General features: G+C 61.9%; 43 protein-coding genes, 1 tRNA gene and 2 pseudogenes (1 of these 46 only partly in view). 25 read left to right on the top strand and 21 right to left on the bottom strand.

The window, feature by feature from the left end:
* The first annotated feature begins 225 nt into the window (after positions 1 to 225).
* From LB566_RS24830 to LB566_RS24815, 4 genes are all read left to right on the top strand, one after another.
* Positions 226 to 1,323: a polyamine ABC transporter substrate-binding protein gene (locus LB566_RS24830; protein WP_140552858.1), complete on the top strand. Its 1,098-nt coding sequence runs from the start codon at positions 226 to 228 to the stop codon at positions 1,321 to 1,323.
* Positions 1,324 to 1,402: 79 nt separating this feature from the next.
* A complete protein-coding gene (locus LB566_RS24825) occupies positions 1,403 to 2,545 on the top strand; it encodes an ABC transporter ATP-binding protein (protein WP_224628239.1) in 1,143 nt (380 codons plus the stop codon).
* An 8-nt stretch (positions 2,546 to 2,553) separates the two neighbouring features.
* Positions 2,554 to 3,519 carry an ABC transporter permease subunit gene (locus LB566_RS24820; RefSeq protein WP_140498523.1) on the top strand — a complete coding sequence of 322 codons (966 nt, stop codon included), beginning with the start codon at positions 2,554 to 2,556 and terminating at the stop codon, positions 3,517 to 3,519.
* Complete coding sequence (locus LB566_RS24815; protein WP_224628236.1) at positions 3,516 to 4,334, top strand: ABC transporter permease; 819 nt, start codon at positions 3,516 to 3,518, stop codon at positions 4,332 to 4,334. The genes LB566_RS24820 and LB566_RS24815 overlap by 4 nt, the downstream gene beginning before the upstream one ends.
* A 149-nt stretch (positions 4,335 to 4,483) precedes the next feature.
* On the opposite strand, the gene LB566_RS24810 is transcribed toward LB566_RS24815, so the two are convergent.
* On the bottom strand, positions 4,484 to 6,337 hold the full coding sequence (locus LB566_RS24810; protein ID WP_224628234.1) for an AsmA-like C-terminal region-containing protein: 1,854 nt from the start codon (positions 6,335 to 6,337) through the stop codon (positions 4,484 to 4,486).
* Between the two features lie 257 nt (positions 6,338 to 6,594).
* Here LB566_RS24810 and LB566_RS24805 point away from each other — a divergent pair, with 257 nt between their 5' ends.
* On the top strand, positions 6,595 to 8,565 hold the full coding sequence (locus LB566_RS24805) for an acetoacetate--CoA ligase (protein WP_224628232.1): 1,971 nt from the start codon (positions 6,595 to 6,597) through the stop codon (positions 8,563 to 8,565).
* A 271-nt stretch (positions 8,566 to 8,836) separates the two neighbouring features.
* Here the strand turns inward: LB566_RS24805 and LB566_RS24800 are convergent, their stop codons facing one another.
* Positions 8,837 to 12,622: a histidine kinase dimerization/phospho-acceptor domain-containing protein gene (locus LB566_RS24800; protein ID WP_224628230.1), complete on the bottom strand. Its 3,786-nt coding sequence runs from the start codon at positions 12,620 to 12,622 to the stop codon at positions 8,837 to 8,839.
* Positions 12,623 to 12,872: 250 nt separating this feature from the next.
* Between LB566_RS24800 and LB566_RS24795 the strand changes: the two genes are divergently transcribed.
* The 4 genes from LB566_RS24795 (at position 12,873) to LB566_RS24780 (ending at position 16,547) form a co-directional block, all read left to right on the top strand.
* On the top strand, positions 12,873 to 13,331 hold the full coding sequence (locus tag LB566_RS24795) for a phasin (RefSeq protein WP_224628228.1): 459 nt from the start codon (positions 12,873 to 12,875) through the stop codon (positions 13,329 to 13,331).
* A 340-nt stretch (positions 13,332 to 13,671) separates the two neighbouring features.
* Positions 13,672 to 13,748 (top strand) — tRNA-His (locus LB566_RS24790).
* Positions 13,749 to 14,248: 500 nt separating this feature from the next.
* Complete coding sequence (locus LB566_RS24785) at positions 14,249 to 16,216, top strand: AI-2E family transporter (protein WP_411910505.1); 1,968 nt, start codon at positions 14,249 to 14,251, stop codon at positions 16,214 to 16,216.
* Positions 16,217 to 16,262: 46 nt separating this feature from the next.
* Positions 16,263 to 16,547 carry a hypothetical protein gene (locus tag LB566_RS24780; protein ID WP_140552850.1) on the top strand — a complete coding sequence of 95 codons (285 nt, stop codon included), beginning with the start codon at positions 16,263 to 16,265 and terminating at the stop codon, positions 16,545 to 16,547.
* Between the two features lie 3 nt (positions 16,548 to 16,550).
* Here LB566_RS24780 and LB566_RS24775 read toward each other — a convergent pair whose 3' ends face one another.
* The 8 genes from LB566_RS24775 to LB566_RS24740 form a co-directional block, all read right to left on the bottom strand.
* Entirely contained in the window at positions 16,551 to 17,231 is a 681-nt protein-coding gene (locus LB566_RS24775) for an HAD family hydrolase (protein WP_224628225.1), read from the bottom strand.
* A gap of 26 nt (positions 17,232 to 17,257) precedes the next feature.
* A complete protein-coding gene (locus tag LB566_RS24770) occupies positions 17,258 to 18,043 on the bottom strand; it encodes an inositol monophosphatase family protein (protein WP_224628207.1) in 786 nt (261 codons plus the stop codon).
* Positions 18,040 to 18,873, bottom strand: a complete 834-nt coding sequence (locus LB566_RS24765) for a phosphodiesterase (protein WP_224628205.1) — start codon at positions 18,871 to 18,873, stop codon at positions 18,040 to 18,042. The genes LB566_RS24770 and LB566_RS24765 overlap by 4 nt, the downstream gene beginning before the upstream one ends.
* Positions 18,874 to 18,984: 111 nt before the next feature.
* Complete coding sequence (locus tag LB566_RS24760; protein ID WP_224628204.1) at positions 18,985 to 20,259, bottom strand: ABC transporter substrate-binding protein; 1,275 nt, start codon at positions 20,257 to 20,259, stop codon at positions 18,985 to 18,987.
* Positions 20,260 to 20,379: 120 nt separating this feature from the next.
* Positions 20,380 to 21,240, bottom strand: coding sequence for a carbohydrate ABC transporter permease (locus LB566_RS24755; RefSeq protein ID WP_224628336.1), 861 nt, complete (start codon positions 21,238 to 21,240; stop codon positions 20,380 to 20,382).
* Between the two features lie 29 nt (positions 21,241 to 21,269).
* Positions 21,270 to 22,184 (bottom strand): carbohydrate ABC transporter permease, encoded by a 915-nt coding sequence (locus LB566_RS24750; RefSeq protein WP_411910508.1) that lies wholly within the window; start codon positions 22,182 to 22,184, stop codon positions 21,270 to 21,272.
* Positions 22,185 to 22,186: 2 nt separating this feature from the next.
* Positions 22,187 to 23,392 (bottom strand): ABC transporter ATP-binding protein, encoded by a 1,206-nt coding sequence (locus tag LB566_RS24745; RefSeq protein WP_224628196.1) that lies wholly within the window; start codon positions 23,390 to 23,392, stop codon positions 22,187 to 22,189.
* 39 nt (positions 23,393 to 23,431) lie between these two features.
* On the bottom strand, positions 23,432 to 24,250 hold the full coding sequence (locus LB566_RS24740; RefSeq protein WP_224628193.1) for a metallophosphoesterase family protein: 819 nt from the start codon (positions 24,248 to 24,250) through the stop codon (positions 23,432 to 23,434).
* Between the two features lie 338 nt (positions 24,251 to 24,588).
* Between LB566_RS24740 and LB566_RS24735 the strand changes: the two are divergent.
* Positions 24,589 to 24,825, top strand: a pseudogene (locus tag LB566_RS24735) (glycerol-3-phosphate dehydrogenase); the annotation flags it as partial.
* 408 nt (positions 24,826 to 25,233) lie between these two features.
* Here the strand turns inward: LB566_RS24735 and LB566_RS24730 are convergent.
* A complete protein-coding gene (locus LB566_RS24730; RefSeq protein ID WP_224628191.1) occupies positions 25,234 to 25,428 on the bottom strand; it encodes an alpha/beta fold hydrolase in 195 nt (64 codons plus the stop codon).
* A 12-nt stretch (positions 25,429 to 25,440) separates the two neighbouring features.
* Here LB566_RS24730 and LB566_RS30410 point away from each other — a divergent pair, with 12 nt between their 5' ends.
* Positions 25,441 to 25,572, top strand: a complete 132-nt coding sequence (locus LB566_RS30410; protein ID WP_263498349.1) for a hypothetical protein — start codon at positions 25,441 to 25,443, stop codon at positions 25,570 to 25,572.
* A 288-nt stretch (positions 25,573 to 25,860) separates the two neighbouring features.
* Here the strand turns inward: LB566_RS30410 and LB566_RS24725 are convergent, their stop codons facing one another.
* Together LB566_RS24725 and LB566_RS24720 are read right to left on the bottom strand one after the other, a co-directional pair.
* Positions 25,861 to 27,570: an alkaline phosphatase D family protein gene (locus LB566_RS24725; protein ID WP_224628179.1), complete on the bottom strand. Its 1,710-nt coding sequence runs from the start codon at positions 27,568 to 27,570 to the stop codon at positions 25,861 to 25,863.
* Positions 27,567 to 31,694, bottom strand: a complete 4,128-nt coding sequence (locus tag LB566_RS24720) for a GMC family oxidoreductase N-terminal domain-containing protein (RefSeq protein ID WP_224628334.1) — start codon at positions 31,692 to 31,694, stop codon at positions 27,567 to 27,569. The genes LB566_RS24725 and LB566_RS24720 overlap by 4 nt, the downstream gene beginning before the upstream one ends.
* Before the next feature lie 422 nt (positions 31,695 to 32,116).
* On the opposite strand from LB566_RS24720, the gene LB566_RS24715 reads away from it, so the two are divergent.
* Together LB566_RS24715 and LB566_RS24710 are read left to right on the top strand one after the other, a co-directional pair.
* Complete coding sequence (locus LB566_RS24715; protein WP_224628176.1) at positions 32,117 to 35,869, top strand: ATP-binding protein; 3,753 nt, start codon at positions 32,117 to 32,119, stop codon at positions 35,867 to 35,869.
* A 46-nt stretch (positions 35,870 to 35,915) separates the two neighbouring features.
* Entirely contained in the window at positions 35,916 to 36,602 is a 687-nt protein-coding gene (locus LB566_RS24710; protein WP_140552821.1) for a Crp/Fnr family transcriptional regulator, read from the top strand.
* Positions 36,603 to 36,868: 266 nt separating this feature from the next.
* On the opposite strand, the gene LB566_RS24705 is transcribed toward LB566_RS24710, so the two are convergent.
* A complete protein-coding gene (locus LB566_RS24705) occupies positions 36,869 to 37,141 on the bottom strand; it encodes a hypothetical protein (RefSeq protein ID WP_140552820.1) in 273 nt (90 codons plus the stop codon).
* 226 nt (positions 37,142 to 37,367) lie between these two features.
* Complete coding sequence (locus tag LB566_RS24700; protein ID WP_140552819.1) at positions 37,368 to 38,105, bottom strand: Crp/Fnr family transcriptional regulator; 738 nt, start codon at positions 38,103 to 38,105, stop codon at positions 37,368 to 37,370.
* A gap of 223 nt (positions 38,106 to 38,328) precedes the next feature.
* Here LB566_RS24700 and LB566_RS24695 point away from each other — a divergent pair, with 223 nt between their 5' ends.
* The 6 genes and pseudogenes from LB566_RS24695 (at position 38,329) to LB566_RS24670 (ending at position 44,192) form a co-directional block, all read left to right on the top strand.
* Positions 38,329 to 39,681, top strand: a complete 1,353-nt coding sequence (locus tag LB566_RS24695) for a substrate-binding protein (protein ID WP_140552818.1) — start codon at positions 38,329 to 38,331, stop codon at positions 39,679 to 39,681.
* Positions 39,682 to 39,866: 185 nt separating this feature from the next.
* On the top strand, positions 39,867 to 40,742 hold the full coding sequence (locus LB566_RS24690; RefSeq protein ID WP_140498479.1) for a branched-chain amino acid ABC transporter permease: 876 nt from the start codon (positions 39,867 to 39,869) through the stop codon (positions 40,740 to 40,742).
* Between the two features lie 12 nt (positions 40,743 to 40,754).
* On the top strand, positions 40,755 to 42,590 hold the full coding sequence (locus LB566_RS24685; RefSeq protein ID WP_140552817.1) for an ABC transporter permease subunit: 1,836 nt from the start codon (positions 40,755 to 40,757) through the stop codon (positions 42,588 to 42,590).
* Positions 42,587 to 43,285, top strand: coding sequence for an ABC transporter ATP-binding protein (locus LB566_RS24680; RefSeq protein ID WP_224628174.1), 699 nt, complete (start codon positions 42,587 to 42,589; stop codon positions 43,283 to 43,285). The genes LB566_RS24685 and LB566_RS24680 overlap by 4 nt, the downstream gene beginning before the upstream one ends.
* 1 nt (position 43,286) lies before the next feature.
* A pseudogene (locus tag LB566_RS24675) lies at positions 43,287 to 43,433 on the top strand (oxidoreductase); the annotation flags it as partial.
* 306 nt (positions 43,434 to 43,739) lie between these two features.
* The gene (locus LB566_RS24670; protein ID WP_224628165.1) at positions 43,740 to 44,192 is read left to right on the top strand and encodes a VOC family protein; all 453 of its coding nucleotides are present in this window, start codon (positions 43,740 to 43,742) and stop codon (positions 44,190 to 44,192) included.
* A 175-nt stretch (positions 44,193 to 44,367) separates the two neighbouring features.
* On the opposite strand, the gene LB566_RS24665 is transcribed toward LB566_RS24670, so the two are convergent.
* Positions 44,368 to 45,624: an ROK family transcriptional regulator gene (locus tag LB566_RS24665; RefSeq protein WP_224628156.1), complete on the bottom strand. Its 1,257-nt coding sequence runs from the start codon at positions 45,622 to 45,624 to the stop codon at positions 44,368 to 44,370.
* Between the two features lie 110 nt (positions 45,625 to 45,734).
* On the opposite strand from LB566_RS24665, the gene LB566_RS24660 reads away from it, so the two are divergent.
* The 5 genes from LB566_RS24660 (at position 45,735) to LB566_RS24640 (ending at position 51,415) form a co-directional block, all read left to right on the top strand.
* A complete protein-coding gene (locus LB566_RS24660; protein ID WP_224628146.1) occupies positions 45,735 to 46,787 on the top strand; it encodes an N-acetylglucosamine-6-phosphate deacetylase in 1,053 nt (350 codons plus the stop codon).
* Positions 46,784 to 47,977: an ABC transporter substrate-binding protein gene (locus tag LB566_RS24655; RefSeq protein WP_224628145.1), complete on the top strand. Its 1,194-nt coding sequence runs from the start codon at positions 46,784 to 46,786 to the stop codon at positions 47,975 to 47,977. The genes LB566_RS24660 and LB566_RS24655 overlap by 4 nt, the downstream gene beginning before the upstream one ends.
* 210 nt (positions 47,978 to 48,187) lie before the next feature.
* Complete coding sequence (locus tag LB566_RS24650; RefSeq protein WP_224628143.1) at positions 48,188 to 49,372, top strand: ABC transporter substrate-binding protein; 1,185 nt, start codon at positions 48,188 to 48,190, stop codon at positions 49,370 to 49,372.
* 7 nt (positions 49,373 to 49,379) lie between these two features.
* Entirely contained in the window at positions 49,380 to 50,402 is a 1,023-nt protein-coding gene (locus LB566_RS24645) for a Gfo/Idh/MocA family protein (RefSeq protein WP_140552810.1), read from the top strand.
* Positions 50,399 to 51,415 carry a Gfo/Idh/MocA family protein gene (locus tag LB566_RS24640; RefSeq protein ID WP_224628139.1) on the top strand — a complete coding sequence of 339 codons (1,017 nt, stop codon included), beginning with the start codon at positions 50,399 to 50,401 and terminating at the stop codon, positions 51,413 to 51,415. The genes LB566_RS24645 and LB566_RS24640 overlap by 4 nt, the downstream gene beginning before the upstream one ends.
* 86 nt (positions 51,416 to 51,501) lie before the next feature.
* Here LB566_RS24640 and LB566_RS24635 read toward each other — a convergent pair whose 3' ends face one another.
* From LB566_RS24635 to uxaC, 5 genes are all read right to left on the bottom strand, one after another.
* Positions 51,502 to 52,347, bottom strand: coding sequence for an ABC transporter permease (locus LB566_RS24635; protein WP_140552808.1), 846 nt, complete (start codon positions 52,345 to 52,347; stop codon positions 51,502 to 51,504).
* Between the two features lies 1 nt (position 52,348).
* The gene (locus LB566_RS24630; protein WP_224628137.1) at positions 52,349 to 53,245 is read right to left on the bottom strand and encodes an ABC transporter permease; all 897 of its coding nucleotides are present in this window, start codon (positions 53,243 to 53,245) and stop codon (positions 52,349 to 52,351) included.
* Positions 53,246 to 53,254: 9 nt separating this feature from the next.
* Positions 53,255 to 54,322: an ABC transporter ATP-binding protein gene (locus LB566_RS24625; protein ID WP_224628135.1), complete on the bottom strand. Its 1,068-nt coding sequence runs from the start codon at positions 54,320 to 54,322 to the stop codon at positions 53,255 to 53,257.
* Positions 54,323 to 54,399: 77 nt separating this feature from the next.
* The gene (locus LB566_RS24620) at positions 54,400 to 55,578 is read right to left on the bottom strand and encodes an extracellular solute-binding protein (protein WP_224628133.1); all 1,179 of its coding nucleotides are present in this window, start codon (positions 55,576 to 55,578) and stop codon (positions 54,400 to 54,402) included.
* Positions 55,579 to 55,915: 337 nt separating this feature from the next.
* Positions 55,916 to 57,316, bottom strand: a complete 1,401-nt coding sequence (uxaC, locus tag LB566_RS24615) for a glucuronate isomerase (protein ID WP_224628131.1) — start codon at positions 57,314 to 57,316, stop codon at positions 55,916 to 55,918.
* Between the two features lie 159 nt (positions 57,317 to 57,475).
* Between uxaC and LB566_RS24610 the strand changes: the two genes are divergently transcribed.
* Positions 57,476 to 57,671: the beginning of a GntR family transcriptional regulator gene (locus LB566_RS24610; RefSeq protein WP_411910504.1), read on the top strand. Its footprint extends 548 nt past the window's final position; 196 of the gene's 744 nt are visible here — the first part of the coding sequence; it begins with the start codon at positions 57,476 to 57,478; the stop codon falls past the right edge of the window.

Raw genomic sequence — 57,671 nt, 5'->3', positions numbered from 1 at the left:
CGGATCACATTCCAGTATTTCTGCCTGCGCGGGGGCGAAAGCTTCTGACGATGCGGCGACTCCTTCCAGCCCAGGACAGTGGCGCGCGAGCATCGCTCGCGACAGCCGGCGACGCGGCAATTGGCGCTTGTCGCCTCCTGGAATGCTCAATAGTCTAAAGCAAATGCCCGGCCGCGCGGATACCGCGACGCGCCGGCGATGGAACACTCACCAAAGGAGAATAGCATGATCCGCAAAGCGCTCTGGCTTTCGGCGACTTCGGCATTTCTGGCGCTCTTTACGCTCGGCGGCCACGCCGAGGACCGCGTCGTCAATGTCTTCAACTGGTCGGACTATATCGACCCCACGGTCATCGATGATTTCACCAAGCAGACCGGCATCAAGGTGGTCTATGACACGTTCGATTCCAATGAGATCCTGGAAACCAAATTGCTTGCCGGCGGCAGCGGCTATGACGTCGTCGTGCCGAGCGGCAATTTCCTTGCCCGCCAGATCCAGGCCGGCGTGTTCCAGAAGCTCGACAAGTCGAAACTGCCGAACCTTTCCAACATGTGGGACACGGTTTCGGAACGGACCGCGAAATACGATCCCGGCAATGAATATTCGATCAATTACATGTGGGGCACGGTCGGCCTCGGCTACAACGTCAAGAAGGTGCAGGCAGCGCTCGGCACCGACAAGATCGACAGCTGGGACGTGTTCTTCAATCCGGAAAAGCTGGCCAAGCTGAAGGATTGCGGCGTCTATGTCCTGGATTCGCCGACCGACATCTTCCCGACTGCCTTCAAATATCTCGGCATCGATCCTGAGACCACGTCGCCGGACGATTTTGCCAAGGCCGAGGAATTGATGATGAAGATCAGGCCCTACATCAGGAAGTTCCATTCCTCCGAATACATCAACGCTCTGGCCAATGGCGATATCTGCCTGGCGGTTGGCTGGTCGGGCGACGTGTTCCAGGCGCGCAACCGCGCCGAGGAGGCCAAGCAGGGCGTCGAGATCGGCTACGCCGTGCCGAAGGAAGGCGCCGAAATGTGGTTCGACCAGATGGCAATCCCTGCCGATGCGCCGCATGTCGCCGAGGCGCATGAGTTCCTGAACTATATGATGAAGCCGGAGGTGATCGCCAAATCGTCGAACGCCGTGCTCTATGCCAATGGCAACAAGGCTTCCCAGCAGTTCGTCGACAAGGCGCTTCTGGACGATCCGGCTGTCTACCCGGACGCCGCGACCTTGCAGAAGCTCTTTACGATCTCGCCCTACGATCCCAAGACCCAGCGCGTCATCACGCGCACCTGGACGAAGATCGTCACCGGTCAGTAGTTAGTCCAAGGAGGCCCGGCAGCCACCCTGCCGGGTCTCCTTGCTTCGATGGGGCAAAGCAGCAGGACGGAGTGGGCACATGAAATCGCTTGGCAGCATCCGCAGGGATTTCGCGCCTTGGAACGATCCGAACGCCAAGCCATACATCCAGTTCGATAACGTCTCCAAGAAGTTCGGCGACTTCACCGCCGTCAACAATCTCTCGCTGACCATATTCGAGCGCGAGTTCTTCGCCCTGCTCGGCGCCTCCGGTTGCGGAAAATCGACGCTGCTAAGGATGCTCGCCGGCTTCGAGGAGCCGACATCAGGCCGCATCCTGCTCGACGGTCAGGATCTGCGCGGCATCCCGCCTTATCGCCGGCCGGTCAACATGATGTTCCAGTCCTATGCCTTGTTTCCGCATATGACGGTGGAGAACAACATCGCCTTTGGCCTCAAGCAGGAAGGCATGGCCAAGCCGGACGTCGAAAAGCGCGTCGCCGAGATGCTCAAGCTGGTCAAGCTCGAGCAGTTCGCCAAGCGCAAGCCGCACCAGCTCTCCGGCGGCCAGCGCCAGCGTGTCGCGCTCGCCCGTTCGGTCGCCAAGCGGCCGAAGGTGCTGCTGCTCGACGAGCCGCTCGGCGCGCTCGACAAGAAGCTGCGCGAGGAGACGCAGTTCGAACTGATGGATCTTCAGCAGGAACTCGGCCTCACCTTCGTCGTCGTCACCCACGACCAGGAAGAGGCCATGACCATGGCCGACCGCATCGCCATCATGGACAAGGGCGAGGTCATGCAGGTCGCGACGCCGGCGGAAATCTACGAGGCTCCGGCGTCGCGCTTCGTCGCGCATTTCGTCGGCAACGTGAACATGTTCGAGGGCAAGGTTGCCGAACGGACGGACAAGACGGCGCGCATCACCGGGGCGACCGGCGCCCAGATCCTCGTCGAGAATGCCGGCAACGCCGCCGCCGCGGGCGCCGATATCGTCTTCGCGATCAGGCCGGAGAAGATCAAGGTGTCGTCCAAGAAGCCGGCCGACGGCGTCAATGTGCTGGAGGGCGAGGTCTACGATATCGCCTATCTCGGCGACATGACCGTCTACCACGTCCGGCTGGACGACGGGCAGCTCGTGCGGGCAAGCGCCCTGAACGCGGCGCGCATCACCGAAGACCCGCTGACCTGGAACGACCGCGCCTGGGTCTCTTTTCGGCCGGATGCCGGCGTCGTGCTGACGCGGTAGGGGGTGACATGTCCGACATCGCCGCCACCGACGCCGCCCTACCGGCCGCGGCCAAGCCGTTGCTGGCGCGGCTGGGCGCCGGCTTCGTCAACCGTCTCGTCATCTTCATTCCCTATCTCTGGCTGCTGTTCTTCTTTCTCGTCCCCTTCATCATCGTCTTCAAGATCTCGTTGTCGCAGACGGCGATTGCCATGCCGCCCTATACGCCGGTGCTTGATTTCAGCGACGGCGTCTCCGGCTTCTTCGCGGGCTTTCGCGATCTCAACTTCGACAACTATGCCTGGCTGACGCAGGACGCGCTCTATTTCAACGCCTATGTCACCAGTCTGATCATCGCGGCGATCTCGACCGTGCTGACGCTGATCGTCGGCTATCCCATAGCCTACGGCATGGCCCGCGCGCCGGCGACGATCCGGCCGACCTTGCTGATGCTGGTCATCCTGCCGTTCTGGACCTCGTTCCTGATCCGGGTCTATGCCTGGATCGGCATCCTGAAGCCCGAGGGGCTGCTCAACCAGTTGCTCCTGTCGCTGCACCTGATCAACCAGCCGCTGGTCATCCTCAACACCTATACGGCGATTTTCATCGGCATCGTCTACTCCTACCTGCCGTTCATGGTGCTGCCGCTCTATTCGTCGCTGGAAAAAATGGATTATTCGCTGATCGAGGCGGCCAAGGACCTTGGTTGTCCGCCGACCAGCGCGTTCTGGAAGATCACGTTCCCGCTGTCATTGCCCGGCGTCATCGCCGGATGCCTGCTGGTGTTCATTCCGGCGGTCGGCGAATTCGTCATTCCCGATCTGCTTGGCGGGTCGCAGACGCTGATGATCGGCAAGACGTTGTGGAACGAGTTCTTCGCCAATCGCGACTGGCCGGTCTCTTCCGCCGTCGCCGTCATCCTGCTGCTGTTGCTGACGGTTCCGATCATGATCTTCCAGCAGGCCCAGGCGAAGGCGCAGGAGCAGGACAAATGAACACCACCTGGAGCCGCTTCAACATCACTTCGATCGTGCTCGGTTTCGCCTTCCTCTATCTGCCGATCGTGCTGCTCATCGTGTTCTCCTTCAACGAATCCAAGCTGGTCACCGTCTGGGGCGGCTTTTCGACCAAATGGTACGTGTCGCTGTTCCACAATCAGGGCCTCATGGATGCCACCTGGGTGACGGCGCGCGTCGGCGTCATTTCGGCCACGGCGGCGACCGTGCTCGGCACGCTGGCGGCGCTGACGCTGACACGCTACACGCGTTTCCGGGGCAGGGTGCTGTTCTCCGGCATGGTGTTCGCGCCCTTGGTCATGCCCGAAGTCATCACCGGCCTGTCGCTGCTGCTGCTCTTCGTCGCTGTCGGCCTCGACCGGGGCTTCCTCACCGTCACGCTCGCCCATACCACCTTGACGATGTGCTTCGTCGCCGTCGTCGTGCAGTCGCGCCTGGTATCCTTCGACCGCTCGCTGGAGGAGGCGGCGATGGATCTCGGCGCGCCGCCGGTCAAGACATTCTTCCAGGTCACGCTGCCCGTCATCCTGCCCGCGATCGTGTCGGGGTGGATGCTTGCCTTCACGCTCTCGCTCGACGACCTGGTCATCGCCAGCTTCACCTCGGGGCCGGGCGCGACCACGCTGCCGATGAAGATCTACAGCCAGGTTCGTCTCGGCGTGACGCCGGAGATCAACGCCGCGTGCACCATTCTGATCGCGGTCGTCGCGGTCGGCGTCATCGTCGCTTCCCTTGCAAACAAACGTCGCGAGGTCCAGCGCCAACGCGACGAACAGGCCGCGCAACGCGGCTGAGCATGATCCCGAAAAGTGGGCGCCGGTTTTCGGGCGAGATCATGCCCGAACAGGCTGGGCATGATCCCGAAAAGCAAGCACAGGCGTTCGCGGACAAACGGTTCGGTTTGTCCAGAGATCATGCTTGAACAAAGAGGCCGAAAGGCTGCTTATTCGCCCGACACGCCGCGGTTGATTGGCGAAATGAACGGCGTGCTCCATGTCCCGCCAACGAAGAAGGACGATTGCTTGGGGCCTTGCTGGCCGTTTGCCTGCGTGGCGACCTGGTCCGGCTGGATGACACCGCCCGACAGCGCCAGCCCCCGTCCGGCATAGGAGGCGATGCCGGAAAGCCAGATCTTGTACTTCGCCGAATTGGCCTCGGCCTTGTCCAGTCTCGCCACGCCCTTCGAGATGGTTGCCTTCAGTTCGGCGCCATCGATCGGCAGCGTCCCGTCCGAGACGTCATCGAGCGCGAAGAAGCCGCCCTGTTCGGTATGCTTGAGAAAGGCGGGCAGGTTGAACTTGCTGAGCGCGCCTGGCCCGAAGGTCGCCGAAACCGAGCCGTCGGCGGTTTCGAAGATCGAGTCCCAGGTCCTGCCGGGCCCTTTGAGGATGACGGACACGGTCCCCGTGCCGACCGGCACCAGCCGCGTCATCCCGGCCGCCGTGCCGAAAGCGCCGCCATCGATATCGGAAGCCAACAGCCGGATCTCGACCTGGCTGCCCTCGGGCTTGCGGTCGAAACGAAGGCTGCTCTGGATATTGCCGCCAAAGGCAGAGGCGTCGGAAATGTCGAAAACGGACAGGCCGTCCTTGACCTGGGCCGTGGCGGCGACGTCGGCAAGCTGGATGGAGCCTGCCGTGGCGTGCGCCGCCGACAGCCGGAGGTCCAGATTGACCCGGTCGGCGAAATTCGTGTCGGCTTCGCTTGGACCTGCGCCGCTTGCCGGTCCGAGCGGCGTGAAGGCGGACAGGAACGACCTCAAATCGAGCGTGTCGAAGGCGAGCGTGCCGGAGATCACCGGCTGTGTGTCGCCGAGCGACAGGTCCAGGGCACCCATTCCCGGGTTATTGTCGAGGGAGAGTGCGGTGTTTTCGAATTTGACCCGCCCGGCCGTCGCGGTCACCTTGCTCGAGACGCTGACGGAGCCGATCGCGGCGCCCGGCGCGATATCGGCCTGCGACCATTCAAGCACGCGCCGCAGCGAGGGCGCCGAAAACTTGGCCTGGCCGTCGAGATAGGCGTTTTCGGACATGCTGGCCATGCCGTCGAAAGAGAAGGTGGCGGGCGCGGCCTTGAAGGACAGCGTCAGCGGCGCCATGCCGCCGGCAAACAACACCAGCGGCTTCGGCGATGCGGCGTCCACGGCGACGCTTTCGCCGCGCCAGATGCCGGTCGCCGAGAGCGTCGCATTGCTGTTCATAGCCGCCCATGTTGCCTGGCCGCTCAGGCTGCTCAGCACCTCTTCGTCCTTGCCGTTGACGGACGCCACCATGCGACCGTCCCTGAACTCCACCGTGCCGAAAGTGTCGGCCGGCAGCTTGTCAAGATCGGGCTTGGCGGGGTCCGCACCGACCACGCCGCGCGCCACGTCGATGGCGCGTGCGATGCGGCCGCCGGTCGGAGCGGTGGGCAGGAACAGGCCGCGCGCCGTGCGCTGGACCCTGATCGTCGGCCGCACCAGCCGCGCCGTGGAAAACACCACGTCGCCGCGCAGCGCGGCCATGGCCGAGAGGTCGACCTCGACCCGTTCAGCCTCGACGACCGGCGGTGCGTCGACGTCGGTCCACTTGGAAAGCGTCACATCCGTCAGGATCGCCCGGAAGTTCGGCCAGACCTCAATGCGCGGCGAGCCTTCGATGGCGACGCGGAAACCGCTCCAGGCACTTAATTCCCAGGCGATGCGATCGCGCACGATGCGCGTCGAAGCGATGAGCGGCAGGGCGGCGATCGCCAGCGCGATGACGATCACGGCAGCGCCGATCGCCCATGTTCCGCGTCGGATCAAAGATGATGGCATATCGCCCCGTATGCTTTCGTTCCGACAAAGATCGTCCGGCGGGTGTAAACCCGGTCGTCACACGACTGCCAGTCGTCACCACGACTTCCAGTTGTCACCACGACTTCTAGTCGTCACTACGACTTAGGGCCGACGCATTTCAAGTCTTTATGGCCCGGCGATGGCATTTGCGCACATCTGGGCGCCCCGGCCGAACAAAATCTTGCTCTGCTGCGGCGCAATATGCATAAGCGATGGCGATCCTGGGAGGACCCATCATGGCTGCCGAAGTACCACTCTGGACCCCAACGCAGGACCAGATCGACGCTGCGCCGCTGACCGCCTTCATGAAGGCCGCCGCGGCAAAGAGCGGCATGCCCCTGACCTCCTATGCCGACCTTCACCGCTGGTCGGTGGAGGATCGCGAAACGTTCTGGAGCCTGGTCTGGGATTTCTGTGGCATCGTCGGCGACAACGGCAGCGCCGGAGGCGGGCGCGTGCTTGTCGATGGCGAGAAGATGCCGGGAGCGGCCTTCTTTCCCGACGCGACGCTGAATTTCGCCGAGAACCTCCTGAGGAAGACCGGAGCCGGAGAAGCGATCGTGTTTCGCGGCGAGGACAAGGTCGAGCGCCGGCTGTCCTGGAACGAACTGCATGCGCTCACCTCGCGTTTCCAGCAGCTCTTCCTGTCGCTCAAGGTCAAGAAGGGCGACCGTATCGCTGCGATGATGCCCAACATGCCGGAAACGGTCGCCGCCATGCTCGCAACCGCCTCTATCGGCGCGGTGTGGTCGTCCTGCTCCCCCGATTTCGGCGAGCAGGGCGTGCTCGACCGGTTCGGGCAGATCGAACCCGTCGTCTTCATCGTCCCCGATGGTTACTGGTACAACGGCAAGGCCATCGAGGTCGCCGACAAGGTCCGCGCGGTGGCCGCGAAACTGGGCACCGTTCGGAAGGTGGTGGTCGTCGACTATCTCGGCACCTCGGCCGATGTAGCCGATACAATCGACAAGGCCGCGGCGATGGAAGAGGCGCTGTCGCCCTTCGCCGTCAGGCAGGTCGCCTTCGAGCGGCTGCCGTTTTCGCATCCGCTCTACATCCTGTTCTCGTCCGGAACCACCGGTATTCCCAAATGCATCGTCCATTCGGCCGGCGGAACGCTGATCCAGCACCTCAAGGAACACCGCCTGCACGCAGGCTTGCTCGACGGCGACCGCTTCTTCTACTTCACCACCTGCGGCTGGATGATGTGGAACTGGCTGGTGTCGGGCCTCGCTTCGGGCGCGACCCTGCTGCTCTATGACGGCTCGCCCTTCTACCCCAACGGCAATGCGCTGTTCGATTTCGCCGATGCCGAGAAGATGACCTTCTTCGGCACCTCGGCGAAATTCATCGATTCGGTGCGCAAGACCGGCCTCAAGCCGATCCGCAGCCATGACCTGTCCACCGTGCGCGCCATCTCCTCGACCGGTTCGCCGCTCTCGCCCGAGGATTTCCGCTTCGTCTACGACGGGATCAAGAAGAATGTGCATCTGGCATCGGTCTCCGGCGGCACCGACATCGTTTCCTGCTTCGTCCTCGGCGTCCCGACTGAACCGGTATGGACCGGCGAGATCCAGGGACCAGGCCTCGGCCTTGCCGTCGACGTCTGGGACGACGACGGCAAGCCGGTCAGGCAAGAGAAAGGCGAACTGGTCTGCACCAAGGCGTTCCCGGCAATGCCAATCGGCTTCTGGAACGACCCCGAGGGCAAGAAATACCGGGCCGCCTATTTCGAGCGCTTCGACAATGTCTGGTGCCATGGCGACTTCGCCGAGTGGACCGCTCATGGCGGCATGATCATCCACGGCCGCTCCGACGCGACGCTCAATCCGGGTGGGGTGCGCATCGGCACGGCGGAAATCTACAATCAGGTCGAGCAGATGCCGGAAATCCTGGAGGCGCTCTGTATCGGCCAGGATTTCGACAATGACGTACGCGTGGTGCTGTTCGTGCGGCTGGCCGCCGGCCTTCAGCTCGACGAGGATCTGGAGAAGCGCATCCGGGCGAAAATCCGTGTCGGCGCCAGCCCGCGCCACGTGCCGGCCAGGATCGTCGCCGTGTCAGACATTCCGCGCACCAAATCGGGCAAGATCACGGAGCTTGCGGTGCGCGATGTCGTGCATGGCCGCGCTATCAAGAACAAGGAGGCGCTCGCCAATCCCGAGGCGCTCGAGCTGTTCAGAAACCTGCCGCAATTGGCCGAGTGATCGCCCGTCTGGCATGGTTAATCAAATCTGCCGCGCGAATTTACCTAGATTTCACGAGTGGTACACATTCGTAAATTTTTTCGGTACCCGGTAAGGACTTGTTAAGGCCCGGCGTCGATAGTCGCACGTAACTTGAGGGAGAAATCCCGTTCCTCAGCCCCCGGAGGATCTGAATTCGCTCAAGCCCCCGTTGTGACAGCAAATCCCATCTTTCAAGGCGTCCTGTTGGGCGCCTTTTCTTTTTCGGGCGGCTGGATGGACGGGAGCTTGCCTATTCCGCAAGCACACGCGTCGACGGGAACGCGATCTCGACCAGGGTTCCTTCGCCTGGCGTCGAGGTGATGATGAAGCGGGCGCGGTTCGCTTCAACCATCGCCTTGGTCAACGGCAGGCCGAGACCGGTGCCGTCGCCGCGCCCACGCTTCAATGCATTGATCTGTTTGAACGGCTTCAACGCCTGCTCGATCTCGGCTTGGCTCATGCCGATGCCCGTGTCGCGCACGCGCATGACGACATCGCCCGAGGTCTCGTAGGCCGTCGAGACGATCACCTGGCCGCCGGCCTGGGTGTAGCGGATGGCGTTCGACAGGATGTTGAGGGCGATCTGGCGCACGCTGCGCAGGTCCGCTACCACTTCCGGCAGCCGCGACGCGAAGCTGGAGCGGATGATGACGCGCTCGCGGTTGGCCTGCGGCTGCATCATCGCCACGGTCTCGGCCAGCGTGTCGTTGAGCGACACCGCTTCATAGGCCATTTCCTGCTGGCCGGCCTCGATCTTGGAGATGTCGAGAAGATCGTTGACGAGATCGAGCACATGATTGCCCGATCGGTTGATATCGCGCAGATAATCGCGGTAGCGGTCGTTTGCCACCGGCCCGAACTTCTCGTCCACCATCAGTTCGGAAAAGCCGATGATGGCATTGAGCGGCGTACGGATCTCGTGGCTGATGCGGGCGAGGAAATCCGTCTTCTGCGAGGAGGCGCGCTCGGCCACCGCACGCGCCTGGGTCAGGTCCTCTTCGGCCCGCTTCCACTGCGTGATGTCGCGCACCACCGCGCAAAAGCCGCTGTCGTTGGGCAGCCGGCCGATGGTCATGAACAGCGGAATGAAACGGCCCTGCGCCTCTCGGCCGATCACTTCGCGGCCGTCGTTCAGGACGCTCGCCACGCCGGGCTCGGACAGGCCGTCGAGATAGTCGCGCGCCGCGCGCTGGCTTTCGATGGCGAACAGCGAGGCGAACGGCTTGCCGGTCACGTCGTCGCTGTCGAAGCCGAACAGCGCCTCGGCTGGACGGCTTATGGAACGGATCGCGCCGTCACGGCCGATCAGCACGACGCCGTCGGTGGCGGTATCGATGATGGTGCGCATCTCGGCGATGCGCGCCTTGAGCTCGGAAATATCGGGCTGCGCCTGCTCGTCGCCGGCCGGTTGCAGTGCCGCCGGTGCCTCATCCTCGCCCGAACGGCGCACCACCAGCATCAGCGCCTTGCCGTCGCGCCACGGAACCGAGCGCAGGATAGCCTCGATCGGAAATTCCTGCCCCCCATGCGTCTTCAGCCGCAACGCCCGGTCGGCGCCCTCGGCGGCGCCGTCATGGCCATAGGGATCGGCAAACAGCGCGCCCAGCCCGCCGGCATCCGCCAGTTCATCGAGCGTCTCATAGCCTGTCAGCACGAGAAATTCCTCGTTGGCGTAATGAAGTTCATCCCCGGAATGGATGAGCAGCGGCACGGGCAGCTTGCTCAGGAGCGTGGTGTCGGGAGCCTTGCTCTCGTCTCCGACCGCAAAGGCCGACGGCACGAACCCTTCGAGCTTGAGCGGAGGCACTTTGAGGCGTGGCCGCTCGACCGGAGCCTCCACCGCGTCGCTTGTGCCGGTGGCCCCCTCGGCGGTTGCGGCCTGCTCATCGGATGCGGACGCTTCCTCGTCCCCGACCCAGTCCTCACTGTCCTCGGCATCGCGAAAATCGGCTGATGTCATGCTCTCGTCGTCGGCAATGTCATCATTCGCGCCGGCGACGGCCGGTTCGCCTGCCGCCGCGACGGGCTCTTCGCTCTCCCGTTCCGTCTGCGCCGCCGGTTCGGAAATCGGGGTCTCGCCATCGTTGTCGGCGACCGGCGCTGGTTCCTCGCTCCGCTCGGCATAGTCGAGCAGCGAACCCGTCACCCCGGCTGCCCTGTCGGCGGGCTCCTCATCAGCCGTTTTGTCCGGCCGTTCGCCGTCAAGCCGGGCGAGATCGTCTGCGTCCTCGGCATCGACATCGGTTTCTGAGGGCTCGGCCGATGCGGCTTCATCCTTTGGCGCAAGGTTTTTGCGGGCGTCCGCTGGTTTCCTGGACGGCTCCGCCGGCGTTGCCGCCTCCGGTTGCCCGGCATTGTCCGGAGCCGGTTTTTCGGCCTCCGGCTCGGCCGGGTTGCTTTCCTTCTTCAGCCGCTCGCCGATCTCGCGGAAAGCGCTGCGTTCCAGGGTCGAGAGACCCTTGTCGTTGGCCGGCTGGCGATGTTCGGCAAGCCGGATCACCTTGTCGGCAAAGCGGCGTTCGGGCTTCGGCACGATGGTCAGCGCCGGCACCTCGCCCCGGAACGGATCCGATGGCTTCGGCTCCTCGGCCTTCGTCGCCTCAGGCGCGGGTTCGACCGGTTCCGGCGCCTGAGGCGCCTCACTGTTGGGTACCAGCGCCATGCCGATCGCTTCCGGATCGACGATGGCGTCGCCAGCGCGGGCGACGCCGAAACCGCGAAAGCCCTCGAAGGCACGGCTGCGGCCATAGACCGGCAGCGCCGCGAGGTCGACCGGGATCTTCAGGTCGGTGCCGACGACCGGCCACAGCACGGAACGGCCGGACCAGGTGTCGCGCCGCTCCAGGAGACCGGCGATCTCGCCGGACGCATCGAGCCCGAAGGCCGCCGCGACGTCCCTGAAACGGCGGCCGATGACGTCCGCGGCCGGCTTGCCGACGACGTCGGCGAACTCCGGCGACAGCGCGCTGAACCTGCCCTCGGCGTCGGTGCGCCAGACAAAACGCATCGGCGCCGCCGTGCGATCCACGGCCCTGGCGGCCGGGGCTGCCGGGACAGCTGGAGGCTGGACATCCTGCTTCGCGTTCTCGGCTGGACCTTCGGCGGTAGCTGGCGAAGTCACGGCTTCGGCGTCCGGCGCGGCTGGGCCGCGCGCATGCCTCCCGTCCTCGCCGGCATTGAAATACCAATGGTCGTGCTGTGCCGGCGTACCGCTTGCCGCCGGCTGTCCGGGTTCTGCCGCCGCCGGCTCCTGCACGGCCGCTTCGGCAGCGGCTTGTGCCTCCGGTTCCGAGATATCCTTGGCGATGGCCTGTGAGCGGTCACGTCCTTCCGAACGCTCGGCGGCTGAAGTTCCCTCCGCAAGCCCGCCGTCGTCGAGCCTGTTCTCGTCGATCACCACCAGCAAATGCCGCTCAGGCGTCAGTCGGGCGAGCCCCGCCGGATAGGATGTGCCGCCGCCCGGAACCAGCCGCTTGACGATGCGATCGCCCTCATTCGCGACGTCGGCCACCAGTGCGGCCAGCGTCGCGGCCTCGATCCCGAGCTGCGAAAAGCTCTCCGATGCCGCTTCGACATTGCCGCTGGCGTCGATGAAGGCGATGAAATGGCCATCTTCCGTGAAGCCGCTGATGGCCCTGCCGGCGATTTCGGCCGCACTGCGCGAGCCGGTCTGCGCCGCCGGCACCGCCAGCATGATGGCGTTCTCGCCGTCGGGCAGCGTCACAGCGCTTGCAAGGAAGCCGATGGCGCGGCTGGTCATGCCGGTCGCCAGCCTGACCGTGATGCTTCGGTCGCTGCCGATGTCGGGAAATCCACTGGTTGCCATGATCTGGCGGCGGGCGATCAGCGGCAGCCGTGCCTCGGCGCCGATGATGCTTTCGATGTCGGGATAGCCGAACACCGCGGCACCCGGTCCATTAGCCCAGATCACCTGCTCCAGATTCGCCGACAGGATTGCGATCGCGTCGCCGGCGGCGAAGCGCTGGCGGACCGCTTCGAGCACGGCGACGTCGAGAAAGGAATATTCGGACGGCATGCGCTGGCGAAATCCTCATGCAGCGGGCATTTTTGCAGTTAACGCTTTGTTAATAAAAGCCGGCGGCGCGAAGGTCCACAAGCCAGAACGTGCATAGGCCTGAATTTCGGCTCTTGGTTAACGGGCCGAGACGGAATCTATGGTGCAGTGCAACAAAGATATTGCAATGCACAAAAATTGCCTTTATATTGCCATCATACATGAACGAGACGGCTTTCCGTCAAAGCCGCTACCGCTGAAAGGATGGAAAATGTCCAGGACCAAGACTGCCGAGACCATCGAAAACGTTGAATTCCCGAGCTTTGATGCTTCCAAGGCCACCGACCAGATCCGCGCTTTCGCAGAGAAAGGCGTCGAGCAGTCGAAGGAGGCCTACGCCAAGCTCAAGACTGGCGCCGAGGAGACCCAGAAGGCCCTGGAATCCACATACGAGTCCGCCAAGACCATTTCCAGCGACCTGTCGCTCAAGACCATTGCCGCACTGCGCGCCAATGCCGAAGCGGGCTTTTCGCATCTAGAGGCGCTGATCGGCGCCAAATCGCTGTCGGAAGTCGTGGAGCTGCAGACCGCGTTCTTGCGCAAGCGCGTCGAAATGACCGTCGAGCAGGCCAAGGAGTTCCAGACCGTCGCCTCCAAGGCGGCCGAGGATGTCTCCAAGCCGATCAAGACCGTTTTCGAGAAGGCGATGAAGGACATCAAGGCCGCCTAATATTTGCGCATGATCAGAAGATGTAACAAAAGGTCGCATTTTCTTTGAAATGATCATAATGTATGATGGCAGCCATCAACGAATACCCGGTCGGCGGAACCTCCTCCCTCCGCCTCCGGGGTGACCAGCCAGCACCTCCTCCCGCTGGCTCGTAACAGGAAAAGGCCGGCACCTCCTCCCGCCGGCCTTTTTCTTGTCCGCGGATCCGCTTCCATGTGGGCAAGTGACCTTTGCTTTGCAAAAGCCTTGAATTAAAATCCATAAGCCCGTAAGGACGCATCGCCGAACGACAGAGCGCTCGAGGGGACTTATGTTCCACCGATCCCGCTCAGGCAAACGTGCCGTTGTAGCTCAGCTGGTTAGAGCGCCGGATTGTGGATCCGGAGGTCGCTGGTTCGATCCCAGCCAACGGTACCATCGGCTTTCCTCTGAACAACTGATTTTGCAATTAAGTTTTTGAACGTGGACTTCCGGGCTTGCGCTGTAAAGCGAAAGCCTGAAGACGTGCGAGATCCGCAGGATTTCGCGCGGCGAAAGCTTCGAAAGATCTCCGAGATCGAACAGCATGGCCCTGTTGCGGAAGCGGAAATCCAGTAGCAGGCCCGGATCGGAAAAGGTCGTTTACCAAGCGGGCTGGACAAAAAGGCCTGCGATTCCCAATCGGCTCGCATCGGCGAGAAGCAGGCTGTCGTCCGGGCGTATCCTGGTCGCCGTCGGGAGGGACGCCGCAGATGTTCCGATGATCCACACCCTTCGGCTCCATCCCCTGCAAAAGTTCGAGATCATCACACATGCGGTGTAGCGAACCAGGTCATTGGCCGGAAGCTGAGGAGGTGCCAGTATACGGACTAGCGCGCCCTTTGCGCGGTCAGGCCATGGCCGTCCTCTAAATCGCGAGATTGCAGATAGGTCCCATCATGCCCCCTGCTTTTATGACATCGAAGTTGGCAACCGTCGTGGCGATGATTGCTACCGTCGCTATTCTTTATGTCGCCAAGGAGGTCCTGCTGCCATTGGCAATAGCGGTCCTTCTCACATTTGCGTTGGCGCCGATTGTTTCTTTGCTCCGAAAGTTGAAGCTGCCGCGAATGATCGCTGTGCTTGGCGCGGTTGCATCGGCCTTCGTCCTCGTGTCGCTGTTCAGCCTGATCGTTGCCACGCAGGTGAGCCAGGTCGCGCAGGACATTCCGACATACCAATCCAACATCCTCGAGAAGATTCGGACCTTGAAAGAGACGGGATCCGAAGACGGCCTTATCAGCCGGCTCGGCAAGGTATTCGAACGCGTCAACACTGAAATAAACAAATCCCAATCCAACGAGCAAGCGGATGTGGAGCAAACCACGAAGCAGCAGGATCCGCTTCTGGTTCAGATATTCTCGCCCCAGCGTCCGATAGAGACGCTGAGGAACATCATCGAGCCGCTGATCGGACCACTCGCCACGACCGGCCTTGTCATCATTGTGGTGATTTTCATGCTGCTCGAGCGCGAAGAATTGCGGGATCGATTCATTCGCCTTGTGGGCTACAGCGATCTCCATCGCACGACCCAGGCATTGCAGGATGCAGGCAGTCGCGTTGGACAATATCTGCTCATGCAATTGGTCGTGAACATCGTCTACGGCGTCCCCCTTGCAATAGGTCTTTGGTTTCTTGGCATTCCCAATGCCCTGCTATGGGGCATGTTGGCCGTTGTCTTGCGGTTCGTACCCTTTATCGGTCCGGTTATCGCGGCGGTGATACCTTTGTTTCTTGCCTTCGCAGTGGCTCCCGGCTGGAGCTTACTGGTATGGACTGGCGCTCTCTTCATCTTGGCGGAGCTTGTAATCAGCAACGTCGTCGAGCCCTGGCTTTACGGCTCGCACACGGGCCTCTCGCCGCTGGCGATCATCGTAGCCGCCGTTTTCTGGGCCTGGCTATGGGGTCCGGTCGGCTTGGTGCTGTCGACGCCGTTGACCGTCTGCCTTGTCGTGCTTGGACGGCACGTGCCCCAGTTCGAATTCCTGCAGATCCTGTTTGGCGATGAGCCGGTGCTTGACCCGAAGGAGCGTCTGTACCAGCGGCTTCTTGCCGACGATATCGACGAAGCCACCGACAACGCGGAAGAAATGCTCGAGGAGAAATACCTGATCGAGTTCCACAGCACTGTTGCGATTCCGGCGTTGCTGCTTGGTGAACAGGACCGGGCTCGGGGCGCGCTGACGGCAAGTCAGTTGGCGAACCTTGCCGAAAACGCCCGCACCCTGGTGGCCAACCTCAACGAGATCGCCGCGGAGGAAGAAGAAGAGGAAGAAGACGAGCACGCGGAAAAAGAAGGCGCGAGCGCAGATCCGGGCGAAGAGGACGAGGATCAAGCCGAGTTTGCGCCTGATCTCCCGGATGGTGCTGGGAAGTCAGTGCTGTGTATCGGCGGGCGCGGAGACCTCGACGATGTGGCCGCTGCGATGCTCGCGCAGGTCATTTCGATCGAGGGTGCGGATTGCGTGGCCGCGAGCCACCGTGACCTCCTCCCCGCGCGGATCCGGAAACTTCCGCTTGAAGCTCGCGACGCAGTCGTCGTGGGCTTCCTCAACCGCGATTCATTCAAACACGCGGTGTTCGTCGTGAGGCGCTTGAGGCGACTCGCACCGCGTGCACGCATCGGAATCGCGCTCTGGCACGATCCCCATGACAAGCCCAGGGAGGATGCGGCGGCCCTCGCCGAGCAATTGGAAGCGGACTTTGTTGCGTTCAATGTGGTCGACTGCGTGACGGGTGCGCTTTCAAACGAAGAACGGCGTCAAGTGAAAAAGAGAAAGCAGAGAAATCTAAGGCGGCCTCGCGTTCGTCAAGGCGTGGCGGCGGCGGTGCAATTGGACGATTCGTTGGCTCAGCCGGTGCGGTGATCGTCAACGGCACGGCTCTTTTTGGACCAACTTCGGCTACCTGACAATGATCGTGTTAGCGGTACCTCTGGTACCGGTCGAAAGTTCGCTGGCAAACGCACACTTCAACGTGTTTCATGCGGTCCAAGGTAATGCAGAAGTCGGCCGGATTGATGTCGGAGCTCGGCGAAGGCACCATGTTTTATCGATGGACGACGTGATCCTGAAACCCTCACACTCAATTACGGAATCCTGTCCATCTGTTACATTCGGCGACGCGGCGCTTTCGACGGTGTTCGAGCAGGAAAGGGCGGTGCCGGATCATCTGCTGCCCGGCTTTCGCTGGGCCTGAAATCTAAACGGAGACGGGCGCGATCAGCTCCAGAGAAACGAGTTCGCGCTCGACTTCGTCCCAGTCGGCGCAGATGGTCCGGGCACCGGCCACGCGCAGTTTCTCGGCATGCCCCGGATAGGTGTGGCCGCCGCCGATGAAGCCGATCGCCGTCATGCCGGCGGCGACTGCGCCCTGCACGCCGAAGGGCGAGTCCTCGATAACCGCGCAGCGCTTCGGTTCGACGCTCATCCGTTCCGCGGCGAACAGGAAGATGTCGGGGGCGGGCTTCCCGCGCGCGACCATTGACGATGAGAAAATGTTCTCGCCGAAGAATTTCGCGAGCCCCGTGACCGAAAGGCTGTGATGTATCCGCTCCAGCGAGGAGGATGAGGCGACGCAGCGGGGATTGGACAGCCGTTCAAGGAAGGGCTTCAGGCCCGCCATCGGCTGCAGACTTTCGCTGAAGAGCGCTTTCACCTCGTCCCACAAATCCGTGGTTTGATGCTCCTCAAGACGATGGCCGGTCGTGAGCCTGATGCGCTCCAGGATATCGGTCTGCTTCATGCCGACGCATTGCAGGACCGCCTGCGGGTCGAGTTCCATGCCGTGTTTCGAATAGACCCGCCGGTAGGCAAGCGCCGCCAGCGGTTCGCTGTCGACCAGCACGCCGTCGCAGTCGAATATGATCAATGCGTCTTGCATGCTCGCTCCGGTTTGCGCGCCAGGTGTCACAGGCCGCGTAGCGCTTCAAGAAGTTCGTCGTGAATGAGCCCGTTCGAGCCGACCTTCTGCGTGTCCTCGTCTGTGGAGTCGGCACCTGAAAGCGTGGTGACCTTGCCTCCTGCTGCGCGTAGCAGCGGCATGGCAGCCGCGTAGGACACGACGTCGGCCTTGATCGAAACCGCCGCATCAAGCTGGCCGGCGGCGACCATCGAATATTCAAAGGCCCCAGAGACGATGACGCGCACGCCACGCGCGCCGATGCCGAGCCGCCGCACGATCTCTGCGGTGCGCGCCACCTCCTCGGCCGAAAAGTGCGACGTCAGCACGACGGCAATGACCGCATCGGCCAGTCTCGCAGTTGTCGAGACGTTGGCCATCTTGCCGTTGACGGTCGCGATGCCGTCGCTGGTGTAGTGCGCCTCGAAGCCGGCGGCGGGCGCGACGGTCAGGCCGACCTTCGTCGCACCCTGCTCCTGATAGGCCATGGTGACGGAGAACCACGGCAGGCCGGACGCGTAGTTTATCGTGCCGTCGAGCGGGTCGACGATCCAGCGGCTTTCGCCCAAGGTTCCCGTCGTGCCGGCTTCTTCCGAGAGGATGCAAGCTTGCGGTGTAAGCGCGCGCAGCCCGTCGATGACAATGCGTTCCGAAGCGAGGTCGGCGGCCGTGACAATGTCCAGCCCTTCCTTGCGCGTGACGTCGAGGCGCTCCTCGCGCATCGACATCAACGTCGTGGCTGCCTTGCGTGCGATGGCATCGGCGTCTTTCAGGATTTGATGGTAGTCGCTCATGTCTCGTTTTTCCCGGGGTAATCGACATCGGTGACGAAATCGTGGGCGGGGCCGAAATCGCCGATCGGGACGACGTGCGAAACGACACCGGTCTGCGGCGACCAGGCGTGCAGGGCGAAAGCCGGCGGTTCGAAGATGAAGCGATTGGGCTCGCCCGGACGAAGATCGAGCGCGACCTGGTGCGCGACGCCCGGCGCGACGAAGCCGACCGTGCCGGCAAAGCGCGTCGTGATGGGCCGGTGATAGTGCCCGCAGGCCACCCGCTCGATTTCGGCGTGGGACCTGATCATGTCGCGGAAGCCGTCGCCGACGACGCACATCATGATGTCCATGCCGTGCGCGCCGACGGGAAAGGGCGGATGGTGCATGAAGACGAAGGTCGGGCGGCCGTCGCCCTCGGCGAGACGCTCACCGAGCCAGGCTTCGCGCCGTTCGCAGATCGCACCACCGTCCTCGCCCGGCTGCACCGTGTCCAGCCCGATGAGGCGGACTGGAAGGTCCTCGATCGTATAATGCAGGAAGTCCGGCGACTGGCTCAGATAGGGGAATTTCGGCGCCATCACCTCGCGCATTGTCTCACGCCGGTCGTGGTTGCCAGGGATGACGAAGACGGGCATGGGCAGGGCCGACAGCATGTCGGCGACAAGCGCATACTCTTCCGGGCGACCGCAATCGGCGAGATCGCCGGTGACGAGGACGCAATCGGGCGCCGGATCGAGCGCGGCGACGGTCGCGATGGCGCGACGAGTCATGGTGTTGGTCTCGAGCCCCTCATAGGCCATCTGGCCGTCGGGTCGGATATGAAAATCGCTGATCTGTGCAATGAGCATCGGGAGGTCCGGCAGTGTGAAGGGAGGGCTGACACAAGAAGGGCGCCACATCGGCGCCACCTTAAAAAAGGCGCGCCAGCCGAAGCCGGCCGGCGCGCGTGGCATGGCGATTTATTTCATGAGTGCCTGTGTTTCGGAGACGAGGCTGTCGAGCCCGTCCTTGATCGATACGTCGCCGCTCATGACCTTGCTGATGATCTCGCGTTGGGTGCGCCAGATGCGGACCGTGTTACCCGCCGAATAGCCGGGCCACGGGCGCGACAGTGCCATCTGCTTGGCAACGGTGGCGTAATTCGGGTTCGCTTCGTAGAACGGGCCGAGATAGTCGGTCCCGGTGGCGGCCTTGTTGGTCGGGAGGTAACCGCTCATCTTGACGACCTGCTCCTGCGCCTTGGGGCCGGTGACGAATTTAAGGAATTCCCAGGCCGCCTTCTGCTTGGCCGGGTCGGAGGCAGTGATCACCGCCGCGTTGCCGCCTGTGGGCAAGCCACCCTTTTCCTTGTCGTCGACCGGGAAGACCGCGGTACGCAGCTTGAATCGGTCGCCGATCAGTTCGGTATCCTGGCTGAGACGGGCAGGCGTATCGAAGAAGATGCCAATCTGGCCGGCGATAAAGGCCTGGCGCGACTGATCCCAGTCGATCAACGGCATGCCGGCATCGGTGACGAAGCTGCGGAAATATTCCAGCGCCTTCAGGCCGTGCTCGTCGCCGAAGGCCACCTTGCCGTCCTTGGTCAGCTCGCCGCCGCCCTGCATCAGCATGGCGTCCCAGAGCCATTCGTCGGGCCAGTCGTGAATATTGTAAGCGAGGCCGGCGATGCCGGAACCGGTGGCCTTGATCTTTTTGGCGAGTTCCATGATGCCCGGCCAGTCGGTGGGCATGTTGTCGGGGTCGCCGCCGGCCTTTTTAACCAGGTCGGCATTGTAGAACATGATCGGCATCGAAGCGTTGAAGGCCAGTCCGTAGAGCTTGCCGTCCACCCGGCCGAGGTCGAGAATGTTGTCGGCGTAGTTGGCGTCGCGCCATTCCTTCGCTTCGGCGTCCATCATCGTGCCGAGGTCCAAGATCTGGTTGCGCGCCTTCAGCTTGCCGACCAGTTCATGCAGGACGTGATAGCCCGAATAATAGACGTCGGGCAGGTTGTTGGTGATGGAGGCCCGCAGCATGGCCTGGTGGCCTTCGTCGTAGCTGGCCGCCGGCGCGCGGAACTGGATCTTGATGTCGGGATGTTCCTTCATGAATTCCGCGGCCAGCGGCTCATGGAACTTCGCGAAGGCCGGGAATGCGTAGTAGACATCGAGCGTCACGGGGGACTGGGCCAGCGCTGTCGACGCCGCTCCCAGCAATACGGCCGAGGCCGCGATGATCTTTGACAAGAATTTCATTAAGGCTTTCCTCCGGTTATGCGATTTGCCCGATGCTCTTGAGGCGATGATGCCGCCTTGCCCCGCGAAAGGTGTGGGGGAACGGCGCGACCGGGCTTCTAGCCGCGCCAGTTGTCAGTTTTATTTCACCCCGGTCATCGTGACGCCTTCGATGAAGCGGCGGCGTGCGAACAGGAACGCGAGCAGCAGTGGCGCGGTCAGGATGGTCGCGGCGGCCGTCAGTGCGCCGTAATTGGTGCCGGCTTCGGCGTCCGAGAAGAACATCATGCCGAGGGGCGGCGGCGCCAGGTTGACGTCGGAGATGACGATTAGCGGCCAGTAGAGGTCGTTCCAGTGCGCGACGAAGGAGAACACCGCGAAGGCGGCGATCGCCGGCATGGCGCTGGGCGTGACGATGCGCCACACGATCTCGAACTCGCTCATCCCGTCGAGCCGCGCGGCATGAATGATGTCGTCGGGGAAGGAACGGAAAAACTGCCTGAACAGGAAGATCGCGAAGACTGAGAGGAAGAAGGGCACCATCATGGCGAAATAGGTATTCAGCAGGTCCATTCTCGCCAACGCGATGTAGATCGGCAGCGCCGGCACCTGTTCGGGCACGCATAGGCCGAGCAGGACGAGGACGAAAAGCAGGTTGCGGCCCGGGAACTTCAGCTTGGCCAGCGCGTAGGCGCATGGGATGGCGACCAGAAGCTGGATGAGCAGGATGCCGCCGCACACTATGATGCCGTTGAGTGCGAAGCGCAGCAGCGGCGCACTGGTCAGCGCCATCGCATAATTCTCGAAGCCGTAGAAATGTTTCGGCCAGATCCTGAGCTGGGCGTTGAACACCTCTTCCGGCGGCTTGATCGAGGTCACCAGCATCCACAGGAAAGGCAGGAGAATGAACGCCGCGCCGGTGATCAGGATGCCGTGAGTGATGAACAGAGAGGCGAAGCGCCGGCCGGCGGAGCCAGCTGGTGTGGTTGTTGTGCCCGCCATCGCGGGAGCAGTGATGGTTGTGTCGGTCATCAGTAATGCACCCTGCGATCCATGACGACGGTCTGGAGGATCGAGAAGACCAGAATGAAAATGAGGAAGATGAAGGTGAGAACCGACGCATACGCCATGCGGAAGTACTGGAAGCCTTCGAGGTAGACTTTGTAGAGCAGGACCTCGGTCGATCCCACCGGACCGCCATGGGTCAGCACCGCCACCGTGTCGAACACCTTGAAGGCGGTGATCGAACTGGTGACGATGACGAACATGGTCGTCGGTCCCAGCAGCGGCCACGTGATCGTCAGGAAGCGGTCGATTTCGCCGCCGCAGCCGTCGATCTCGGCGGCTTCATAGAGGTCCTTGGGAATGGTCGAGAGGCCGGCCAGAAACAGGATCATGTTGAAGCCGACCAGTTGCCAGATGCCGATCACGGCAAGCGTCGGCAGCGCCAGCGAGGGATTGCTCAGGAAGGCGACCTCGCCGATGCCGAGCCAGCGCAGCACCGCGCTCACCGGGCCGAGGCTGGGGTGCAGCAGGAACTGCCACACCGTCGCCATGGCGATGAAGGTCGACGTCACGGGCAGGAAGTAGATGATTTCGTAGAGCGAGCGGGTGCGCTTGCGGCGGTGAACGAGGACGGCGACGAGCAGCGACAGGATCACCGAGCCGGGCAGGACGATCGCGACGTAGACGAGCGTGTTCTTGAGTCCGCGGCGGAATTCCGGATCGGTCAGCGCGTCGGTGATGTTTTGCAGGCCGACATAATGGACATCGACCTCGCCGAGTTCGTAGTCGGTGAAACTGAGATAGCCGAGCACGCCGAGCGGCACGAGGATCGTCAGCACCAGCAAAAGCAGGGCAGGCAGCGCGAAGCCGCCGGCGACCAGCCTCTCGATGAGGGCCTGCCGGGCGCCGGGCCGGGCGGGCGATGCGGGTACCGCGGTCAGGCTCATGACGCGCGTGCTCCCTCTGCGAGGCGCAGCTTTCCCTTGCCGGCGGTGGCCGCGTCTTGGGAAACTTGGGGTTCCACGCGGTTTCCGGCGGCATCGAAGACATGGCAGGCCGAGGGATGGAACAAGAGTTCGGTGTTCTCGAACTCACCGTCCGGCACGCCCGCGCCTATGCGCGAGGTCACCAGGATTCCAGGGAGCGAGGGAACGTCGAAATGCAGGATCTTCTCGGAGCCGAGATGCTCGCTGCGCCGCAGCTTCGCCGCAAGCGGGACCTGGTCCGTCGACTGGCCCGAGACCGCGCCGGGCAGGATCATTTCCGGGCGGACGCCGATCGTCGCTTTCTCTCCGGCGGGGAGGGCGGTGCCGATCGGCAGAGGCTTTCCGAGCAATTCCAGTCGCCCGCCGACCCCCACCGTCGCGGGAATCAGGTTGATCGTCGGGCTGCCGATGAACTGGGCGACCTGGATGTTGGCCGGCCTGTCGTAGAGTTCGTCGGGCGTGCCGAGTTGAAGGATGTCTCCGCCTTCCATCATGGCGACCCGGCTCGACATGGTCATCGCCTCGACCTGGTCGTGCGTGACGTAGACGAATGTCGCGCCGAGTCTCTGGTGCAGCTCGGCCAACTCGCTACGCATGTGGACGCGCAGCTTGGCGTCGAGGTTGGAAAGCGGCTCGTCCATCAGGAAAGCGGCGGGCTGACGCACCATGGCGCGACCGAGCGCGACGCGCTGACGCTGGCCGCCGGAGAGCTGGGCGGGCTTGCGCTCTAAGAGGGGTTCAATCTGAAGTTGTGCCGCGATGCCCCTGACCTGCTTGCCGATCTCCTGCATCACCTTGCGGCGCCGGGACGAGAGTAGGCGGACGAGCGGCAGGCGCTCGTAGAGGTTAAGCCCGGTCATCGTCAGGGGCAGCGCCATGTTGTTGAAGACGGACATGTGCGGGTAGAGCGCGTAGCTCTGGAACACCATGGCGATGCGCCGCTCATGCGGCCTCAGATGATCGATCGGCGCGCCATCGACGAGGATCGAGCCCGAGGTTTGCGGCTCGAGGCCGGCGATGATGCGGATCAGCGTCGACTTCCCGCAGCCGGAGGGGCCGACAAGCGTCAGAAACTCTCCGTCATTAATGGAAAGATTGATGTCTTTTAGAACCTTGTGGGTTCCGAACGACTTCGAAAGGTTCTTTATCTCTACTGCAGCCACTGCGGGTTGCTCCGTTTCGCAACTAATCGGATCGAGGCGCTATCTCGGTGGATAGACCTCATCCAAGACATCACCGATGAAGAAGGGGGTGAGGCCTGGAATTTCGGCAGGCATCACAGTGAAACCGGACTCGGAAAACTCATAGACGAGCGCGCCGAGGACGGCTTCTCCCGCCATGCCTTCCGGTTGCAGATGGGCGTCAACGACGAAGCCCGACGAAGGGGCCCAAAGGTATCTTACGTTATCGACCACGCTATCGTGCAGCTTGTGCAAATGGCCGCTCGCCACGAACGCCACATCGAAGCGGCGCACCAAATCCAGCAGCCGCGCCCGCGGAACGGGCGTTGGAGCCCAATATCCGACGTCGCCTTCCCTTGGCTCGCCAATGAACAGCGGGCGGTGGGTGAACCATCCGATCCGGCGTCCGGAGGCCTCGCGCATTGCGCTCTCCAGCCACGCCATCTGCTCCGTTTCGGCCGGCTCGTCGCTGCCGAACAGCATCGAATCGAGTCCGATCAGGCGCCAGCCCTCGATGTCGCGATGCCACCAGTCGGGCCCGAAATGACGTCGCCAGCGGGCCAGGCGTTCTGCGTTGACGGGCTGGTACGGATGCTTGGGCTCCCCCACGTCGTGATTGCCCGGCACGGCGAGATAGGGCAGTCCGATGGAGTCCATTATCTCGGCGCAATAGCGCATGTCCTCCTCGACATCCGCGCCATCCACGGTGACGTCGCCGGTATGGATAACGAGGTCGGCATCGCTTTCCTTCAGCCAGTCGAGGAGCGGCTGGCTGTTGGCATGGAAATGCCGCTTGCCAGGGCTGAGATGGGTATCGGAAATCTGCACTATTCGCGTCATCGGATGTTCTGGAACCTTTGCCGCGTCTTGCGGCGTTGATCTCGTCCTGTCGAAAGAAGCGCCTGAAGCCGGGCGCATTCTTTCCCCTGCATGTGAAGGTGTGACGACGACGTCGGATCTAGGTCCAGGACGCGGCGTCTCCCGCAGGAAAGGCTCACTCGATTGAAACGGCTTGGACCGGCATATTGAACCTCCCATCGTGTTCTCCGTCCGATGCCCATTGTCAGGGCATTCTGAGGTGCGGAAAACTTCCTCCAGCTTTCAATTGAAAAAAATTTCACAGCTTGATAAAAATATCAAGACAAAAATCGCGACCGTAGCGCATCTCGAATTGCGGCGCCCATGAGGGTGCTGCCGAAGCGGTGCAGATCGAACAGACCGAGATCGAATATTTGAGCGCGGCCGTGAACCGCTACTTCAAAGAGAAGCTGCGCCGCCAGGATTTGCTGTATGCGTTCTCGGGCGTGCGGCGGTTGTTCGACTACGTCTTCGACCTTGACGAGACCGGGGGCGTGCCACTGTTCAATGTCTTCGGCGGCGAGATCACGACCTTCCGGAAACTGGCCGAGCACGGGTGGCTCTACGGCACGCGGGCCAGGAGGTGGTGGCAGGGCAGGTCTGGAAGAAGACGCGCCTGGACTTGTCAGCCGGCTTGCTGAACCGAGCAGCAAAGCATCGGCCGGCCGCCGGTAACCTCATAGACTGCGCCGGTCGTGTAGCTGGAATCGTCCGAGGCCAGAAGCACATAGGTTGCCGCGAGTTCGGCGGGCTGGCCGCCCTGCCAGGACAGGCCAAGCCTGGGCAGAGTTGTGTCTATTTTCTCGGTCCATGGAGCATATAGCTCGACCTGGTGTCCTACCCGGGCAAGGCCGTGAGCGCGAGACGTCGCTCTGGCATCCGGCGTTGCCTGCAGGCGGGGACGGCATGGCGGCCCTCTTGGGACGACTTGCTGTGGGTCATAAGCCGGATGGTTTGGACCGGCGCTAGCTGCCAAGCCAGTCCCGGACAACTCCATTGAATTCGCGTGGGCGATCGATCATGACCATGTGAGCGGCGTTGGCGAAAATGTGCATGTCGGCTTGCGGCGCGCGTTCCAGCAGCTTGATGCCGCGCGCCACCGGCACGGTTTCGTCGCAGCCCGACCAGGCTATGAACAGCTTGGCCTGCATGGTGGGCAAATGCGGAAGGAGATGGTCCTCCTGGATCTGGGGGCCGGCAACAAGACCGACGCCGAGATCAAGAAGATCGCCAACGACTGGATTGCCGCAAATCAGTCGGAGTTCGATGGCTGGGTAAAGAATGCGGCTGCCGCCGGAAAATAATCCGGGCAGACCTCTATCGCGGCTTGTTATCACAATGGTGGCGGACCCTGTCCGCCACCATTGTCGATTGAGGAGACCGATTGCCGGCCAAGCGTTTTCGCTTCATGGGGCGACGTTCCTTGTGCGGAGCGGCTACACCAGGCCCATGCAAAGGGCAGGCGAATCGTTTCGACATGCGGCCTCAGAGACGATTATCTCGCGATAAATAACTGCCGCCGCGCCTGGTCGAGCGCGGGCCGCTTGGCATAGCGAGAAAAGCTGAGTGAAGCTGTATTTCACGCGCAGCTATTACTCCAAGTTGCGCGTGAAGGTTCCATTCTCCTTGAGCCCCCTGCTGTCGTGGAACTTGACATCTAGACGCCAATGCGACCGGCGGCGGCATGTCGTTACAAGCGCGAAACCGTCGCCAGGGGCGAAACTTGTCTGCACCTCGCAACAATACGTCCCGTTCTTAGGATCGGGATCGCGAAAGTACAAAGTCTCATTGGCCTGGAAATTGTCGGCAGTTCCGTTCGCAAACGGATAAGGCGCGTACAGCGCCGAACTGTGGATACAATGCAGGATGGTCTGCTTGCCGGTTTTGCTGTTTGTTACACGGGCGGTGACCAGGCTGCTCACGTGCTCGTCACCCGACAGGAATACCAGTCGCTTTATTTCCTTGTCGCACACGAACCTGAGCAGCGCGTGCATGGAGAACGGGTATCCATCCCACGCGTCCGAACGCAGGGCACAGGTGGGGTCCTCGGCCACCTCCCGCCGCCGCGGCAGCACTGCCGAGGATGTGAGAACAAATTTGGGCACTTCGGCGTGTTCAGGCTTGATAAGCCATTCACGAAGCTTCGCGAATTGGGTTGGACCCATAATCCGCGCTTTGCACCAGTTCGAAACCGTCCGTCCTTCACGTTCGGTGCGCGTGTCGCAAAGGAAGAATGGCATCCCGTTGTGAGTAAAATCGTCTCGCCAGATGTGTGCCGGCAGGCGCTTTTCCAGTACCCCGGCCTTGACACGTTCATACCTGAAGTAAGCCAGCTTCCCAGGCTTTATGACGGGATCGTCCTTGCGCATCGCCGGGTCGGGGTCTTTTGCCCAATTGTCGCGCAACTCGTGGTCATCGAGCATCATTTCAACCGCCATGTCCAAGCGCTGCATCACCGCCTTCACACCGCGGCTCTGGCCTCGGCGTTCGTAGGGTATTCGGAATCGGTCATCGGTCGCCTTGGGGTCGAAAAGCCCTGCCGTAGCGTCGACATATACTTGGTCGCCGGCCAGCAGCAGCAACGTGGGAGCGCCGGGTTTGCCCAGTAGATCGCCGAGCGCGAGCAGAGACGCATCCGCGGGCCCTCGTGTTGCATGCTGACCGTCGGGCATGTGATCGAGGAAATCACTGGGGTATTGGCAACTTGCGAGAGCGAATGAAAGGTTCGATACCGTCCGGACTGGGCTCTTATGGCGGTAGCTTCTGTGTGATCTTCCAGGCCTGCCGAGGATCAGGCCACCTCGCAAATCATCCAATGTGTCAGCCTCGAGCGCATACCGAATAGCCTCGGCGGCCCTCTCCACCGCGTACTCGGCATGCGAACCTTTGTCGGGGATTTCAGATGCTGATTCCGTAGCGTCGGGCAGTTTCGGTAACCGAGCCAAGCCGCCAATACCCTGCGCCTGAACGTACAGCAGCAAGACGAGTACCTGCTGCGCTTCAGGCCACTTGTGGAGCGGAACTTCAAATACGTAGGGAGATGCGGGTTGCTCGATATAGTACGGAAGGAGACAATCATGGAGGCTGTCGCTTCTCTGTCCTTTCTCGTCGCCAGGGCTCGTAGCCGGCGGATCGATCATGTGCAGGCGGTCGCCCTTTGCGCAAACGGGAACAATAAGGGCTGCATGAGGCACGCCCCGCCCTCCGCTATCGGCCGCTTGCACCAGGATCTTGCCCGCTTCGATCCCTACGCGCACCCCGAAGACGGGCGCCCTGGCTTCAAAGGGGAGAGAACGCGTCATGGCTTGTCCTCCAGGGAGCCCGGCATATCCGGCATTCCAAGGTATTTCGCTATAACACCGCAGATCGACGAGGCGTCTTTGCCGATCAGGCAATCCTGATGACCGTGGCCGGCAATGCACCAGGTCAGGTAGGACGGTTGGCCGAGCCCCAGGAACTGGCCGCTTTTGTCAATAAGATGCCTGATTTCTTCCTCCGACTGCACCGCCTCGACCGCATGCAGAGATGAGTTCAAATGCGGCACGCCGGCCCCTTTGAGCATATTTCGCATCAGTGTCAGCGTTGAGGGGTCGACCAAACCGTTTTCGGCTCCATGGATCGACATCATCGGGAACTTCAGTCGATCCCTCACCCGGTCCGGCAGCACATAGCGATTTATGCCGGCGCGATCGGTCACGGTGTTGAAGCCAGCAAAATGTATGACCTGCGAGACTGTCTCGACGCTGAGCGGGCCGAAGAAATCGTCGATGTGGTCGAGTACGAGGTCAGAGAGATTGTTGAGCGAGAAGGTGCGTGCATAGAGCGCGTCCATCCGGTGTCTTGTGCCGACCCAAGGCGTCGCTTTGCCTGGGGGCCAGAGGGGATTCTCGCGCCGATACTCGTCGGGCGGCAGCCGCATTGCCGAGAGCGCTCTGTCGAGCAATTGACCGGCGAGCGAGATATCGCCATGCGGACTAAACACATAGTCATCAAGCTGAAGAAAATAACGCACATATCGCATCACGTATGCGGCGAGCACATTTGCCGAACTCAACAGCATTACCGGGCCGACTTGTGAAAAAACCACGCGCCCGATCTTATTGTGCAAAGTCCTTCGATCGTGCTCGCCAAGCACTGCCATGCTGAACATTGCCGCGCCCATACAATGGCAGACGACATCGAGCCTTTCCTGCCCTGTCGCAGCCAGCACGTGTTGGATGGCGATCGGAATGTCATTCTCCGCCATCTCCTCAAAAGACCAACCGCCCGTGGCGGTAGTCAGGCCTGAACTCGATCGCATATCGAGCACCCAGACATCGCGCCCAGCATCACACAGCGATTGAGCGAGGTTGCCGGGTACGGCGGCATGAGCAAATGTGGTGCCGCTCGCACTGTAGCCATGAACAAGCAAGACGGGGCGTTTCGGGACGCCGTTCTCGATCGCCTTTGCGGACCTGCCGTCATAGCGGGCCAGGCGAATGCGGATCGGGGGACTTCGCTTGCCGTCCAAAGTCAACCAGTCGATCTGAGGCGCCGGTAAGCCCGGCACTGCCCCGGGCAGCCGTTGCGGTTCACGCGTCGATGGCAGGTCGGGGCGGCGAAAACTCAGTGCATGTATCTGAAGCACGACGCGAAAGCCGTAGAGGATGAAAGAGGCCAGATCTGCCAGTGCTGCGACACGGTCTTGCTGGTCTACTATTCGCAGCAATGGCACTCCCTGTCGCGCCAGGTATCGCTTATTCAGTTCCAGCGAGGGCAGCTTTTTGCCAACGATGGCCTTGCGCATCTGCGGGAACGCCTCGACCGACATTTCCATCAACTGCGTCCAAGGGCTGGCGCCACGTGCATATGTGAGCCGCTTCACCCCTCTGATTTTCTTCTGTGCGAACAAAGAGCTATCGAACCTCACTCCCGTGCCGAGATCTTCCGGCTCGACAACCTTGTCGATGTGCAAATCGTATTCGATCAGGCGCACCCCGCCTGCACGCGAGCACAGGTGCAGAATATCGAGCAGTCTGAGATGGGACGGCTCTCCGCTAGGTGGCGCGAGACGCAACCATTCCTGGCCCTGGCGGACCAAGCGGTAAGCAAAGTCGCGCATCCCGCGGTTGAGCGCCCACGCAAGGACAGCGCGCAGCATTCGAGGCACGGGACGCGATTCTTCCAGATCGAACAGGTGGAGCGATCCCGAGATCTCAGCCTCGAGCGCAACATCGCTTTCATAGGCCTGATCTGCAATGGGGTCGAACTCCTTTCCTGCACGCAGAATGCGCAGCCGACCATGGGCAATCGGCAAACAGCGTCCACGGGGCGTTTGCAGCGCGTAGAGATCGGTGAGCGCCACCGGCTTGGTGGTCAGGGTCAGTTCGACGGTATGCGGTTTCACACCTCTGCCGCGCACCGCCAGGGGGACCTTGCCGCGCACCTGTTCGGTCAGTTCGATGCTGGTAGGCGTAGGTGTAGCATTCGTCCGCGGCGTGGAATAAATCGGCCGCGTTTCGCCACGAGAGTTCCCAGGCAAGGGCGCATTGGTCAAACGACCGCCACTGAGTTGCCATTCCCCCTTGAGCTCGGTGATCGCTCGCAATGCCAGAACGGCTATGGTCAAGGCGGGATTGATGCCCAGAGACGTGGGCACGACCGAGCCATCGAGCACGATCAGCCCTGCGTGAGTGCGTCTGCGGCCGATCGCGGCGGCATCGAACACGCGGCCGCAATGATCGGTCACGCCTTGGCGAACGTCGTCACCCATGGCGCAGCCCCCGAGGGGATGAACTGTAAGCAGCGGCCCGCGTTGGCGACCGAACACGGCTTCGAGCCTGTCGGACAAAGGTCGCCACAGCAGGTTGTTCACCAGCCGTCCTCCCAATCCCGACTCTCGAAGCAATCTGCCAAGGCGCGCATGATGGTTCTCCAGCCGGGGGTCCAGTCGCAACTCCGGCCAGCGCACCGTGAGCATCCCGTCGGCACGCATTTCGTCAGCATCGTCTTGCATCTCATCGACGCTGTTTTGCCTCAAGGCACCTGGAGCCAGTGCTCCCTCCGCGTCGTCGCGGCCGATCATGGCCAGCACCAGGGAGTTGGTGATGGCGGCAGGATTGACGGCTGCGTCGTCTGCCCGTGAAGGATTTGGTTCATGCTTCGCCCAGTCGCCATCTGCGACGCGATTGAGCACATCGAATGTGGTGGCGCTTTCCTCAAACAGGCGGCGCAGCGGTCCCGGTACGGCAAGATCTTGGATCACCAGGTCAGTAGCCGCGTTCCCGTCGCGCAGATCGATCATTGCGGTTATCGTCGGGCCGACCGCGCGACCGCAATCCTCGCTTTTGATGTTTGGGGCCGGATCCTCGGTTTCGTCAGCGACGCCATTCACCCTTGCCGCCAAATCGTGAGCAACTACTAGCATGTCACCATTGGCGGAGAACTTGCGTCCCAGCTGATCGGAGAACTTTACCCCGCGAATTTGCGAGCGCATCAAAATTTCCGTCGAGCCGAATGTGCCTGCTGCAAGGATCACGCGCCTCGCCAGCAGCGCGAACGGCTCCCGCTGGTTATCGCGTAGATGGCCATCCGTGTGATTGACGTCCAACCGCCATCCTTCGTCCGAGGGCAAAACGCGCAAGACGGTGGCGCCAGTGACGATTCGTACTCCGCTTTGTCGAGCCAGCCGCAACAAGTTCAGGTCAAGGGATTCTTTGGCATTGTAGTTGCAACCAGTGGCGCAGTCGCCGCAACGGCGACATTCGCTCATCGCGACCCCGGCGTGGTTGGTGTGGCAATCGGAAGCGACGGTTATGTGAGCGGGTTGTGCTTTGCCCCCAGCCAAATTTCTAATTGCTTCGGATTTGGCCAAGAAAGGCTTGGTGTTAGTACGTATCGGCTTGGCTCCCAACCAATCGCGCAGCCGTTCAGCCGTCTCTGCGAGCTTCGTATCTCTACGGATTTTGGTGGGCCAGCGCGCCTCCCGGAAAATCTCCGGCAGCGGCATCTCCATCACGCCGGCGTTGATTAATGAGCCTCCACCCAAGCCACACGCGACGAGAGCTACCGCGTCGTCGCTGCAGCGCAAGTCGTAAAGACCATCGAACACGCCGCGTTGGCGGTTCGCAAAGGGGGTGGCAAAGCGGACGTGGCCGCCCAGATCGGCCAATCGCGAAGGGAACATTCCAGCCAGGTACTCCTTGCCGCGTTCGAGCATGCAGATTTTTAAAGATTGGCCTTGCACATCCTTGCAGCTACTCAGTTCGGCGGCAGCCACCGAGCCACCATAGCCGCTGCCAACGATGACAATATCAAAGTCATATCCGCCCTTGACGCGTGTCCTTGGCGTATCAGCGATCTGCGGAAAATCGTGGACCAACGCCTCAAGTCCGCGCGAGAGCCAAGTCGTCGCACGTGGCGGCTCCGGCGCTGCCTTGATGTGCACAGGCAATGCGTCCTCCCTAATTTAGGTATCAATCATATACGAAATTTGGTGTAACGTCAGGAAGGCACGCAATCTATCGGGGGCGATATTCATTCCCTTTAAGAAGTGCGCGGTCGGCGGTGCCTTTCTCTGCCTGAAACTATGGGCACGGCTGCGGGAAGGAACCCATGAAGGGTACTTGCGAGCTACTCGAGAGTTTTCTGCCGCTGGAATTACTCGGTAGAATTCACGCACTTCGAGCGGACGGCCCAGTAGCCGTCGAATTCCCGGCTGCAGTGGTGTTTGTCGATGTGTCCAGATACACGGCCTTGGTCGAGCAACTAACACGACGGGGACAAGAAGGACTTGAACGAATCCCGAGCCTGCTTAGTCATTCCTACGCACGATGCGTAGAGCAAGTATACAATCGTGGAGGCGAGATTTTGTACCTCGCCGGCGACGAACTGCTGGCCTACTGGTCGGCGGATGTCCGCGGACTTGAAAGCGCGGTGCGAGCGGCGACAGCCTGCGCCAAGGCAATCTGCGGCGGCCGGAATGAGCGTTTGGAGAACGGAACAGCTGAAATCGCACCCGCGCTGCATGTTGGAGTAGGGGCGGGGCCCCTCTGGGCGGCGGCTTTGGGCGGTCAGCCGGTCTGGACCCTCTTTGCAGGTGGAGATGCCATCATGCAGGCCGCTCAGTCCCAATCGGCTGCGCGCCGATGGGAATATGTACTTTCCGACAAAGCCAACTTGGCCCTTGCGCAGCCGTCTCAATCGCGGCGCAGTCGGCCTACACTGGCTTCTCCGCCTCCGGGCTGGCTGGCAAGGTTCCTGCCTATGCAACTCAGGGACCTGCTGTCCGAAGCCGATTTGCGGTCAGTTGCTGCGGACAGCGCCATTGCCATCCGTTCCGAAGAAGATCGTCCAACGACCGCCCGCTTAGACGCCCTGGCGGAGATTAGACCGATCACCGCCCTTTTCGCGCGAATTGCCGGACTTGACCACCGCCAACCTCAGGCGCTTGCACGCTATCAATTGCTATGCGCGACCCTCCAGGAGGATCTGCGTTCGCGGGATGGGCCGGCCGGCGAGTTGCTCTTTGACGACAAAGGCCTGATTTTCTTTGCGACGTTCGGAGCGCGAGGCAGTTTCCACCGCGACGACCCTTGCCGTGCCGTCGATGCTGCTCGCGCGATCCGTCTGACGGCCCAACGCTTGGGCCTCTCCGCGTCGATGGGGGTGGCTACCGGCGATGCGCTTTTTAGTGTTGTCGGAAGCGCACGTCGGCGCCAGCTCATGGTGATCGGCGCGCCCGTGAATCGGGCGGCGCGGCTTATGACGGCGGCATCGGCAAACGTTCTCTGCGATGCACCGACAGAGCGAGCCAGCCGGGCGGCGTTTTGGTTCGAAGAACACGGCACCTTGCAACTGGACGGACTTGGGGACATGGCAACGGTATTTTGTCCCATGGATCCGCGCGCTCCGGTTCAACCTCTTAGTCCGCTGATTGGCCGGCGGAGCGAACTGGAGTTCCTGAAACGTACGTTCGAGGAGACCCGCCGTGGAGGCAGGCGGTTGCTCGTTGTCTTGGGTGAATCGGGCATTGGAAAAACCGCTTTGATCAGAGCTTTCACGGACGAACTGCGCTCAACTGCAACCGAGGTTTTGACAGCGCGCGCCGAACGTGACGATCGCCGGACATCGCTCCTGCCATGGCGGCGGGTGCTTGTGTCGCTTCTCGGCCTACCGTCCGACAGCGATGGATTTGCGGTGCTTGAGGTCGTCGCGCAACGGGTTCAGGGCAATTCGTCGCTCGTTGGGCGACTGCCCTTGCTAGGTGATGTTTTGAGCATCGAAATTCCCCAAAATGACGGGACGCGACATCTGGAGGGACCTCATCGCGCTGATGCCACCATGCGCCTTTTGGGTGATCTCATGGATAACTTGGCACCGCGCCCGTTGGCATTGGTCCTGGAGGACAGTCAGTGGCTGGATTCGGCATCGTGGCGCCTCGTCGAGTGGGTTCTCTCATCTCTGTCCTCGCTGCTTCTGGTCCTGTGCGTACGCTCGGACGAAGTTCCGGAGGAGTTAAAAAACCTACGAAGGCGAGCCGAGACCCCACGAAGGAATACATCCGGAACGGAACCTGACGATCCCGCGCGCCTGTGTCGTATCCTGGATCTTGAGGAACTCAGCGAGGCGTCGATTTGCGAACTGGTCGGCCGCACGCTCGGGGATGTGCCCCCACATGGCGAACTGGCGCGACGGGTCGCGACCTTGGCCGGTGGCAATCCGTTTTTCGCCGAGGAGATAGCGCTGACATTAAAGAGCCAGGGGCTCATCGCCATACGCGATGGTTTGTGGTGTCCGATCCGCCCGCTCGAGAGCCTCCGATATTTCGAAGGTGTCGATCGGGTCATTCGGGAGCGCGTTGATCGATTGGAGACCTCGGTCCAGCACGTTCTCAGGGCTGCGGCCGTGATCGGGCGTTCATTTACCGGCGAGGCCCTGGCGACGTTGCTCGAGGGCGAGTTGGACTACGACGGTGTGGGTGCAGCTGTCGAGTCGCTCGTGGTGGCGCATCTCGTGCGTCAGGGCACTGGATCAGGCAACTACGAGTTCCGTCATGATCAAATCCGAGACGTCGTTTATGGTTCAATTCCCAGTGAAGTGCGACAGCGACTTCATGCAGCTCTGGCCGCCTGGATCGAGTCGAGCCAGTCGGCCGCCATGGGCGCGGATGTCGCGGCCCTCGTTCAGCATTTTGAGGCCGCCGGAAACAATTTCAAGGCAGTTGAATATGCCAATTTGGCAGCAATCAAGGCGCTGCAGGTCGGTGCATTTCGAGAGGTCGAGGCGTTTCTGGAAATCTGCTTGAGATACGAGTCGAAGCAACCTTGGAGTGCTGAGCAAAGACTTCAGTCGGTGCGTTGGCGCAGGCAGCTCGGCGAGGCTCATTACAGTCGCGGCGACCTCCATGCTCAGGGCATTTCGGTGAGGCGCGCCCTCACCTTGGCGGGCACGCCGGTTCCACGTTCCTCGGCAGCTCTTTTGATGCGACTGCTTGGGGGTGGAATGCTGCTCGCGTTCCAACAGGTGTTCCCTCCTTCGCTATGGTCAACTCAGGGAGGTGTGCTGGACTCCTGGGAGCGAGAAATAGCTCGCTGCCTTAACCAGGCGGCGGTCGTGGACTATTTCGAGCTTCGCTTTTCGCGAGCGTTTTCCCACACCGTCGCGGCTGTCGCCCATGCGGAGCGCACGGGGCTCACCATGGAGATGGTGGTCGCGTCCGCCCAACTGGCATGCGGGCTGGGAATTCTGGGGCGCCGGCGCGCTTGCAACTACTTCATGGCAAGGGCAGAACGGGTGGTGACTGCGCTCGCAGATCCAGCGGTCCATGCCCACCTGTGTAATCTCGATGCGCTCTGGCGTATCGGGCGTTGTGACTGGCTGATGGTAGATCGTCGTCTGGATCAGTCCCAAGAGCTATGTCTAAAGGCGGGCGATCAACTAAGTTGGTGCAACGCCCAGGCCATGCGCTTCTGGTCAATGTACTACCGGGGTGAATTGGGTGCGCTGGAGTACACCGCCCAAGCGCTGCTCTCCCGTGCGCAGAACAGCGGAAACCTCCAGCAAGAGATTTGGGCGCTCCGATGCAAGTCGTTGTGCGTGCTCCACACGGATAGCCCCCGTGAAGCGGTCGACATCCTTCGGCTGACCACGTCCGCTATGGCCGGGTCCGCCGATCTCGCCGACTTGGTCTCCGCCAAAGGGTCGCTCGCGCTCGCGCTTGCACGGGTCGGGCTCCATGCTGAGAGCCTTCGGGCTGTGGTCGAGACGCTACGCCTACTGCGCGAGATGCGTCGGCCGACTGTGCACAGCACACTGCCCGGCATTGCCGGCGTGTGCGAAGTGCTTCTGCGCGGCAGGGAGGCGGGCCTCTCGCGCGAGTACGACCAGTGGCGCCACTGGGAGCGCCAAGCGCTGCATGAGCTCAAGCGCTACCGCCGGGCGTTTCCTGTCGGCACCGCTCAGTATGGGCTGTGGGTCGGCGTGGCTCATTGGCTGGACGGGCGCGGTGACCGCGCCGTCTCTACTTGGCGGCAAGCACTCGCGGCTGCACGGCGCCTCTCGTTACGCAGGGATCAGTCGATCATTGCGGCCGAGCTGAGGCGTCGGCAAGACAAGACCTAAGATAGTCTCTGCGTTGGAGTTATCCGATCGGCAACTTGGGGGCGACATGGCTTTTGGCGGCGCGAACGAAAGAAATGATCTGCCGCGCCTTGCGCGGATCGATCCGCGCCTGTTCGATCTTCTTTTCGGCGGCTGCAAGGTTGAACGCCACGCGGCGGGCCAGATTCTCTTCGTCCAGGAAGATCCATCCGATCGTATTTACGGGGTGATGAGCGGGACGGTGGAGATCTCGATGTATTCGCCGGGAGGCCGGAAGCTGGTGGCCAATATCGAGCTTTCGCACAGCTTGGTCGGAGAGATCGGCGCGCTCGACGGGCGCCCGCGCACCGCAACCGCCACTTGTCTGACCGTTTGCGATCTGGCCTCGCTCGGTCGGACGCAGCTCTTCGATCGCATTGAAAAAAACCCACCTCTGGCACGCGCCATGATTGAGCTTTTGTGCGCACGGCTGCGTTGGGTCAGCGGCGAACTTGGCGATCAGGCTTTCTTCGGCATTGAGGCCAGGCTGGCAAAACGACTGGTCTTTTTGGCCGGCGTTATGGCGGATGGCTCAGGTTGGATACCGATCTCCCAGTCCGAGCTGGGGGAGTTCCTGGGTGCCACGCGCGAGTCCGTCAACAAGACGCTTAACGATTGGCGCAACCGTTCGATCATCGCAATCAAGCGTGGCGGCCTGCGCATAACGAACACCGGTGCGCTGCGTCACATCGCCGAGTCACAGGACGATGACTGATGTCGCCGTTCGCAATCGGCGCGCGCGCATCGGAGCCGCGATCAGATTGCGCAACGAAGACCGAATCGGCGTGAAGGTATAGTCCTCCACCTGTCGTGGTGACGAACTGGGGGCCTCCGTTCAGCATCCTGACACCGTCCCAGGCGGATTGGACGTGCCACGGCTGTCGCGCGACCTATGGTCGGGCTTTTCTTAGTAGTCCGTCGGTCAGTCGGTACCCGCTCAAGGAGGCAGAGCGGTGGCTAGCGCCACCGCTCTTATCTGGATCAATTCCGGCAGTCCGGGCTGACGGGATCGTACTGGTGTGGGCTGACCCCCATGCACTTGGAGCTCGCAGCACCACCAGGCAATCCGATCGATCCGGTCGGGAAGCCATACACCGGTTCTTCTGAAGCCAATGAATGTTGACCCTTCAAGTCACCCGGGGCCTCGAAGTCACCATTGTCGGCTCGCAGACTGTGGACGAACGTCGAGTCGATCGCGAACGAAGGCGCCGTGAGGATGAAAAATGCAGACGCAGCTGTAATGATCTTATACATGTTGCTCTCCCTTTGGTTGATGACATCACAAAAATTCGTGATGAGAACGAAATTGGCTTAGCTTTCAAAACCAACTTCCTCTTCGGACTTGATCTTCGTTGTTTTCTTTATGATCTATCCGAAAGAGAGACTAAATTGCCTGCTCTGTCATCTCTTGTACGCCGCGGGTGAGATTTGTATGTGAAGGAATTCACGCAGGGTGCTAATATGATCGACGGGACGCTTTTCATTCCCGCTGCTTCAGCACCGGGATCGGAACAAGGGACATCGGCTGGTACTGAGCCAGTCTTCGAAGGCCCGCAAGATCGGTCAAATCGATGAAGCGCGCGTTGCTGGTGATAAGCTGTTCGGCGCGCAATTGCTGAATGACGCGATTGAGATGGGGCACGCTCAACCCGAGCGCGTCCGCCATGATTTCCTGTGAAAACGGCAAATCGAAACTTGCTTCGTCGGCGCGTTCGACCTCCAGGAGACGCGCGTGAATCTCCAGCAAAAGGTGCGCCAGCCTTTCAATCGGAGTGCGCCGGCCCAGATTGACGATGTGCTCCGCATAAGTCGCGGCCTCTTGGGCGGCGAGCCAACTTAACACCAGACCGAATTGGGGCTGCTCGTAGCAGAGGCGAACGTAAGCATCGAACGAGCAGACGGCGTAGGTCAGTTCGCTCACGGCAACGACCGCGCAAGTGGATCGATCGAAAAAGCTGACCGGGAAGCCAATGACATCACCGGGCAGGATGAGCTTCAGGATTTGCCGCCTGCCGCTGCGCAGCAACCTGTAGCGGATCGCGTAGCCGTCTTTAACAAAGCACAGGTTTCGGAACTCGGAGCCGTGAACGACGAGTTCCTCCCGTTTCCGAATGGTAAGATCGCGCTCGAAGATTGCCTCAAGACGTTTGATGTCTAGCGAATCCAGCTTCATTGCACGCGTCAGTCGGGTCACGATCGGGTGGCCGGTCAGCGGCATGCCAAGCTCCAAATGTTCATGACCTTCAATGAAACTTTCCTATGCTTATTAATCCAGATCAATGAACAGAATCATCAAACGAAAGTTGTATTGACTGCCAGGCCTACGCCACTGCGAATGCCCATGCAAATAGGCCATTTTCAGCGTTTCGCTGAAAAAAACCGGTTTCCGGGAACAACAAATGAGAGCCTTCCGACGGCTCCACGCTAAGGAGGAACAGCTGATGCCGCTCGACGATCAAAATACTTCCAATATATCCCGCCGTACCATGCTGCACGTGGGCGCAGGACTTCTCGGTAGTGCGGTTCTGCCCTTATCCAGCTTCGCGGCTTTTGCGGCCGACGACAAGCCCGCGATAGGCACCTGGCCGGCCGGGTCGGCGGGCGACACCGTCTACATCGGAGCCGCGGTGCCCCTTACCGGTGCCTATGCCGTGCAAGGTGCTGACGAACTTAAGGGCTGGCAGCTGGCGGTCGACCACATCAACAACGGCCATGAATTGATGAAGGCGTTGGCGCCGAAGGTCGACAAGGGGTTGCTCGGCAAGAAGGTCGAGCTGTTGTCCGCCGACAGCGCGGCCAAGCCGAACCAGGCCGTCGAGCTCGAGCAGAATTTCATCCACCAAAACAACATCATCCTGATGACCGGCTCGACTTCATCGGCGGTCGCGGTTGCGCTCAACAAATTCGCGCAGCGCGAGAAGATCCTCTACGTCGCGGGGATCTCCGGCTCAAACGACACAACCGGCAAGGACTGCGTCCGTTACGGCTTCCGCCAGAACTTCTACGGCCAGACCGCGGCCAACGCGATCGGCCCGATCCTTCTGAAGACCTACGGAAAGGGAAAGAAGGCGGCATTCATGACGCCGGACTACACTTACGGTCACACCGTCACCAAGTCGGTGAACGACTACCTGACCTCTCAGGGCGGATGGGAGATGGTGACGGACCAGGTCTCGCCGTTGGGCACCCAGGATTTCAGCCAATATCTGACCAACATCGCCAATTCGGGTGCCGAATTCATTGTCAACGTCAACTGGGGCCGCGACGCGGTGCTGTCGATCCAGCAGGCCAAGCAGTTCGGCCTGACTCCGAACATGAAGATGGTCATCCCCTACCAGATCCCCTTCCTTGCCAAGGAAGTGGGCCCCGAACTGACAGCCGGGGTTTTTGCCGCTACCGATTTCTGGTGGACCCTGCAGGACAAGTATCCGCTCGCCAAGCAGTTCGTCGACGCGTTCCAGCAAAAGTTCGGCTACCGGCCGGAATGGGGCGCCGAAAACGCCTATGTCAGCTTCGCTCATTGGGCGCGCATGGTGTCGCAGGCCGGTAGCTTCTATCCGCCGGACGTCATCAAGCAATACGAGAAGGGTGAGACCATCCCTTCACTCGTCGGCGACGTTCACTACCGGCCGGAAGACCATCAGTGCGTGCGACCGGTCGTACTCGTCCAGGGTAAGGACCCCAAGGACATGAAGAGCGACGACGACTACTGGAACGTGGTCGAGGTGGTCGATGGCGCGCCGCTGATGCAGAAGCCCGACGAGTTCGGCTGCAACCTGGGCAGCTACACCTGATACCCGGCAGCGCCTTCTCCGCCCGACACGGGCGGAGAAGGCGCTCGCACCGGGACTGGCTCTGGCTGGGCGCAGACGGTTCATCGTCCCGCGGTCGGTGGGATGTCGATTGTTCGCGACTTTTCTGCCAAACCCTTGCTGGCGCGAGGGCAGGGCATATTTTTCATGATTAAGGTGGGCGCAGAGTGATCAACTGGGCAAATTTCATCTCGCAGTGCTTCAATGGGCTCGTGCTCGGCGCGCTTCTGGCGCTGATCTCCTCCGGGCTGACCATCATCTACGGGACGCTCGGCGTCCTGAACCTTGCCCACGGCGCGATGTTCATGCTCGGAGGCTATGCCGGCTGGCTCGCCTACACCTACACAGGTTCGTTCCTCGCCGCGGTGGCGGCCGGATCGCTGTTCGTGATGATCGTCGGGGTGTTGATCGAGCGGCTGATCATTCGCCATTTCTACACGCGGCCGCTCGAGGACCAGCTTCTCGTCACGTTCGGGCTCGGCATCGTCTTCGTCGAGACGGTCCGCTTCTTCTTCGGCAGCCTCTCGCGCACGGTGCCGCCGCCCGCCTCGCTGGTCGGCATCACCCATCTGGGCTTCATGGTCTATCCCACCTACCGATTGGCGTTGCTCGGCATCGTCGCCCTGGCGCTGCTGATGCTCTATGTCGTGCTCTATCGCACCCGCATCGGGATGATCGTGCGAGCAGGCATCGAGGATTCGGTAATGGTCGATTCGCTTGGAATCGACGTCTACAAGATCTTCATGCTCGTCTTCGGCATCGGAGCCATGGCGGCCGGCTTCGCCGGCATTGTCAACGCACCCGTGGTGTCGATCGCGCCCGATGTCGGGGAAGCCATACTGGTCCAGACCTTCGTGGTCGTTGTGATCGGCGGCGTCGGTTCCTTTCCCGGCGCCATCCTCGGCGGCCTCATCGCCGGCGAAATCATTAGCATCACGTCGATGTTCAATCCCGGTTATTCCTATGTCATGCTGTTCGTGGCGATGACGCTGGTGCTGGTGCTTCGCCCGCACGGGCTGCTCGGCACGGCCGGGCGCGAGTAGACGCGGTCGGCCATGAACATCAAACATCCCTTCCTTGTCGAGCTTCTGACGGCGCTGGCGCTCGTCCTGGCGCCCTTCGTGCTGCCCCATCTCGGCTTCTCGCCCAGCACGATCAATCGCATCCTCATATGGGGCCTGTTCGGGATCGGCTTCGACATCCTGTTCGGCTACACGGGATTGCTGTCCTTCGGCCAGTCGGCCTTCTACGGCACTGGCGGCATGTTCGCCGCCTACCTGCTGACTGAAGCCGGCTTCCCCTATGTCATGGCTGCCATTGTCATGGGCGCCGTCGTGTCGGGTGTCGTCGGCTATGTGATCGGGCTGATCGCCCTGCGACGCACCGGCATCTATTTCGCCATGATCACGGTGGCGATCGCCGAAGTCTTCTTCTTTGTCGAGTTCAATCCGCTCTCGGCATTCACGGGCGGCGAGAACGGCTTGCCCGGCGTGCCTACCCCCGTCGTCAACCTCGGCTTCACGGTGCTCGAGTTCAACACCGACTGGACGATGTATACTTTCCTGGCGTTCTGGTATTTCGTCGGCATTGTCGTCGCACTTCGCATCGTACGCTCGCCGGTTGGCGCGATCCTTTCGGCGATCCGCGACAATCCGCTCCGCGCCGCGGCGCTCGGCCATGACGTCCACGGCTACAAGCTCACGGCCTTCGTGGTTGCGGCGATCTATGCCGGCTTTGCCGGCGGCCTGTTGGGCGTCATGCAGGGCTTCATGCCGCCGGACGCTTTCATGTTCGACACGTCCGGCCAGGTCGTCATGCAGACGGCGATCGGCGGTGCCGGCACACTGTTCGGACCGCTGGTGGGCGCGACGGTGTGGCTCTACCTGAGCGACTTTTTCCAGAACACATTGCATCTCGGCGCGACATGGAAGCTGGTGCTCGGCGTCGTTTTCGTGCTGCTGGTCTGCTTCCTGCGGCGCGGCATCGTCGGTGCGATCGTCGACCTCTATGGGCTGGCCGGCGGCCGCAAGAGCATCGAAGCGGCAGAGACCGCGACAGAGAGCACGCCGCACATCGTGACCGCGATCGAGCCGATGCCGGCGCGCCGGCATGGCACTGCGCCAGCATCCGGACCGATCCTGCAGGTGCAGGGCCTAACCAAACGCTATGGCGGCATCACGGCCAATAGCGACATCGACTTCAGCGTCGATCACGGGGAGATACGGGGCATCATCGGGCCCAACGGCGCGGGCAAGACCACGTTCTTCAAGATGCTCACCTGCGAGATCGCGCCGACCTCCGGCCGCATCATGCTGGCGGGCCGCGACATTACCGGCATGGGCGTGTCCGAGGTGTGCCAGCTCGGGCTCACCAAGAGCTACCAGATCAACCAGCTGTTCGACCGCTTGACGGTGCGGCGGAACCTGATGATTGCCGCGCTGGGCGAGGCGCGTGGAAAGTTCCGGCTTGATCTGTTCAAGAGTATCCACCGCGTTCCCGGTCTCCACGAGCAGGTCGAGCGAACGGCGGCGCTGGTGAACCTTACGGCGCGGCTCGATCGGCCTGTTTCGTCACTGGCTTATGGCGAGAAGCGGCGGCTGGAGATCGGTCTTGCGCTGGCGACGTCGCCGAGCCTGCTCCTCCTCGATGAACCCCTTGCGGGCATGAGCCCGCGCGAGCGCGTCGAAACCGTGGCGCTGCTCAAGTCAATCGCGCGTGGACGCACGATGATCATCATCGACCACGACATGGATTCGCTCTTCGAGCTGGTCGAGAAAGTGACCGTCCTGCAGGAGGGCAGGGTGCTGGTCGAAGGCATGCCCGGTGCGATCAAGACCAATGCAAAGGTTCAGGAAGCCTACCTCGGCGGGGTACATGGAGAGGTGGCATGAGCCTGCTCGAAGTCAAAGCGTTGAACAGCTATTATGGCGACAGTCACATCCTGTTCGACGTCGCATTGAGGGTCGGGAAGAACGAGGTCGTGGCGCTGCTCGGGCGCAACGGCGCGGGCAAGTCGACGACGCTGAAGAGCCTGATGGGCGTGGTGACGCCACGGGCCGGCTCGGTTAAACTCGACGGGGTTGAGCTGGTAGGCAGGAAGGCGCACAGCATCGCTCGGGAAGGCATGCAGCTCGTGCACGAGAATCGGCGCATCTTCGGCAGCCTGAGTGTCGAGGAAAACATCATTCTGGCCGGATTGACCGCCGACGACCGCTGGCCGCTGGAACGCATCTATACGATGTTCCCACGGCTGAAGGAACGGCGCACCAGCCGTGGCACGGATCTCTCGGGTGGCGAACAGCAGATGTTGGCCATAGCCCGTGCATTGGTGCGCAACCCGAAGATCCTTCTGCTTGATGAACCCTTCGAAGGACTTGCTCCAGTCATTGTGCACGATCTGGTGCGCGCCTGCCGCGAACTGGCCGAGGCAGGTCAGACAATCGTGCTGGTGGAACAGAACATCGCCGCGACGCTGGCGCTCGCGAGCCGCGTTTATATCATCAACAACGGCCATATCGCCCATGAGGGCCCGGCCGCCGAGCTCAAGACACAGCCAGGGCTGCTGCAGCACCATCTTGGCGTCTAGAGGCATAGGCGAGCAGTCGCGGACGGCGTTCGACTTCCGACCGCCTTCGGCCATCCCGCTCTATCGCAGCAATCCGTGATTCATGCCGGCGATTATCCAGGGCTATCGCTTTGCAGACCGTATCGCCTTCTGGCGCGCCAGCCGCTGATCGCCGGAAGTACCAGGACAGTCTCCAGGTTGGAGTCGGCCTGGATTATTGCCGACCTGCCGTGTTGGAAAAGAGAGGCGCCGTTCGATTTTCGAGGAATTTCAAGTCGAGCCGGCGCCGGCTTCGGCGGCAATCGAGCAGATGATCGCATGGAACCCGGAACGGATCGTGTCGACGCACGGTTGATGGTCTCCGGCGGTGCGGTGGCCGAACCGAGGCGGACCTTCCGCCGGGTCTTATAAAGAGCGTTTCGCCGGCTTGTGCACCGCAAGCGAGCGCTCCGATATTTGGCGCGAGGAGATCGAGATGACTGAACGACCGGAGAGATATCGAAACGCGATTGTCCCTCACATCTATGTCGACGGGGCGTCGGATGGGATCGCGTTCTACGAGCGGGCATTCGGAGCGATGGAACTGTTCCGAATTGCCCACCCAGACGGCAAAATCATGCACGCCGAGATTTTGATCTGCGGAGCCGTGATCATGATCGGGGATCCAGACGAGAGACTATACGGCGAGCCGCGGACACTTGGTCGCTGCACGGCTGGCCTTCACATCTTCACTGATGACAACGCGACCTTGCTGCGGCGCGCGGTCAAGGCTGGCGCGGAAGAGATTCAGCCACCCACGAATATGTTCTATGGCGCCAGTTCCGCCACCGTGCGCGATCCCTTCGGCCACGTATGGGTGCTCCTGTCGTGGAAGGAGGACCTCGATCCGGCAGAGATGGAACGGCGCGGGAATGCGCTCCTGGCCTAAAGAAGAAAACGTCGAAGACACGGCCAGTCTAAATGCGGCTTGTTCGCTATGCGGCTCGTTAGTGAGCGAGGAAGTGAGCTTCGCCCGAACAGCGTCGCAACATTCTTCTTAGGACATGAGAAGTGTGGGGCATCGAGATTGCTCCCGGACCTCTGAACCCGCCGCGTGAATCCATTCAGATGCTTCGCGTCAGGGCATCGGCCCCTTGCCGCTTTCCATTCCGCCGGCTTCGCCCTTCGCCATTCGGTTTCCCCTGCGGTGTGCCGAGCAGCACGCGAACGGCGATTTCATGAAGCGGTTGCACGGCGCCCTTGACGACGTAGTCGAGACTGGAACGATCGGAGATCAGGGTCGGCAGGCGCAAGGTGCCGACCAGTCCTTCGGCCTCGAAGCGGGAGCGTAGAAGTTGGTAGAGTCCGGCATTGCAGGTAAACGGGCCGGTGATGAACACCTTCTCGGGAAAAAGCAGCCTGCAGGCGTTACCCAGCGCGCGCGCCATAAGATCGACGGCGACCCGGATTTCGGCAATATCCGTCAGCTCCATCGTCTCGATTTGGCTGGCGAGGAGTTCCTCCTCCCCCGAAGCCCACGGATATATCTCCCGTATGACCGGCAACAGGGCTGAGAGCGAAGCTGCTGTTTCGAGACAGCCCCGGTTGCCGCATCCGCAGGGGCGATCCTTGAGCACGTTGAAACGCCAATGGCCGATTTCGCCGAAGGGGCCGCCCTGGCGCATCGGCGCATCGTCGCTGCCGCGATAGGCCAGGCCGATACCCCAGCCCCAATGAAGAATGAAGGCGCTTTCCAGCCTTTCCATGTCCGGCGCGGCGTATCGGGCGCTCAGTTCGACATCCAGTTGGCGAAACAGGAACACGCGCGGCGTGAGGCCGTCAAGCGCCTTGCCGACGTCGAAATCGCGAACGTTCGGCCATCGCGAGGTCAATATCCACGTCCGGGTCTTCACGTCCACGATGCCCGAAACGGCAACCGACGTTCCGACATGATGCATGCCAGACGGGCAGCTGCCGATGAGACCGGCGACAAGGTAGCGCATCGTCGCGGTCATGCGGGCCGAATCGGCGTCGGACGGAACATGGGCGGTTTGCCGGGCGAGGACACTTCCGCGGAAATCGACAAGGACGCCAACCAGTTCCTGGCTGGAAACAAGAAGGACGGTCGCCCCCGCACAGCCGGGGTTCAAAACGATTTGCGCCGGTGGGCGGCCACGGCCGCTCACGGGGCCGACGCTTTGCTCGATAATGCCCCTGCCGACGAGGTCGGCGATGGCGCGCGAGGTCGCCATCGAGGTCATGTCCAGCTCGGCGGCAAGCGTGGCGCGGGATTTGCCGCCGCCTTCGTGCAGGCTGGCGATGACGCGTGCGCAGTCGCGTTGGCGGGCGTCCTCGAAATCCGCGGTGTGGAGTGTCAGCATGCCGGGATTCTTTTCCTTCTTATTTTTGGATATCATTATTCAAAAATGGCTTGCAAGCGGTATCGGGCCGTGTAGTCTCCGCATAGGGAACCTGGGCGATCGGCCGCATCATGATTACTTCCGGTCTGGTCGACATGCAGGTCAATGGCTTCGCCGGCGTCGACTTTAACTCGGGGACCCTGACCGCGGCGGAATTCGACGAAGCGCTGGAGGCCCTTCTGGCGTGCGGCGTGACGGCGTGCCTGCCGACGATCATCACGGCAAGGCCTGACGAATTGTCGGCGCGGTTCAGCGCTCTCGACAAGGCTGTTTCCGAAAGCCGCCTCGGTCCCCTCATGTGCCCCGGCTATCATCTGGAAGGTCCGTTCCTCAATCCCGCCCCGGGTTATTCCGGATGTCATCCCGCCTCGGCGATGACCGCTGCGGATCCTGCTCTCATTGAGCGCCTGCAGTCGCTGCTCAAGCGCCCGATCCTTTTGACGACGCTGGCACCCGAAGTGGAAGGCGGCATTGCTTTCATACGGGCCATGAACCGGCGCAACATCCTTGTTTCGATCGGCCACTCGGCTTGCGGCTTTGAGCTCGTGGCGCAGGCCGCGGCGGCTGGCGCTGTCCTTTCCACCCATCTCGGCAACGGGCTGCCGCAAACCTTGCCGAAACTGGACAATACCCTGTTTGCTCAACTGGCCGAAGACCGTCTCGCCGCGACATTCATCGCCGACGGGATTCACGTTCCTCCAGGCGCGCTGAAGTCGCTGATCCGGGCAAAAGGGCTGGACCGGTCGATCCTGGTTACCGATGCCGTTTCGGCGGCCGGTGCGCCGCACGGCTCTTACGAATTTGCCGGAATGCGGGTCGAGAGCCGCGCCGATGGCTCGGTCCGCGTTCCTGGCGGCATCGGGCTCGCCGGGTCGGCGCTGCGGCTGGACGACGCCGTTCGCAATCTGGTGCGCTGGGGCATCGCAGGTTTCGCACAGGCTGTCGATATGGCCTCGGCAAATGTGATGGCGCTGCTGCAGCCGGTGCTGGACGCGCATGGCCTTCGCGTGCCCGCCAGCGAGATCGAGTGGGCGCCCGACATGACCATCATCCGTGCGCGCGTCGGAGAGGAAGAACGCGGATACAATCGGCAAACGACAAAATGGGAAGGAAGACAGCCATGACTGCTCGTGAACTCAAGGTGAATCGCCGCGCCATCCTTGGCGGCATTGGCGGTACGTTCCTCGCCGGCACGACGGGCGCCTGGGCGCAGTCACCCAAATTGCCCGCATCGCCGGTCGTCATTTCGGTGATGGACGTGGGCGGCGCGCTGGCGCTTTCGCAGCCGGCCTTCGAAAACTACGCCAAGAAATATCCCGAGCGCACCGAACGCATCGTCTTCACCAAGGCGCCGGTGACCGAGCTTGCCGGAAAGCTGCGCGCGCAGCAGGAAGCCAACCGCGTCGATATCGACATGGTGCTGACCGGCTCCGACGGTCTGGCGGCAGGCCTAGCCAACGGCACATGGATCAAGATTCTGCCGAACTTCAACGACAAGTTCCCCAAAATCGAGGACAATTACGAACCGGCCGCACTGGCCCTGCACAAGAAGCAGGGCGCGGGATATGGCGTTGTCGTCAATTACTATCCTTCCGGCCCGCTGATCGAATACGCGCCTGAGCGGGTGAAGGAGGTTCCCGGCTCGGTCGAGGCGCTGCTAGCCTGGGCCGAGGCCAATCCGGGTCGCTTCATGTATGCGCGGCCCACCAATTCCGGCCCCGGCCGTACATTCATGATGGGTCTCCCCTACCTGCTCGGCGACAAGGATCCGCAGGATCCCGTCGACAGCTGGGAGAAGACCTGGGCTTATCTGGCAGAGATCGGCCAGTATATCGACTATTATCCCGCGGGCACCGGCGTCACCATGAAGGAATTCGGGGAAGGCAGCCGCGACATCATCATTTCGACCACGGGATGGGATATCAATCCACGTGCCCTCGGCATCGTGCCGGAATCGGCAAGGATCGGCACGCTCAAGGGCTTCCATTGGGTTTCGGACGCCTTTTTCATGTGCGTTCCGAAAGGCATCTCCGACGACAAACTCGCCGTGGTGCTCGACCTGATGGCGTTTCTGCTCACTCCCGAAGCGCAGGCCTATTCCTATGATGAGGGCTATCTCTATCCCGGCCCGGCGGTGAAGAACGTGCCTGTCTCCATGGCGCCGCAGCACAGCCAGGACATCATCAAACGCTTCGGCAGGGACGAGTATGCCGGCCTCATCGCCAATAATCCGATCGAACTGCCGCTGCCGCCGGAAAAGATGATCGCCGCCTTCCGAAAGTGGGACGAATTGGTCGGCGCAAAGAAATCCTGATGCTTCGCCCAGAGGCCGGCCGCGTCGAGGGGTTGGCGCCAGGATAGTACAGCATGCCAGGCACCGGCCTGACGCAGCCCCTCGCGACGGGACCTTCAGCGCAGCGGGGTTGCATTCGATACTAATAGACTAATATATCATTTGCCTGGGAGAGCTGGGATGAAAGTGCGGAGACACCGCTCTTTCAAGAGATAAATGAGGAGGACGACGATGTTCACGATTTCACGCCGCCAGGCGCTTGGCGGATTGGCTGGTTTTGCAACGCTGCCCTTTGGCCGGTCATTCGCCGACGAGCTTGCCCTGCCCACTTCGCCGGTGGCGCTCAACATCATCGATGTCGCGGGCAATCTGCAGCTTACCCAGATGGCAATCGAGAAATTCGGCAAGGAAAATCCGGGGCTCGTCTCCAAGATCACGTTCTCGCGCGCGCCGTCCCCCGAACTGCCGGCCAAGCTCGCCGCGCAGCAGGCGGCCAACCGGGTCGACATCGACCTGGTGCTGACGGGTCCGGGTGCCATGTCGGACGGCATCACCCAGGGCCTGTGGATCGACGTGTGGACGAAATATCCCACTGTGCTGCCCAAGGCTGAGACCGTCTATCTCGACAGCGCCTTGATGATGCAGAAGAACTTCGGCCAGAACGAAGGTGTCGCCGTCGTCTATTCGCCGTCGGGCCCACTCTTCGAATATGCGCCGGACAGGGTCAAGACGATCCCCAGGAACACCGACGAACTGCTTGCGTGGGTGAAGGCCAATCCCGGCAAATTCTGCTATGCGCGGCCGGTCAATTCGGGACCGGGCTGGACCTTTCTTATGGCCATGCCCTACATCCTCGGCGACAAGAATCCTTCCGATCCCATCAATGGATGGGAGAAGACCTGGGCCTATCTGAAGGCGCTGGATGAAGGCATCGACTATTATCCCTCCGGCACCACCGTGACGATGAAGGAGCTGGCCGAGGGCACCCGCGACATGATCGTTTCCACGTTCGGCTGGGACATCAACCCGCGCGTGTTGGGCATCGTGCCGAAGGAGATCGAGACGTTTGCGCTCGAAGGCACGCATTGGGTGCCCGATACGCAGTTCATGTGCATTCCCAAGGGCGTCGCCGAGGAAAAGGTCGCGGTTCTGGTCAAGCTCATGGCTTTCATGCTCGAACCCGCGCAGCAGGCCTATACCTACGACAAGGGCTATTTCTATCCCGGTCCGGCGGTCAAGGGCGTACCGCTCAGTGCCGCGCCGCAGGAAAGCCAGGACGCCATCGCAGAGTTCGGCCGCCCACAATATGAAGAGCTGATCAGGAAGTTCCCGGTCGAAGCGCCGTTAAAGCCGGAAGCATTGGTCGCCGCCTTCGGGAAATGGGACCGCGAGGTCGGCGCCAACAAGATGAAGTAGCGAACCAATGCGATTTGCCGTGATTGGCATCGATCATCGTCACGTCTATGACCTGATCGGTGGGCTTCTGGATGCCGGCGCCGAGTGCGCCGGCTACGATTCCGCGACGACCGATCCCAAGGTTGCCGCCGGCATCGCCGAGCGTTTTCCACGGATCGCGCCGGTCGAAAAACGGCGGCTGATCGAGGATCCCGCCATCGACCTCGTCGTTACCGCGGCTGTCCCCTCCGACCGGGCCGCCATTGCCGTCGAGGCCATGCGGCACGGCAAGGACGTGCTTGCGGACAAGCCCGGCCTGACCACGTTCGAGCAGCTTGCCGCCTTGCGGCAGACCGTGCGCGAGACGGGACGCATCTTTTCGATCTGCTTTTCGGAGCGCCTCCTGACCCGAGCCTCGACGCTGGCGACGCAACTGGCGATGGACGGCGCCATCGGCGAAGTCATCCATGTGACGGGCTTGGGGCCGCACCGGCTCAACCGTGCGCTACGCCCGGCGTGGTTTTTCGATCCCGTGAATTACGGCGGCATCCTGGTCGATATCGCCTCGCACCAAATTGATCAGTTCCTGTTCTATACTGGCTGCGCCGACGCGCATGTCGTTTCAAGTGCGGTCGGTCATTTTGGCGCTCCTGACATTCCGGCATTCCAGGATTTCGGCGACATCCTCCTGCGGGGAGACAAAGCAAGCGGCTATATCCGCGTCGACTGGTTCACCGCCGACGGGCTGCCGACCTGGGGGGATGGACGACTGATACTGCTCGGCACCAAGGGCACGATCGAGCTTAGGAAATATGTCGACATAGCCGGCAAACCCGGAACGGACCACGTATTTCTCGTCGATGGCCAGGGCACGCGCCATTTCGATGCGTCGGGCGAAAAGATATCCTATTTCGAACGCCTGCTTGCCGATGTGCGCGACCGTACCGAAACGGCGATGACGCAGGAGCATGTCTTCACGGTCTGCCGGCTGGCACTCGAGGCGCAGGCGGCGGCGGTCGTCGTGACGGCGCAGCAAAGGAACGCGCGATGAACAGGCTACGTGTCGCCATGATCGGCTTGGGTCCGGCGGCGTTGCCGCATGCGAAGAGCCTCGTCGATCTTGCCGACAGGATCGAGGTGAAATGGGCGGCCAGCCGCAGCCAGGCGACGGCAGAGGCCTTTGCCGACCAGTTTTCCTTTCCCGTGACGACCGACATTGCGGCCGCGATTACCGATCCCGAGGTTCAGGCGGTGCTGGTGCTGACGCCGGCCAACGCGCATCTGGCGGTGGCGGAGCTGGCTCTTGCCGCCGGCAAGCACGTGCTCGTCGAAAAGCCGCTCGAAACAACGCTGGAGCGCGCCGAGAAGCTGGTGACGCTGGCCCGCGGGGCCGGCCTGCGCCTCGGCGTCGTCCTGCAGCACCGTTTCCGGCCGGCCAGCCTGCGGCTGCGCCAAGTGCTGGCCTCCGGCGCCATCGGCACGGTCGAGGCGGCCAGCCTTCGGGTTCCGTGGTGGCGGCCCCAGGCCTATTACGACACCGGAGGCCGCGGCAGCTTCGCGCGGGACGGGGGCGGCGTGCTGTTGTCGCAGGCGATCCACGCCATCGACCTTTTCCGCTCCCTGCTGGGAGAGGTCGAGGTGGTGGCTTCGCAGGTGCGGACGACCGGCCTGCACCGGATGGAGGCTGAGGATTACGTGACCGCCCTGATGCGGCTCGCCAACGGCTCACCGGCCTCGCTGCTCGCCACTACGGCGGCCTATCCGGGCTCGCCTGAAACCATGGAGCTTGTCGGCTCGCTCGGCACGGCCACGCTGACCGGAGGGGCGCTGAGCGTCAACTGGCTCGACGGACGCGAAGAGCGCGTTGAGGCGGAGGGGAAGACAGGCAGCGGCGCAGCCATCATGGACTTCCCCCATGACGCGCACCGTGCGCTGATTGACGATTTCGCCGATGCGATTTCGCAAGGCCGCGATCCGGCCGTGACGGGTGAGGAGGCGCTCCAGACACAGCGCCTGATCGCAGCCCTCATCCGTGCGGATCCGGCCAGCAACCAACCGGTATAAGAGCGCTTTCTTCGAATCTCGAACGCTCCAGGATTCCGACAGAGTGGCTTTCCGCCGCCATCATGCAGCGGAAAGAAAAGCCTGTTTCAGGCAGAGGCGGGCTGCTGCTTTGCCCGCGCGACAATCTGCGTCGGATTGACGAAGCGCAGTGCGATCAGCAGCCAGACCAGCGTCGTTATCATATATACCACCGCCATCGCATCGATCGACTGCACCGCGCGAACGCCCGAGGCGAAAACCGAATAGTACAGCGCCACGACGAGCGTCTGGCTGGTCGGCCCGGCTGTCAGGAAGGTCAGTTCGAACATGCCGATGGTACGCACCAGCACCAGCAGCAGCGCCGCCAAGATGCCTGGCACCAGCATCGGCAGCAGAACATGGAGAAAGAGCTGGAACGTGTTGGCGCCGAAGACGCGCGCGGCCGCTTCGATCTTGGGATCGATCTGTTCGATGAAGGGGATCATCACCAGGATGACGAAAGGAACCGTCGGCACGAGATTGGCCAGCACCACGCCCCAGAACGTGCCGCCGACCCCCGACTGGTAGAGCACGGTGGCCAGCGGAATGCCGAAGGTGATCGGCGGCACCAGAAGCGGCAGCAGGAACAGAAGCATGATCAGCCTCTTGCCGGGAAAATCGCGCCGCGCCAGCGCATAGGCCGCCGTCACGCCGAGCAGGCCTGAAAGCGCGACCACGGTGAAGGCGATCTGGAAAGTTACGATCAGAATATCGTGGAGCTGGAATTCCGCCCAGGCGGCGAAATACCAGCGGGTGGTGAAGCCGGCGGGAATCCATGTACCCAGCCAGCGCGTGCCGAAGGACGACAGGATGACCGTGGCAATCATCGCCGCGAGGTTGAGCACGAAGAAACCCACCACCACCCAGATGGCGGTGATCCAGAGCTTGGCGCCGATGCTTGTGTCGCGGATCATGTCAGCCCTTTCCGCCTGCGGTGCTGCCGCGATAGAAAAGGTTGCGCAGCATCAGGATGGCGACGACGATGACCAACTGCACGCCGGCCATGATCATCGCGATTGCCGAGGCCATCGAGTAGTCATATTGCTCGAAGGCGGCCTGGTAGGCCGCAATCGAGATGACGCGGGTCGGCCCGGCCGGCGCGCCTAGCAGAACCGCCGACGGAAAGACGGCGAAGGACTGTACGAACGAAAGCAGGAAGGCGATGGCCAGGCCGGGGATCAGCAGCGGCAGGAACACATAGCGGAACCGCTGCCAGGAGCGCGCGCCGTGGGTCGCCGCTGCCTGTTCCAGTGCCGGATCGATGCCTGTCACATAGGAAAGCGTCAAAAGGAACGTGAACGGGAAACCGGTGATGATCAGCGACGCGAAAACACCCCAGTAATTGTTGGTGAGTTTCACGGGACTGCTGATGACGCCGAACAACATCAGCGTGCGGCTGAACCAGCCCTGTGGTCCCAGATAGTTGAGCAGGCCTTCCGCCACCAGCACCGTGCCGAGCGTTACCGGCAGCACGAGGATGGTGGTCAGCATACGCTGGTGCGTCATCAAGCGAACGCGAAAGGCGATGGGCAGCGCCAGCGCCAGGCTGATGACGGTGACCGGCACCGCCAGCCACAACGTTGTGGCAATGGTGTTGTAGAGGAACGGGTCGGAGAAGAAACGCTCGTAGTTGGCGAGGAGTCCCCCTTCCTTCGGCTTGAAGGACAGGAGCAGGCCGTAGACGAAGGGATAGACGAAGATCGCCAGCGTAAACAAGGCGGCCGGAAGCACCAGAAGGGTGACGCCGTCGATCCCGTGCAAGGCCAACCGCTGGCGCAGGGAAGGAGGGGGCGTATGATCGAGCGTCGACATCCGCCGTCCTCAGGCCGCGTAGATCAGGGCGTGGGCAGAATCGATCGAGAGCGAAACCGTGTTCCCGACCGACGCGGCCTGGCTGGCATGGAAGATCAGCTCGAGGCCGCCCTCGGTGCGTGCCGTGCCGACGAATTCCCGGCCGCGATACTCGATGGTTTCGACCTTCGCATCGAGCGTCCCGATGCCCTTGTCGCTCACGGTGACATCGTCCGGCCTGGCGGCGATCACGGCTTGCGCGCCAACCGCGAGATCGTCGCGAAGTCTGCCCGAAAGGCTGACGCCGCCGACTTCGACCGTGGCAACGTCGCCGTCGCGCCGGGTGACCTTGCCGGTTAGCCGGTTGCGGTAGCCCATGAATTCGGCGACGTCGAGATGATCCGGGCTCTCATAGAGGTCCCGCGGAGCGCCGACCTGCCGGATTTGGCCGTCGCGCAGCACAACTATGCGGTCGGCAAGCGACAAGGCCTCGTCCTGGTCATGGGTCACATAAAGGGTGGTGGCCCCGAGCTGGTTGTGGATGCGCCGGATTTCGGCACGCATCTCGATGCGCAATTTTGCGTCGAGATTGGAGAGCGGCTCGTCCATCAGCACCAACGGCGGCTCGATGACGATGGCGCGGGCGATGGCCACCCGCTGCTGCTGGCCGCCCGACAGCTGACCGGGCAGTTTATGGCCCTGCGTTTCCAGCCGCACCAGCCCCAGCGCTTCGTCGACGCGCTGCGTGATCTCGGCCTTGGGCGTGCCGCGCATCTTCAGGCCGAAGCCGATATTGGCTTTGACGGTCATGTGCGGGAACAGCGCATAGTTCTGGAACACCATGCCGAAGCCGCGGTCTTCCGGCTTGAGCTGGTCGATGCGCTTGTCGTCCAGATAGATGCTGCCGCCCGTGGTGGAAAGCAGACCGGCGATGCAGTTCAGTGCGGTCGACTTGCCGCAGCCCGAAGGTCCGAGCAGGGCGATGAATTCCCCCTTGCGCACGGTCAGCGAAACGTCACTCAGCGCGCTCATACTGCCGAATTTTCGGCTCATATGATCGAGGCGGAGTTCGTCGAATTTCGACGAGGCGAGCAGCATCCGTTCGTAGCCCCATTGTTGCAGGCGAACCGGGCGGCATGCCCGGTTCATATTATGCGCTGAAAATTAAAGGTTTGTCATTTCGCGGCGGCGGCGACCTGTTCGTCCCAGATTCGGAATGCCGTGACCATCGAAGCGGGCTCCAGCGGCAGTTCGATCGGGTTGTTGGCGATCAGGTCGGCATATTCGGTGCGGCCGAATTCGGCGATCGCATCCTGGCTTTCCTGCGGCGCCATGTCGAGGGTGACATTCTTGACCGCCGGGCCCGGATAGAAATAGCCCTCGTCATAGGTATAGGCCTGCTGCTTAGGCGTCAGCAGGAATGCCATCAGGTCCTTGAGCACGGCCAGTTTTTCGTCGCTGACCCCTTTCGGCACGCACATGTAATGGGCGTCGGCGACCCAATGGAAGCCTTTCAGCGCCCCAACCTTGGCTTCTTTCGGTACGACGCCGAGAACGCGCGGATTGATGTCCCAGCCCGTCGTCGACACCGTCATGTCACGCGTGCCTTCGCCGAGTTCCTTCATCAGTGCCCGGGTGCCGGTCGGATAATATTCGATGTATTTATGCAATTCCTTGAGATAGGCCCAGGTCTTGTCCCAGCCCTTGACCGGATCCTTCGGGTCGCTGTCGCCGAGCAGATAGGGGAGGCCCATCAGGAAGGTACGGCCGGGGCCGGAATTGGCCGGGCGCGCATAGAGGAACCGGTTCGGGTTCTCCTTGGCCCAGGCCAGAAGCTCCTCCGCCGTGGTCGGCACTGTCTTGACCTTGTCGGGCATGTATTCGAGCAGCGGCCCGGACGGGTAGTAGGTGACGACGACGCCGTGATCCTTGGCCAGCGTCTGCATACGCGCTGCCGGCTCCTGATAGATATCGGCCAGCTTAGGCAAGGCACCGGAATCGTCGGGAAGCAGCTTGACCCACAGGTCCATCTCGAGGCCCGCCGACAGCGCATCCGTTCCGGTAAGCACGAGGTCGATATCGACGCGGTTCGCCGCCTGCTGCGCCTTGATCTTGCCCGGAAGCTCCGGGGCGGGCGCCTTGGTGAAGACGATGTTCGAGATCAGTTCCGGCTTGGCCGTCTTGTAATTCTCGATCGCCTTCTGGGTTAGCGCCAGATTGCCGGCGACATCGACGATGTTGATGGTGACGGGCGCGGTCGGCAGCTTTGCGGTCTGGGCAAACGCGCTTGCGACCGGAAGCGCCGCCATGCCGGCTAATCCGCCGACCGCCTGTCGCCGAGTGATCTTGACCATCTTCATCTCCTCCGGTGGGATCCTGTCTTGTCCGGGCAGGATTTCAATTTGATATATTAATCTACCAGTCCTCAAAAACAACCGCTTTCTGCTCCGTGCATGAACCCCTGCGCCCATCGTGGCACGGTGGCTGCGGCGCCGTCGTTCAAAAGATCGATCAATGCGGTTCCACAGCCTTGCGAAATGGGGGTTTGGCCGAGAGATCGTTGCCGAAGACCTGCTTCAGCCACAGGAAGACGGCGGCCAGTTCGGCAGCCGAGCTGAGCTCTGCGGTCCGTGCGCCCGATCCCGGCCGGCAAGTCACCCACGGTCCGATTGGAAAGCCGCTGCACCATGGTCAGAACCTATAGGCTTTCTTGGCCAGGCGGTAGGCAAGATCGTGCGCCACTTCCTGCGCCTCGTCCTCGTCGAGCCGGTGGTCAGCCACCAATTCCGCGAGAAAATTGCAGTCGACGCGACGAGCCATGTCGTGCCGCGCGGGGATCGAACAGAAGGCACGGGTGTCGTCGTTGAAGCCCACCGTGTTATAGAAGCCGGCTGTCTCCGTGGTAAGCTTGCGAAACCGGTACATGCCTTCGGGGCTGTCGAAAAACCACCAGGGGGGGCCGAGGCGCAGCGCCGGATAATGCCCGGCAAGCGGCGCGAGCTCGCGCCCGTAGGCCGTCTCGTCCAGTGTGAACAGGATCAACGTCAGGCGCGTGTCGTTGCCGAACGCGTCGAGGAGCGGCTTGAGGTCGTGCACATAATCGGTGCTGGTGGGAATGTCCGCGCCCTTGTCGAAACCGAACTCGGTGAAAATCCGCGGGTTGTGGTTGCGGAAAGAGCCGGGATGGATTTGCATGACCAGGCCGTCCTCGACGCTCATGCGCGCCATTTCGGTCAGCATTTGCGCGCGGAACAGGTCGGCATCCTCGGGTGAGACATCGGCCTTCAGCACTCGGTCGAACAGGGCCGCCGCTTCCGCCTTCGACAGGTCGGCGGTGCGGGCATTCGGATGGCCGTGGTCGGTCGACGTCGCGCCGCGCTGCTTGAAATAGGCACGGCGGATTCGGTGCGCCTCAAGATAGCCGGGATAGCTGGCCGGCGTTCCGGCCAACGCCAGGAATCGCTCCACCTCGGCATGGAAACCCTTGCGCGAAGGGTCGACGACGGCGTCTGGCCGGTAGGCTGGCACAACCTGGCCGTCCCATCCGGAAGCCTTGATCGCATCATGCGCGGCAAGCGCATCGGTGGCCGCGTCCGTCGTTGAGATGGCTTCGATGTTGAAACGCTTGTAGAGCGCGCGCGGACGCATCTCCGGCCGCTCGAGCTGTTCGGCGATGCGATCATAAAGAAGGTCGGCATTCTTCGCGCCGAGCCGCTCTTCGATTCCGAAGACCGTTGCCAGCGAATGCTCGAACCACAGCCGCGTCGGCGTGCCGCGGAAAAGGGCGTAGTTCTCGGCGAAGCGGCGCCAGATCTTGCGGGGATCGGTTTCGATCGGGCCCCCATCCAGCCGCGGGACGCCGAAATCTTCCATGCGCATTCCCTGGGAATAGAACATGCGCAAAATATAGTGGTCGGGCTTGACGAACAGCGTGGCCGGATCCGGGAACGGCAGGTCATACGCATACCAATCCGGCTCGGTATGGCCGTGCGGGGAGATGATCGGCAAGGCACGCACGCCTTCATAGAGGCGCCTGGCGATGGAGCGGACGGTAGGGTCAGGCGAAAAAAGCCTGTCGGGATGGAGCGGCATTGCAAAATCCTTGCGGTCGAGCCGCGAAGCGGCGTTCGGAAGGGAAGGGCGATTGAATGCGCGCGATCATAATTTGGGATGAAGCGGCGTTCCGATATTGGCGAACAGTAAGGAATAATATATTAATATGTCAACTGATTGAAGATCGGGGATCGAGAAATGACATCAGCAAAGGCGCAGGCGGGCCTTGCGGGTTCCGACCGCGACGCCGTCCCCGTTCGAACGAAGATGCGTCGGCCGGGCATCGTGCGTACGACCGCGGCGTCCGCAGTATACCGCGAACTGCACGAGGCGATCGTATCCATGCAGCTTAAGCCCGGCAACGCCTTGAATGAAAAGGTTCTGACCGAGCGTT

It is taken from the genome of Mesorhizobium sp. CA13 (genome assembly GCF_020165235.1).
Lineage (GTDB): Bacteria > Pseudomonadota > Alphaproteobacteria > Rhizobiales > Rhizobiaceae > Mesorhizobium.
This window is presented reverse-complemented; position numbering and strand designations above follow the sequence as displayed.

Bases quoted from the DNA above. Each gene is read 5' to 3' on its own strand.
- LB566_RS24830 (WP_140552858.1), top strand. From the start codon at position 226: ATGATCCGCAAAGCGCTCTGGCTTTCGGCGACTTCGGCATTTCTGGCG.
- LB566_RS24825 (WP_224628239.1), top strand. From the start codon at position 1,403: ATGAAATCGCTTGGCAGCATCCGCAGGGATTTCGCGCCTTGGAACGAT.
- LB566_RS24820 (WP_140498523.1), top strand. From the start codon at position 2,554: ATGTCCGACATCGCCGCCACCGACGCCGCCCTACCGGCCGCGGCCAAG.
- LB566_RS24815 (WP_224628236.1), top strand. From the start codon at position 3,516: ATGAACACCACCTGGAGCCGCTTCAACATCACTTCGATCGTGCTCGGT.
- LB566_RS24810 (WP_224628234.1), bottom strand. From the start codon at position 6,337: ATGCCATCATCTTTGATCCGACGCGGAACATGGGCGATCGGCGCTGCC.
- LB566_RS24805 (WP_224628232.1), top strand. From the start codon at position 6,595: ATGGCTGCCGAAGTACCACTCTGGACCCCAACGCAGGACCAGATCGAC.
- LB566_RS24800 (WP_224628230.1), bottom strand. From the start codon at position 12,622: ATGCCGTCCGAATATTCCTTTCTCGACGTCGCCGTGCTCGAAGCGGTC.
- LB566_RS24795 (WP_224628228.1), top strand. From the start codon at position 12,873: ATGTCCAGGACCAAGACTGCCGAGACCATCGAAAACGTTGAATTCCCG.
- LB566_RS24785 (WP_411910505.1), top strand. From the start codon at position 14,249: ATGCCCCCTGCTTTTATGACATCGAAGTTGGCAACCGTCGTGGCGATG.
- LB566_RS24780 (WP_140552850.1), top strand. From the start codon at position 16,263: ATGATCGTGTTAGCGGTACCTCTGGTACCGGTCGAAAGTTCGCTGGCA.
- LB566_RS24775 (WP_224628225.1), bottom strand. From the start codon at position 17,231: ATGCAAGACGCATTGATCATATTCGACTGCGACGGCGTGCTGGTCGAC.
- LB566_RS24770 (WP_224628207.1), bottom strand. From the start codon at position 18,043: ATGAGCGACTACCATCAAATCCTGAAAGACGCCGATGCCATCGCACGC.
- LB566_RS24765 (WP_224628205.1), bottom strand. From the start codon at position 18,873: ATGCTCATTGCACAGATCAGCGATTTTCATATCCGACCCGACGGCCAG.
- LB566_RS24760 (WP_224628204.1), bottom strand. From the start codon at position 20,259: ATGAAATTCTTGTCAAAGATCATCGCGGCCTCGGCCGTATTGCTGGGA.
- LB566_RS24755 (WP_224628336.1), bottom strand. From the start codon at position 21,240: ATGGCGGGCACAACAACCACACCAGCTGGCTCCGCCGGCCGGCGCTTC.
- LB566_RS24740 (WP_224628193.1), bottom strand. From the start codon at position 24,250: ATGACGCGAATAGTGCAGATTTCCGATACCCATCTCAGCCCTGGCAAG.
- LB566_RS30410 (WP_263498349.1), top strand. From the start codon at position 25,441: ATGGTCCTCCTGGATCTGGGGGCCGGCAACAAGACCGACGCCGAGATC.
- LB566_RS24725 (WP_224628179.1), bottom strand. From the start codon at position 27,570: ATGACGCGTTCTCTCCCCTTTGAAGCCAGGGCGCCCGTCTTCGGGGTG.
- LB566_RS24710 (WP_140552821.1), top strand. From the start codon at position 35,916: ATGGCTTTTGGCGGCGCGAACGAAAGAAATGATCTGCCGCGCCTTGCG.
- LB566_RS24705 (WP_140552820.1), bottom strand. From the start codon at position 37,141: ATGTATAAGATCATTACAGCTGCGTCTGCATTTTTCATCCTCACGGCG.
- LB566_RS24700 (WP_140552819.1), bottom strand. From the start codon at position 38,105: ATGCCGCTGACCGGCCACCCGATCGTGACCCGACTGACGCGTGCAATG.
- LB566_RS24695 (WP_140552818.1), top strand. From the start codon at position 38,329: ATGCCGCTCGACGATCAAAATACTTCCAATATATCCCGCCGTACCATG.
- LB566_RS24685 (WP_140552817.1), top strand. From the start codon at position 40,755: ATGAACATCAAACATCCCTTCCTTGTCGAGCTTCTGACGGCGCTGGCG.
- LB566_RS24680 (WP_224628174.1), top strand. From the start codon at position 42,587: ATGAGCCTGCTCGAAGTCAAAGCGTTGAACAGCTATTATGGCGACAGT.
- LB566_RS24670 (WP_224628165.1), top strand. From the start codon at position 43,740: ATGACTGAACGACCGGAGAGATATCGAAACGCGATTGTCCCTCACATC.
- LB566_RS24665 (WP_224628156.1), bottom strand. From the start codon at position 45,624: ATGCTGACACTCCACACCGCGGATTTCGAGGACGCCCGCCAACGCGAC.
- LB566_RS24660 (WP_224628146.1), top strand. From the start codon at position 45,735: ATGATTACTTCCGGTCTGGTCGACATGCAGGTCAATGGCTTCGCCGGC.
- LB566_RS24655 (WP_224628145.1), top strand. From the start codon at position 46,784: ATGACTGCTCGTGAACTCAAGGTGAATCGCCGCGCCATCCTTGGCGGC.
- LB566_RS24650 (WP_224628143.1), top strand. From the start codon at position 48,188: ATGTTCACGATTTCACGCCGCCAGGCGCTTGGCGGATTGGCTGGTTTT.
- LB566_RS24645 (WP_140552810.1), top strand. From the start codon at position 49,380: ATGCGATTTGCCGTGATTGGCATCGATCATCGTCACGTCTATGACCTG.
- LB566_RS24640 (WP_224628139.1), top strand. From the start codon at position 50,399: ATGAACAGGCTACGTGTCGCCATGATCGGCTTGGGTCCGGCGGCGTTG.
- LB566_RS24635 (WP_140552808.1), bottom strand. From the start codon at position 52,347: ATGATCCGCGACACAAGCATCGGCGCCAAGCTCTGGATCACCGCCATC.
- LB566_RS24630 (WP_224628137.1), bottom strand. From the start codon at position 53,245: ATGTCGACGCTCGATCATACGCCCCCTCCTTCCCTGCGCCAGCGGTTG.
- LB566_RS24625 (WP_224628135.1), bottom strand. From the start codon at position 54,322: ATGCTGCTCGCCTCGTCGAAATTCGACGAACTCCGCCTCGATCATATG.
- LB566_RS24620 (WP_224628133.1), bottom strand. From the start codon at position 55,578: ATGGTCAAGATCACTCGGCGACAGGCGGTCGGCGGATTAGCCGGCATG.
- uxaC (WP_224628131.1), bottom strand. From the start codon at position 57,316: ATGCCGCTCCATCCCGACAGGCTTTTTTCGCCTGACCCTACCGTCCGC.